This window comes from Pseudoxanthomonas sp. F11 (genome assembly GCF_037046485.1).
Classification (GTDB): domain Bacteria; phylum Pseudomonadota; class Gammaproteobacteria; order Xanthomonadales; family Xanthomonadaceae; genus Pseudoxanthomonas_A.
In genome coordinates this window covers 1-57,671 of sequence record NZ_JBANLZ010000005.1, presented here as the reverse complement: position 1 = coordinate 57,671, position 57,671 = coordinate 1, and the positions used below count along the sequence as shown (strand labels likewise).

General features: G+C 63.0%; 46 protein-coding genes and 1 pseudogene (1 of these 47 running past the window's edge). 22 read left to right on the top strand and 25 right to left on the bottom strand.

Going from position 1 to position 57,671, the window contains the following annotated elements; genetic code table 11:
* Both V8246_RS14990 and trxB read right to left on the bottom strand, forming a co-directional pair.
* Positions 1-237 (bottom strand): annotated as a pseudogene (locus V8246_RS14990) (metallophosphoesterase) (its annotated part extends 315 nt beyond the left edge of the window); the annotation flags it as partial.
* A 156-nt stretch (positions 238-393) separates the two neighbouring features.
* Entirely contained in the window at positions 394-1,347 is a 954-nt protein-coding gene (trxB, locus tag V8246_RS14985) for a thioredoxin-disulfide reductase (protein WP_336189918.1), read from the bottom strand.
* 277 nt (positions 1,348-1,624) lie between these two features.
* Here trxB and V8246_RS14980 point away from each other — a divergent pair, with 277 nt between their 5' ends.
* The 9 genes from V8246_RS14980 to V8246_RS14940 all read left to right on the top strand — a co-directional run bounded on the left by V8246_RS14980 (position 1,625) and on the right by V8246_RS14940 (position 11,653).
* Positions 1,625-3,988 carry a DNA translocase FtsK gene (locus V8246_RS14980; protein WP_185896082.1) on the top strand — a complete coding sequence of 788 codons (2,364 nt, stop codon included), beginning with the start codon at positions 1,625-1,627 and terminating at the stop codon, positions 3,986-3,988.
* Positions 3,989-4,087: 99 nt separating this feature from the next.
* The gene (gene lolA / locus V8246_RS14975) at positions 4,088-4,711 is read left to right on the top strand and encodes an outer membrane lipoprotein chaperone LolA (RefSeq protein ID WP_336189917.1); all 624 of its coding nucleotides are present in this window, start codon (positions 4,088-4,090) and stop codon (positions 4,709-4,711) included.
* Between the two features lie 131 nt (positions 4,712-4,842).
* On the top strand, positions 4,843-6,210 hold the full coding sequence (locus tag V8246_RS14970; RefSeq protein WP_336189916.1) for a replication-associated recombination protein A: 1,368 nt from the start codon (positions 4,843-4,845) through the stop codon (positions 6,208-6,210).
* 19 nt (positions 6,211-6,229) lie between these two features.
* Entirely contained in the window at positions 6,230-6,643 is a 414-nt protein-coding gene (crcB, locus tag V8246_RS14965) for a fluoride efflux transporter CrcB (RefSeq protein WP_336189915.1), read from the top strand.
* Between the two features lie 203 nt (positions 6,644-6,846).
* Positions 6,847-8,373 carry a hypothetical protein gene (locus V8246_RS14960; RefSeq protein WP_336189914.1) on the top strand — a complete coding sequence of 509 codons (1,527 nt, stop codon included), beginning with the start codon at positions 6,847-6,849 and terminating at the stop codon, positions 8,371-8,373.
* 119 nt (positions 8,374-8,492) lie between these two features.
* Complete coding sequence (locus V8246_RS14955) at positions 8,493-8,915, top strand: hypothetical protein (protein ID WP_336189912.1); 423 nt, start codon at positions 8,493-8,495, stop codon at positions 8,913-8,915.
* Positions 8,912-9,616, top strand: coding sequence for a C39 family peptidase (locus V8246_RS14950; RefSeq protein WP_336189911.1), 705 nt, complete (start codon positions 8,912-8,914; stop codon positions 9,614-9,616). Before V8246_RS14955 ends, V8246_RS14950 begins: the two co-directional genes overlap by 4 nt.
* Position 9,617: 1 nt before the next feature.
* Positions 9,618-10,121 carry a hypothetical protein gene (locus tag V8246_RS14945; RefSeq protein ID WP_336189910.1) on the top strand — a complete coding sequence of 168 codons (504 nt, stop codon included), beginning with the start codon at positions 9,618-9,620 and terminating at the stop codon, positions 10,119-10,121.
* Positions 10,122-10,159: 38 nt separating this feature from the next.
* Positions 10,160-11,653: an acetate kinase gene (locus tag V8246_RS14940; protein ID WP_336189909.1), complete on the top strand. Its 1,494-nt coding sequence runs from the start codon at positions 10,160-10,162 to the stop codon at positions 11,651-11,653.
* An 18-nt stretch (positions 11,654-11,671) separates the two neighbouring features.
* Here V8246_RS14940 and V8246_RS14935 read toward each other — a convergent pair whose 3' ends face one another.
* Entirely contained in the window at positions 11,672-12,046 is a 375-nt protein-coding gene (locus V8246_RS14935) for a DUF4345 domain-containing protein (RefSeq protein ID WP_336189908.1), read from the bottom strand.
* A 157-nt stretch (positions 12,047-12,203) separates the two neighbouring features.
* Between V8246_RS14935 and V8246_RS14930 the strand changes: the two genes are divergently transcribed.
* Positions 12,204-12,647 carry a DUF4124 domain-containing protein gene (locus tag V8246_RS14930; protein ID WP_336189907.1) on the top strand — a complete coding sequence of 148 codons (444 nt, stop codon included), beginning with the start codon at positions 12,204-12,206 and terminating at the stop codon, positions 12,645-12,647.
* 18 nt (positions 12,648-12,665) lie between these two features.
* On the opposite strand, the gene hemN is transcribed toward V8246_RS14930, so the two are convergent.
* Together hemN and V8246_RS14920 are read right to left on the bottom strand one after the other, a co-directional pair.
* Positions 12,666-14,072, bottom strand: coding sequence for an oxygen-independent coproporphyrinogen III oxidase (hemN, locus tag V8246_RS14925; RefSeq protein WP_336189906.1), 1,407 nt, complete (start codon positions 14,070-14,072; stop codon positions 12,666-12,668).
* A 45-nt stretch (positions 14,073-14,117) separates the two neighbouring features.
* Entirely contained in the window at positions 14,118-15,365 is a 1,248-nt protein-coding gene (locus V8246_RS14920; protein ID WP_336189905.1) for an MFS transporter, read from the bottom strand.
* Positions 15,366-15,495: 130 nt separating this feature from the next.
* Between V8246_RS14920 and V8246_RS14915 the strand changes: the two genes are divergently transcribed.
* The 3 genes from V8246_RS14915 (at position 15,496) to V8246_RS14905 (ending at position 19,761) form a co-directional block, all read left to right on the top strand.
* Positions 15,496-17,835: an FdhF/YdeP family oxidoreductase gene (locus tag V8246_RS14915; RefSeq protein WP_336189904.1), complete on the top strand. Its 2,340-nt coding sequence runs from the start codon at positions 15,496-15,498 to the stop codon at positions 17,833-17,835.
* Positions 17,825-18,628 carry a formate dehydrogenase accessory sulfurtransferase FdhD gene (fdhD, locus tag V8246_RS14910; protein ID WP_336189903.1) on the top strand — a complete coding sequence of 268 codons (804 nt, stop codon included), beginning with the start codon at positions 17,825-17,827 and terminating at the stop codon, positions 18,626-18,628. Before V8246_RS14915 ends, fdhD begins: the two co-directional genes overlap by 11 nt.
* 551 nt (positions 18,629-19,179) lie before the next feature.
* Complete coding sequence (locus V8246_RS14905; protein WP_271249886.1) at positions 19,180-19,761, top strand: hypothetical protein; 582 nt, start codon at positions 19,180-19,182, stop codon at positions 19,759-19,761.
* Between the two features lie 2,224 nt (positions 19,762-21,985).
* Here V8246_RS14905 and V8246_RS14900 read toward each other — a convergent pair.
* From V8246_RS14900 to V8246_RS14880, 5 genes are all read right to left on the bottom strand, one after another.
* Positions 21,986-22,939: a hypothetical protein gene (locus tag V8246_RS14900; RefSeq protein WP_336189902.1), complete on the bottom strand. Its 954-nt coding sequence runs from the start codon at positions 22,937-22,939 to the stop codon at positions 21,986-21,988.
* Complete coding sequence (locus tag V8246_RS14895) at positions 22,936-24,816, bottom strand: hypothetical protein (protein WP_336189901.1); 1,881 nt, start codon at positions 24,814-24,816, stop codon at positions 22,936-22,938. Before V8246_RS14895 ends, V8246_RS14900 begins: the two co-directional genes overlap by 4 nt.
* Positions 24,809-25,420: a hypothetical protein gene (locus V8246_RS14890; protein WP_336189900.1), complete on the bottom strand. Its 612-nt coding sequence runs from the start codon at positions 25,418-25,420 to the stop codon at positions 24,809-24,811. The genes V8246_RS14895 and V8246_RS14890 overlap by 8 nt, the downstream gene beginning before the upstream one ends.
* A 150-nt stretch (positions 25,421-25,570) precedes the next feature.
* Positions 25,571-25,876: a hypothetical protein gene (locus tag V8246_RS14885; RefSeq protein WP_336189899.1), complete on the bottom strand. Its 306-nt coding sequence runs from the start codon at positions 25,874-25,876 to the stop codon at positions 25,571-25,573.
* A 498-nt stretch (positions 25,877-26,374) separates the two neighbouring features.
* Positions 26,375-26,800, bottom strand: coding sequence for a hypothetical protein (locus V8246_RS14880; protein ID WP_336189898.1), 426 nt, complete (start codon positions 26,798-26,800; stop codon positions 26,375-26,377).
* Positions 26,801-26,925: 125 nt separating this feature from the next.
* Between V8246_RS14880 and V8246_RS14875 the strand changes: the two genes are divergently transcribed.
* Complete coding sequence (locus V8246_RS14875; protein WP_185896100.1) at positions 26,926-27,306, top strand: helix-turn-helix transcriptional regulator; 381 nt, start codon at positions 26,926-26,928, stop codon at positions 27,304-27,306.
* Positions 27,307-27,955: 649 nt separating this feature from the next.
* Here the strand turns inward: V8246_RS14875 and V8246_RS14870 are convergent.
* The 9 genes from V8246_RS14870 to V8246_RS14830 all read right to left on the bottom strand — a co-directional run bounded on the left by V8246_RS14870 (position 27,956) and on the right by V8246_RS14830 (position 36,069).
* Positions 27,956-28,495, bottom strand: coding sequence for a GNAT family N-acetyltransferase (locus tag V8246_RS14870; RefSeq protein WP_336189897.1), 540 nt, complete (start codon positions 28,493-28,495; stop codon positions 27,956-27,958).
* Between the two features lie 57 nt (positions 28,496-28,552).
* On the bottom strand, positions 28,553-28,948 hold the full coding sequence (locus V8246_RS14865) for a DUF4260 domain-containing protein (RefSeq protein ID WP_336189896.1): 396 nt from the start codon (positions 28,946-28,948) through the stop codon (positions 28,553-28,555).
* Complete coding sequence (locus tag V8246_RS14860; protein WP_336189895.1) at positions 28,948-30,084, bottom strand: MBL fold metallo-hydrolase; 1,137 nt, start codon at positions 30,082-30,084, stop codon at positions 28,948-28,950. The genes V8246_RS14865 and V8246_RS14860 overlap by 1 nt, the downstream gene beginning before the upstream one ends.
* A 25-nt stretch (positions 30,085-30,109) precedes the next feature.
* On the bottom strand, positions 30,110-30,979 hold the full coding sequence (locus V8246_RS14855) for an SAM-dependent methyltransferase (protein ID WP_336189894.1): 870 nt from the start codon (positions 30,977-30,979) through the stop codon (positions 30,110-30,112).
* A gap of 54 nt (positions 30,980-31,033) precedes the next feature.
* Positions 31,034-32,038, bottom strand: a complete 1,005-nt coding sequence (locus V8246_RS14850; RefSeq protein ID WP_336189893.1) for a MerR family transcriptional regulator — start codon at positions 32,036-32,038, stop codon at positions 31,034-31,036.
* A 16-nt stretch (positions 32,039-32,054) separates the two neighbouring features.
* Positions 32,055-32,606, bottom strand: coding sequence for a YkgJ family cysteine cluster protein (locus V8246_RS14845; RefSeq protein WP_336189892.1), 552 nt, complete (start codon positions 32,604-32,606; stop codon positions 32,055-32,057).
* A 688-nt stretch (positions 32,607-33,294) separates the two neighbouring features.
* Complete coding sequence (locus tag V8246_RS14840; RefSeq protein ID WP_336189891.1) at positions 33,295-34,245, bottom strand: SOS response-associated peptidase family protein; 951 nt, start codon at positions 34,243-34,245, stop codon at positions 33,295-33,297.
* Positions 34,246-35,001: 756 nt separating this feature from the next.
* Positions 35,002-35,430, bottom strand: a complete 429-nt coding sequence (locus tag V8246_RS14835; protein WP_336189890.1) for a hypothetical protein — start codon at positions 35,428-35,430, stop codon at positions 35,002-35,004.
* 27 nt (positions 35,431-35,457) lie between these two features.
* Positions 35,458-36,069 (bottom strand): DNA-3-methyladenine glycosylase, encoded by a 612-nt coding sequence (locus V8246_RS14830; RefSeq protein WP_336189888.1) that lies wholly within the window; start codon positions 36,067-36,069, stop codon positions 35,458-35,460.
* Between the two features lie 521 nt (positions 36,070-36,590).
* On the opposite strand from V8246_RS14830, the gene V8246_RS14825 reads away from it, so the two are divergent.
* From V8246_RS14825 to V8246_RS14810, 4 genes are all read left to right on the top strand, one after another.
* A complete protein-coding gene (locus tag V8246_RS14825; protein ID WP_336189887.1) occupies positions 36,591-37,436 on the top strand; it encodes an endonuclease in 846 nt (281 codons plus the stop codon).
* A 55-nt stretch (positions 37,437-37,491) separates the two neighbouring features.
* Positions 37,492-38,001, top strand: a complete 510-nt coding sequence (locus V8246_RS14820; RefSeq protein ID WP_336189886.1) for a hypothetical protein — start codon at positions 37,492-37,494, stop codon at positions 37,999-38,001.
* Between the two features lie 358 nt (positions 38,002-38,359).
* Complete coding sequence (locus tag V8246_RS14815; protein ID WP_336189885.1) at positions 38,360-41,626, top strand: DEAD/DEAH box helicase family protein; 3,267 nt, start codon at positions 38,360-38,362, stop codon at positions 41,624-41,626.
* 197 nt (positions 41,627-41,823) lie between these two features.
* On the top strand, positions 41,824-42,066 hold the full coding sequence (locus V8246_RS14810) for a hypothetical protein (protein WP_336189884.1): 243 nt from the start codon (positions 41,824-41,826) through the stop codon (positions 42,064-42,066).
* Here the strand turns inward: V8246_RS14810 and V8246_RS14805 are convergent.
* Positions 42,063-42,710 (bottom strand): cation transporter, encoded by a 648-nt coding sequence (locus tag V8246_RS14805; RefSeq protein ID WP_336190094.1) that lies wholly within the window; start codon positions 42,708-42,710, stop codon positions 42,063-42,065. The two genes, V8246_RS14810 and V8246_RS14805, sit on opposite strands and share 4 nt — an antisense overlap.
* Positions 42,711-42,843: 133 nt before the next feature.
* Between V8246_RS14805 and V8246_RS14800 the strand changes: the two genes are divergently transcribed.
* Positions 42,844-43,284: a helix-turn-helix domain-containing protein gene (locus V8246_RS14800; protein ID WP_336189883.1), complete on the top strand. Its 441-nt coding sequence runs from the start codon at positions 42,844-42,846 to the stop codon at positions 43,282-43,284.
* A gap of 73 nt (positions 43,285-43,357) precedes the next feature.
* Positions 43,358-45,355 (top strand): TonB-dependent receptor, encoded by a 1,998-nt coding sequence (locus V8246_RS14795; RefSeq protein ID WP_336189882.1) that lies wholly within the window; start codon positions 43,358-43,360, stop codon positions 45,353-45,355.
* 74 nt (positions 45,356-45,429) lie between these two features.
* Here V8246_RS14795 and V8246_RS14790 read toward each other — a convergent pair whose 3' ends face one another.
* The 4 genes from V8246_RS14790 to V8246_RS14775 are packed head-to-tail and all read right to left on the bottom strand — an operon-like array spanning position 45,430 to position 49,760.
* On the bottom strand, positions 45,430-45,906 hold the full coding sequence (locus V8246_RS14790) for a group 1 truncated hemoglobin (RefSeq protein WP_336189881.1): 477 nt from the start codon (positions 45,904-45,906) through the stop codon (positions 45,430-45,432).
* 1 nt (position 45,907) lies between these two features.
* Positions 45,908-46,792 (bottom strand): DUF3034 family protein, encoded by an 885-nt coding sequence (locus V8246_RS14785; RefSeq protein WP_336189880.1) that lies wholly within the window; start codon positions 46,790-46,792, stop codon positions 45,908-45,910.
* Positions 46,789-49,101: an EAL domain-containing protein gene (locus V8246_RS14780; protein ID WP_336190093.1), complete on the bottom strand. Its 2,313-nt coding sequence runs from the start codon at positions 49,099-49,101 to the stop codon at positions 46,789-46,791. The genes V8246_RS14785 and V8246_RS14780 overlap by 4 nt, the downstream gene beginning before the upstream one ends.
* A gap of 32 nt (positions 49,102-49,133) precedes the next feature.
* Positions 49,134-49,760, bottom strand: coding sequence for a methylamine utilization protein (locus V8246_RS14775; protein WP_336190092.1), 627 nt, complete (start codon positions 49,758-49,760; stop codon positions 49,134-49,136).
* 2,105 nt (positions 49,761-51,865) lie between these two features.
* Here V8246_RS14775 and V8246_RS14770 point away from each other — a divergent pair.
* Both V8246_RS14770 and V8246_RS14765 read left to right on the top strand, forming a co-directional pair.
* Positions 51,866-56,539 (top strand): RHS repeat-associated core domain-containing protein, encoded by a 4,674-nt coding sequence (locus tag V8246_RS14770; protein WP_336189879.1) that lies wholly within the window; start codon positions 51,866-51,868, stop codon positions 56,537-56,539.
* An 11-nt stretch (positions 56,540-56,550) separates the two neighbouring features.
* Entirely contained in the window at positions 56,551-56,865 is a 315-nt protein-coding gene (locus V8246_RS14765; RefSeq protein WP_271250866.1) for a hypothetical protein, read from the top strand.
* Between the two features lie 529 nt (positions 56,866-57,394).
* Here the strand turns inward: V8246_RS14765 and V8246_RS14760 are convergent.
* The coding region (locus V8246_RS14760) for a winged helix-turn-helix domain-containing protein (RefSeq protein WP_336189878.1) at positions 57,395-57,671 on the bottom strand (277 nt) is incomplete at its 5' end.

The window sequence follows — 57,671 nt, the reverse complement described above, 5'->3', positions numbered from 1 at the left end:
GCGCTCCAGCGGCTCGCCGTCGGGTTCATAGGTGAAATCCCCGGCGATCACGATTGCGTCGGCCTGCAGCGTGTTGATGCGGTCCGCCAGCCGCTGCAGGTAGGCGCGGTTTTTGTAGACGCCCAGATGGAGGTCGCTGATCAACACCAGCCTTGCCTGCGCGCCGGTGCCCGTCAGCACCGTTTCCTGCACGCGGATACGCTGGGGCTCGACGAAGCGCGCCCAGGCGAACACCATGCACCCGGCCAGCAGCAGGGCGACGAGCGAACGGCCACGGCGCTCGCGCAGTCGCCATCCCAGCCACGCCATGAACGGCACGACGAACCAGCTCCCGTGGAACAGGCACTGCTTGATCAGCAGCGTGTCCATCCGTGGAAGGCGTCGTTGCCCGGATCAGCCGTCCTTGTCCAGGAAGCGTTCCGCATCCAGCGCCGCCATGCAGCCGAAACCGGCCGAGGTGATGGCCTGGCGGTAATGCTGGTCGGTGACGTCGCCGGCCGCGAACACGCCCGGGATGGTGGTGGCGGTGGCGTTGCCCTCGATGCCGGAGCGGATCTTCAGATAGCCGTTGCTCATGTCCAGCTGGCCTTCGAACAGGCCGGTATTCGGCGTGTGGCCGATGGCCACGAAGAAGCCGTGCACGTCGATGTCACGCATGCTGCCGTCCTGCACCGACTTCACCCGGATGCCGGTGACGCCGGCATCGTTGCCCAGCACCTCGTCGACCGTGTGGTGCCACACCGGCTCGATCTTGCCGGCCTGGATCTTGGCGAACAGCTTGTCCTGCATGATCTTCTCGGCCCGCAGCGTGTCGCGGCGATGCACCAGATAGACCTTGCGGGCGATGTTGGCCAGGTACAGCGCCTCTTCGACGGCCGTGTTGCCGCCCCCGATCACCGCCACGTCCTGGTCGCGGTAGAAGAAACCGTCGCAGGTCGCGCAGGCGGACACCCCGCGGCCCTTGAAGGCCTCTTCCGACGGCAGGCCCAGGTACTTGGCCGTGGCGCCGGTGGCGATGATCAGCGCATCGGCGGTGTATTCGCCGCTGTCGCCGATCAGCTTGAACGGCCGCTTGGACAGGTCGGCGGTATGGATGTGATCGAAGATCACTTCGGTCTCGAAGCGCTCCGCATGCGCCTGCATCCGCGCCATCAGGTCCGGGCCCATCAGGCCATGCGCGTCCCCCGGCCAGTTGTCCACTTCGGTGGTGGTCATCAGCTGGCCGCCCTGCTGCAGGCCGGTGACCACGACGGGCTTGAGGTTGGCGCGGGCCGCGTAGACAGCGGCGGTCCAACCGGCGGGGCCTGAGCCCAGGATCAACAGGCGGCAGTGCTTGGAAGTGCTCATGTATACTCGCGAAAAGGGGTGATCGGGCAGGCAACGACGCGTTGGCGCATCATCCGCAGGCACATAGAGTGGCGGGGCGTATCCGGCGAATCAAGGCACGCTGCTGGAATGCGGCGATGCAGCCGGGACCATGCCGGGCTCGATCCAGGACGCTGCGCCACCGCGCGGCGTTTTTGCTATCCGGGCCGACCCACGGTGAGAACGGACCGCTGTTGCCGTACTGACGATTCGTTTACTATCAATCACTAACAGAAATTTCCTAAGGTCTGGTCCAAAGGTGGCGAAGCAGCTCCCGGACAACGGCAAATCCAAGGGTGGCAACGCCGCCGCGCGCAGGCAGGCCTCGCCGCCGAACCCGCGCAGGCAGCGCCTGTGGCGCGATCTGGCGCTGATCGCCATCGCGCCGCTGCTGCTGTATCTGCTGGCCAGCCTCTTCACGTTTTCGCCCCAGGACCCCAGTTGGTCGCAGTCGGGCAGCCTGACGGCGCCGGTCCACAACATGGGCGGACTGGCCGGTGCCTACCTGGCCGACATGCTGTTGTGGCTGTTCGGCTACGTCGCTTTCCTGCTGCCGTTGATCCTGGGCGCGGTGGCCTGGATCGCGCTGTTCGGCATGGATACCGACGGTGATGGCGAAGCCGACCTCGGCCCGGCGCTGCGCCTGATCGGCATGGTGGGCTTCCTGATTTCCGCGACCGGCCTGTTGCACCTGCGCGGCGTGCCGGCCGAACATTTTTCGGCGGGTGCGGGCGGCATCCTCGGCACGCTGGTCGGCAAGTCGCTGCTCAAGCTGTTCGGCGGGCTGGGTGGCAACCTGTTCCTGCTGGTGCTGTTCCTGACCTCGGTGACGCTGGCGACCGGACTGTCGTGGTTCGCCGTGATGGAGCGCATCGGCAAGTACGTGCTGATGCTGCCCGACCTGTTCCGCCGCGGCAGCCAGCAGGCCAACGAGTGGCAGCAGACCCGCGCCATGCGCGAGGAACGCGAGACCGTCCGCAAGACCGACGCCATCGCGCGCGCCAAACGCGAGCCTGTGAAGATCGAACCGCCCGCGCCGGCCGTCGTCGAGAAGAGCGAACGCGCCAAGCGCGAGCAGCAGATCCCGCTGTTCCACGGTACCGGCGGCGACGAATCCGGCCTGCCGCCGCTGTCGCTGCTGGACGATCCGAAGCCGCAGACCAAGGGGTACTCGGAAGAGACCCTGGAAACGCTGTCGCGGCAGATCGAGTTCAAGCTCAAGGATTTTCGCATCGACGCCCAGGTGGTCGGTGCCTATCCCGGCCCGGTCATCACCCGCTTCGAGATGGAGCCCGCGCCGGGCGTGAAGGTCAGCCAGATCAGCTCGCTGGACAAGGACATCGCCCGCGGGCTGTCGGTGAAGTCGGTGCGCGTGGTCGACGTGATCCCCGGCAAGTCGGTGATCGGCCTGGAGATCCCCAACACCAGCCGCGAGATGATCTTCCTGTCCGAACTGCTGCGGTCGAAGGAATACGACAAGTCCGGCAGTGTCCTGACGCTGGCGCTGGGCAAGGACATCGCCGGCCGCCCGACCGTGGCCGACCTGGCCCGCATGCCGCACCTGCTGGTCGCCGGCACCACCGGCTCGGGCAAGTCGGTGGCGGTCAACGCGATGGTGCTGAGCCTGCTGTACAAGGCCTCGCCGAAAGACCTGCGCATGCTGATGATCGACCCGAAGATGCTGGAACTCAGCGTCTACCAGGGCATCCCGCACCTGCTGGCGCCGGTGGTCACCGACATGAAGGAGGCTGCCAACGGCCTGCGCTGGTGCGTGGCGGAGATGGAGCGGCGCTACAAGCTGATGAGCGCGGTGGGCGTGCGCAACCTGGCCGGCTTCAACAAGAAGGTCAAGGACGCGATGGACGCGGGCCAGCCGTTGATGGACCCGCTGTTCAAGCCCAATCCCGACCTGGCCGAGGCGCCGCGCCCGCTGGAACCGATGCCGTTCATCGTCATCTTCATCGACGAATTCGCCGACATGATGATGATCGTCGGCAAGAAGGTCGAGGAGCTGATCGCCCGCCTGGCGCAGAAGGCGCGCGCCGCCGGCATCCACCTGATCCTGGCCACGCAGCGCCCCTCCGTGGACGTCATCACCGGCCTGATCAAGGCCAATATCCCCACCCGCATCGCCTTCCAGGTCAGCTCGAAGATCGACTCGCGCACGATCCTGGACCAGTCCGGCGCGGAAACGCTGCTCGGCCACGGCGACATGCTGTACCTGCCGCCGGGCACCGCGATGCCGGAACGCATCCACGGCGCCTTCGTCAGCGACGAGGAAGTGCATCGCGTCGTCGAGCACCTGAAGGCGAGCGGCAGCGCCGACTACATCGAAGGCGTGCTGGAAGAAGTGCAGACCATGGGCGACGGCATCGTCGTCGGCCCGACCGGCCTGCCGGAGTCCGGGGGCGGTGGCGGCGACGAGTCCGATCCGCTCTACGACGAGGCGGTGAAGATCGTTACCGAGAGCCGCCGCGCCTCGATCTCCGGCGTCCAGCGCCGGCTGAAGATCGGCTACAACCGCGCCGCGCGCCTGATCGAAGCCATGGAAGCCGCGGGCGTGGTCAGTCCGCCGGAACACAACGGCGACCGCCAGGTGCTGGCGCCGCCTCCGCCGCGCTGACGCCGCCTGAATGGACGGGGAGGGGGCCACCCGTGGTCTGCAGCCTGTTCAGTTTCGCCACGGCACACTCCTCACCACGTCCCCAGAACCGGAACGCCCATGCTCCGCACTGCCCGCTACGCCATCCTCGCCACGGCCCTGTTCGCGACCACTGCGCTCGCCGGTGCGCGCGATGAACTGAAGACCTTCACGACCGGCCTCAAGGGCCTGGATGGCCAGTTCACCCAGAAGGTCTACGACGGTGGCGGCAAGCTCAAGGAAACCTCGAATGGCCGCGTCGCGCTGTCCGCGCCGCGCCTGTTCCGCTGGGAGTACAACAAGCCCTACGAGCAGCTGATCGTCGCCGATGGCAAGCAGGTGTGGGTCTACGACCCCGACCTGCAGCAGGCGACCGTGCGCGAGCAGGGCATCGAGGAAGAGAACAGCCCGCTGGCGGCGCTGATCGACCCCGGCAAGCTGGACCGTCAGTTCAAGGTCGCCGAAGCGGCCGGGCAGGGCGGGGTGCAGTGGCTCACCCTCACGCCGAAGAACGAAGGCGAGGCCAGCTTCCAGACCGCCCGACTGGCCTTCGCCAACGGCACGCTGGTCAGCATGGAAGTGAAGGACGCCGTGGGCCAGCGCACCGAGATCCGCTTCTCGGGCTGGAAACGCAACCCGGCCTTTTCGGCGGGCACGTTCAAGTACGCGCCCGCGAAGGGCGTGGACGTGGTCGGCGGCCCGTAAGCCACCAAGAACGCCTCCTGGTGGGCGCATGCAACGCCGCCCCGCATGCAGACATGGTCGTGCATCCGGCGTGGTGAGCCGCCGGTGATTGCGTGCGCCGCGGCTTCTTCCCGGCGCCGCTACAATGGGCTGTGGCCCGATCGAAAACGCCCCTGGAACCGTCGACCGACCTGTTGAGCGTCGACAACGAAACGCTGCGCCCGCTCGCCGAGCGGATGCGTCCGCGCACGCTGGACGACATGGTGGGCCAGCGCCGGTTGCTCGCGCCGGGCAGTGCGCTGCGCCGCGCCGTGGAAAGCGGCCGCGTGCACTCGATGATCCTGTGGGGCCCGCCGGGCTGCGGCAAGACCACGCTGTCGCTGCTGCTGGCACGCTATGCCGACGCCGAGTTCAAGGCGATCTCCGCCGTGCTGTCCGGGCTGCCGGAAGTGCGGCAGGTACTGGCCGAGGCCGCGCAGCGCTTCGCCAGCGGGCGGCGCACGGTGTTGTTCGTGGACGAGGTGCATCGCTTCAACAAGGCGCAGCAGGATGCGTTCCTGCCGCACATCGAACGCGGCACCATCATCTTCGTCGGTGCGACCACCGAGAATCCCTCGTTCGAACTGAATTCCGCGCTGCTGTCGCGCTGCCGCGTGCACGTGATGGAGGCCGTCTCCCCCGACGACATCCGGCAGGCGCTGCAGGCCGCGCTGGATGACGCGGAGCATGGACTCGGCGGACTGGGCCTGCAGGTCGAGGAAGCCGCGCTGCTGGAGATCGCCACTGCCGCGGACGGCGACGTGCGGCGCGCGCTCACCTTGCTGGAGATCGCCGCCGAGCTGGCGGCCGACGAAGGCGGGCGCATCACGCCACAGACCCTGGTGCAGGTGCTGGCCGACCGGACGCGCCGCTTCGACAAGGGCGGCGAACAGTTCTACGACCAGATCTCCGCGCTGCACAAGTCGGTGCGCAGCTCCAATCCGGATGGCGCGGTGTACTGGCTGGCGCGCATGCTGGATGGCGGCTGCGATCCGTCCTACCTGGCACGCAGGATGACGCGTATGGCGGTGGAGGACATCGGCCTGGCCGATCCGCGCGCCCTGCAGATGGCGATCGATGCCTGGGATACGTACGAGCGCCTGGGCAGTCCGGAAGGCGACCTGGCGCTGGCGCAGCTGGTGATCTACCTGGCCAGCACCGCCAAGTCGAATGCCGGCTACAGGGCGTTCAACGCCGCCAAGGCCGACGTACGCGAGCACGGCACGCAGGAGGTCCCGATGCACCTGCGCAACGCGCCGACCAAGCTGATGAAGTCGTTGGGCTACGGCACTGGCTACCAGTACGACCACGATGCCGAGGGTGGCATCGCACTGGACCAGACGGCGTTCCCGGATGCGATGGGCGAGCGCGTCTATTACACGCCGGTCGAACGCGGGCTGGAGATCAAGCTGAAGGAAAAACTCGACCGCCTGCGCGAGGCGCGCGTGCAGGCGCGCCGCGCGTCCGGGCGCGAAGACTGAGCGGACAGGAGCACGACGCATGCCGGTAAAGGCCTGGGTATGGTGGCAGCAACTGGGGCTGGTAATGGCCGGCGGCGCACTGGGTGCCGCCGCGCGCTTCTGGCTGGGCGGCGTGTTGATGCGGCACCTCGGCAGCGGGTTCCCGTGGGGGACGTTGGCCGTGAACATGATCGGTTCGTTCGCGGCCGGTTTCCTGGCGATCTGGCTGGAGTCGCGCGGCCCCTCGGCGCTGTACTGGCGTGCGTTCCTGATGGTGGGCGTGCTGGGCGCGCTGACCACGTACTCGGCGCTGATGGTGGAATGCCTGCTGTTCGCGCGCAGCGACCGGCAGGGCATGGTGCCTGCGTATCTGGCCGTCACCTTGGTGGGCGGTCTGGCGCTGGTCTGGCTGGGCGCACGCCTGGCCGGCCTGCTCCGCGGCTCCGCCTGGTAGCGGCAGAACGTCCCCGCCGGACGCGTCCGGCCACCTCGCATGCGCCTGTGACAGGCCCGGTCCGCCTGCGGACGAGCGGCGCGCACCCGAACGAAAATTTAACGGCAGAGGCGGATACGCCTAACGATTCCCGTGCAAATGTGACTCGCGTCGCTCTTTAGGGGCTTCCCCTGGGCTCCGGATCGACCACAAGGAGAATCAACATGTGCATTCGCAAGACTCTGATCGCTTCGGCGGTACTGCTGGCACTCGGTACGACGGGACAGGCACTCGCGCAACAGACCAACAACGAGAGTGGACAGGGTGACGACATCCTGGTCAACCTCGCTGCGGACATGAGCAACAACAGCACCAACACGGACAACAGCGACAATTCCGACAACTCGGACAACTCCGACAATTCCGATCACAGCGACAACAGCACGCACGACGGCGACAACCGCAACAACCGCGGACGCGCCAATGCGGAAGGTTACGGCTCCACCGCTGCGAACAACGGCAGCACGGCCACCTCCACCTTCTCCAACTCCTTCAACCACAGCAAGGCGGTCGCCGAGACCAAGCTCATGGGCTCGGTGTCGGGCGTCACCGTGCACGACATCGGCAACGTCGCGCAGAACTGGGGCGACGCCAATGGCGGCGACGGGGGCGAAGGCGGCAACGGTTATGGCGGCAAGGGCTACGGCGGAAGCGCGGCCGGGGGCACCGGCAATGGCGGAGACGGCGGCGATGGCGGCAACGGCGGCAGCGGCGGCAGTGGTGGCGATGCCAACAACGGCAGCGCGACCGCAGGCGACTCCTCCAACGGCAGCGCCACCATCGGTGATGCGACGGCCGGCAACGGCGGACGCGGCGGCAACGCCAACGACACCCGGGGCGCCAATGGCGGCGACGGCCAGGGATGGGGCGCCGACGGCAACGCGACGGCCGGCAACGGTCGTGGCCGCGGCGGCGACGCCGGCGGCTGGGGCGGCGACGGCGATGGCGCCAGTGGTGCTTCAGGCGGCGACGCCGGCAGCATGAGCGGCGACACCGGCGCCATGGCAGGCGCCTCCGGCGGCGACGCCGGTGCAGGCAGCGGCAACGTGCGCGAGCGCGGCAACGGTGACGGGGCCAGCGGCGACGGCACGGCCACGGGCGGTGCGGGAACCTCCGGCGACGCAACCGCAACCGGCGGAGCGAGCACGGCCACGGCGGGGGCGGGTACCTCGGGCGACGGCACGGGGACCGGCGGTGACGGGTCCGGTACGGGCGGTGCAGGCTCCGGCACGGGTGGCGACGCCACTGCGACCGGCGGTGCCGGAAATGGCTGGGGCGGGGCGGGCGGCAGCGTGACCGCCACCGCAGGCAACGGCGGCGACGGCGGCGATGCCAGCAACGGCGATGCCACCAACGGCGGCGCCTCGTCCAGTGCCAGCAATGGCGACGCCACGGCCGGCAACGGCGCCAGTGGTGCGGTGGGTGCGACCGGTGGTGCGGGCGGCGTCGGCAACGGCGGCGACGGCAACGGCGGCGACGGCAACGGCGGCGTGGGCAACGGCGCGACCGGCGGTGCCGGCGGCGCAGGCGGTTCCATCGCGGTCGACGCGGGTGCGTTCGACATGTCCAACAACATGACGAGCGTCGGGCAGTCGGCGGCCGGCATCATGGTGGCGGCGCAGAACAGCGGCATGGCCTCGCTGATCCAGCAGGGCATCACCGTCCAAGCCAACCTGACCGTAGGCCCATAAGCGATCCGCCGGCGTCCCGGCCCGCACGGCCGGGACGCTCCGCGCGGACGCCGGGCGCCCCGCTTCGCGGCGGGGCGCCTTGAGGCCGCACGGTGGACGCATGGCAAGGGAGACTGACCATGCATACGCACCAACAGGCCGGGTTGCGCATCGCAACCTGTGGATTGCTTGTCCTGGCGTTCGCCGCTTCGGCCGAAGACAGCATCGCGACCGACGCAGCGCAGGCCCCCGCGCTGGTTCCCCAAACCTCGGTACCGGAGCTCCCGGTCGTGGCGGTCAGCGAACTGGGCCATGCCATCGCGGTGGACCGGCTGTCCGCCCTGCGGGGCGGCGACGGCAGCCAGACCGAGAATCTCATCGATGTCGATGGTTCCGTGGACGACAACACGGCGCACCACATCACCAGCGGCACCAACAGCATCGCCGACGGCGCCTTCAGCAACGCCAGCGGCATCAACACGGTCATCCAGAATTCCGGCAGCAACGTGCTGATCCAGAACGCGATGATCGTGACCGTCGACTTCGCCGGCGGCCCGCAATGAAACGCCGCGCCCGGTCCTGGCGATGGCCCGCCTATGCGGCGCTGGCCTGCGCGTTCGCCGGTCTGGGCGGCGCGTCGGCCGCGACCAGCGACGTGCGCGTACCGGGCGGCGCCTACACCGTCCGCCTGACCAGCCTGAAGGAAGCGCGCTTCAAGACCACGCTGCCGCAGCAGTACGACTTCAGTTGCGGCTCCGCGGCCACGGCCACGCTGCTGACCCATCAGTACGGGCATCCGGTCAGCGAAGTGGACGTGTTCGTGCAGATGTACAACAACGGCGACCAGGCGCGCATCCGCAAGGAAGGCTTCTCGCTGCTGGACATGCGCCGCTACCTGCGCTCGAAAGGCTACGAGGCGGACGGCTTCGAGCTTCCGCTGGACAAGCTGGAGCAGGAGAACGTGCCGGCCATCGTGCTGCTCAACGACCGCGGCTACCGCCACTTCGTCGTGGTGAAGGGGCTGCGCGAGGGGCGCGTGCTGCTGGGCGATCCCGCGCGCGGCACGCGCGCCATGCCGCGTTCGCGTTTCGAAGCGCTGTGGGACAACCGGGTGATGTTCGTCGTGCACAACCAGCGACAACGCGCCCGCTTCAACCAGGCCCGCGACTGGCAGACTGCTCCTCCGGCGCCGCTCGACATGGGAATCCAGCGCGATGGCCTGCGCAACGTCACCGTGCCCAGGCGCGGCCCGGGAGACATCTGACATGGACGCAAGACGACACCCGGGCCTGCGCCTGGCGCTGCTGCTGGCGGTCCTGCTGGTTCCCTCGGGCGCGCGTGGGCAGGGCGGCGAACTGGGCGCCGAATGGCAGCCGGTGGATCCGGCGCGGCTGGCGCAGATGCGTGGCGGCTTCCAGATGCCGTCGGGCATGATGCTGTCGTTCGGCATCGAGCGCGTGGTCTTCCTCAATGGCGAACTGACCGCGCGCATCGCCGTGCAGATTCCCGACGTGGCGCGCATCACCCCCGAGCAGGCGCAGGCCCTGTCCGACTTCAACCGTGGCATGGTGGTGCAGATCGGCGAGGGCAACCGCTTCGATCCGGCCCAGGTCGCCGGCGGGCTGGTCATCCAGAACACGCTGGACGACCAGGACATCCGCACGCTCACCCGCATCGAGGTGGGCGTGGACACGCTGGGCGCCTACCAGAATCTCAATGCCAATGGCGCGCTGACGGATGCGCTGATCCGCGCGCCGGGCGGCCCCTGATCCGCACGCCGCCCTCCACGCACACGAAGGGGAACACCATGAAAGGGACGTCTCTGATCGAAGTGGCACCGCTGGCGCTTGCCGTGGGCCTGGGCGTGCAGGCCGGACAGGCGAGGGCGCAGGTGGCGGTCGATCCCGCCCCGCCGGTACCGCCGCTCCCCCTGCAACCCTACGAGATCACCGCCGACGCACGCCTGGACGCGCTGCAGCGGCAGCTCAACGAACAGACCCAGCGCCTGCAGCAGATGCGCGAGGCGATGCTGGCGCAGGAGCAGCAGATCTTCAGCCTGCAGCATGCGCTGAACGAGGAAATCCTGGCCAATGCGCGCGCACGCGGCGCGCCGGCGCCGGTCATCGTGCCGTCGCTGAACCAGGCGCCGACCTTCCGCGACGCGCCGGCGCCCGCGCCCACCTACATCGTGGTCGGTCCCTCGCCGCCACCTGCGTCCGCTGCCGTCGCGCCAGTCGTATCCGCCGGCCAGGGCGTGCAGGTCGCGCAGGCCGGTGCGCCTGCGCAGCAGGCCGGCGGCACGCAGGCGCCGCAGCGCGTGGGGCAGGCGCCCGAAAGCGACTCGCGCCCGCCGGAAGTGGCGCAGATCTTCGACCAGCCCGGCGTGCTGACGCCCAAGAACAAACTGGTGCTTGAGCCGGCCCTGCAGTACGGCTACTCGGCCAACGACCGCGTCGCCCTGGTGGGCTACACCATCATCCCGGCCATCCTGATCGGCCTGATCGACGTGCGCCAGGTGAAGACCACCACCGCCGTGGCCACGCTGACCGGCCGCTATGGCGTGAGCCGGCGCATGGAGGTGGAAGCCAAGGTGCCGTACGTCTACATCCACAGCGACACCGTCAGCCGTGAGATCTTCACCGGCTCGGCGCAGGACCGCGTGTTCAACGCGCGCGGCAGCGGCATCGGCGACGTGGAAGTCACCGGCCGCTACCAGCTCAACCGCGGCGGCCCCGACAAGCCGTTCTACATCGCCTGGCTGCGCTACAAGAGCAGGACGGGACAGGACCTGTTCGACGTGACCACCGATTGCGTGACGCGCTGCGTGGCCAACACCACCGGCACCGGCCTGCCACTGGACCTGCCGACAGGCAGTGGCTTCAACGCGGTACAGCCCGGCCTGACCTGGCTGTATCCCTCCGACCCGGTGGTGTTCTTCGGCAGCTTCAGCTACCTGCACAACTTCAAGCGCAGCAACGTCTCGCGCCGCGTGCTGGGTGGGCAGACCGAATTCCTGGGCGACATCAAGGCCGGCGACATCATCGGCTTCAACCTGGGCATGGGCCTGGCGTTGAACGAAAAGGCCGCCATCAGCATCGGCTACGACCAGAGCATCGTCGGCAAGACCAAGCAGGACGGGCGGGAAGTCGCCGGTGCGGTGCGCACCACGCTGGGCACGCTGCTGCTGGGCGGCACGTACCGCTTCAGCGACCGCATGTCGTTGAACGTCGCCCTCGGCGTGGGCGTCACCCGCGACACGCCGGACCTGACGCTCACCGCACGCGTTCCGATCAACTTCTGAGCGCGCGCCGCGCAGGAGTCAGACGGACCGGCCCTGCCACCACAACCCGATCGCCGCCGCCAGCATCAGCCACTCGGTCACCGCCAGCGCGAGCGTGGCGGTTTCCACCGGCCACCAGCGCAGCAGGGCGACGCTGCGGTACAGCACGATCGGCAGGTAGAGCGCCATCGCCAGCACCAGGCCCGTGCGCATCTGCTGGGTCCAGGCGAACCACGCGAACAGAAAGGCCAGGCCCAGCTGCAGTCCACCGTAGATGGTCAGGTACTCGGTCTGCCCGGACCGTGTGAGCGATGCGTAGCCCACCGCCACGGCGGTGCGCGCGGGTGCCAGCGTGCACCACACGGCCAGCAGCAGGTAGATCGCCGCGTTGAGATACAGATAGAGGCTGGTCATGGTGTTGCTCCTGCAATGGAATGACGCGGTTCTCGCATGGCAGGGGGTGATGGCGCAGTGAATGCGCGGAAAAATCCGATGCCCGTATCCGGTGTGCGCCGATGCCACGCCCGGATGCTCCGCGCGATCCTGCGTGCCCGTCGTCGAGGAATGCGCCATGTCCCGCTCCCATGCCCCTGCAGGACGCCTGCTGCTGGCCTGCGTGCTGATCGCACTGGGTTCGTCCACCTGGGGCAGCGATCCGGTGTACAAGTGCCGCGACCACGCGGGCCAGGCGCACTACCAGGCCAGTCCATGCCCGACCACGCAGCGCACGGAATGGAGGCGCGAGTATCCGGACCAACCATCTGCGCAGACGGACGCCGGCCCCATCGCGCGCCAGACGTCGGCGAAGCCGCGCACCACCGTTAGCCGACATGCTGACAGCAAGCCACGCCGTGGCGCAGCGGCCCAGGGCGCGGTGATCTCGCTGTATCGCGACCCGGCCGCCTGCGAACGCGCGCGGCAGGCGCGCGACAGGGCGCATGCGCGGCTGGGGCTGCGACGGGACTTCGCCACCAGCCGTCGCCTGGACGACCGCGTACACGATGCCTGCCGCTGAACACGCCCGTCGGCAAGGTCAGACGGTGCGCGAGAACCGGGGTGCGTCGGGGGCGGGCGTCGCCGGCAGGTAGCGGTCGAAGCACATTGCGATCACGCGCAGCAGCAGGCGACCCTTGGCCGTGGCCTGGAAGCCCGCCCGCGTGAAGGTCAGCAGTCCGTCGTCGGCCAGCGCCTGCAGGCGGGGCAGGCTGTCGGCGAAGTACTCCGCGAAGTCGATGCCGTAGCGCCGCCCCACGCGTGCGTAGTCCAGCCGCCCATGGCACATCAGTTCCTGGATGACCTCCGCACGCAGCACATCGTCGCGGTCCAGCGGCATCCCGCGCCACACCGGCAGGCGGCCGTCGTCGATGGCGCGCTCCCAGCTGGCGATGTCGCGCGGGTTCTGGCTGAAGCTGTCGCCGATGTGGCTGATGGCACTCACGCCGAAGCCGATCAGGTCGCTGTCGGCGTGGGTGGTGTAGCCCATGAAGTTGCGGTGCAGGTCGCCGCGTGCCTGTGCGCGCGCCAGCTCGTCGTCCGGCAGCGCGAAGTGGTCCATACCGATGTACACGTAGCCCGCGGCGCCCAGGCGCTCGATCGCGCACTGCAGCAGCGCCAGCTTGTCCTCTGCGCTGGGCAGGTCCTCCAGCGCGATGCGCTGCTGGGGCTTGAACAGCTGCGGCAGGTGCGCGTAGCTGTATACGGCGATGCGGTCCGGACGCGCCTGCACCACGATGTCCAGCGTGCGCTCGAATCCCGCGCGGGTCTGCTTGGGCAGGCCGTAGATCAGGTCGATGTTGACCGAGCGCATGCCGTGCTCGCGGCACGCGGCCACGATGGCCAGCGTGTCCTCCACGCTCTGCTCGCGGTTGACCGCCTTCTGTACCTTCGGGTCGAAATCCTGCACGCCCAGGCTGGCCCGGTTGAAGCCCACCTTCGCCAGCTCGCCGATGTCGTCGGGCGTGACGAAGCGCGGATCCAGTTCGATGGAGAAATCCATCCTCTCACGCGGCGCGAAGCTGAACTGGCTGCGCAGTTCGGCCACGCAATCCGCGATCTGGGCCGGGGTGAGGAAGTTCGGCGTGCCGCCACCGAAGTGCAGCTGCACCACGGGACGGCCGCTGTCGAAGAGCGGCGCCATCCGCGCGATCTCGCGGTACAGGTAGTCCAGGTAGACCTCGCCGCGCGCCTTGTCGCGGGTGATGACGCGGTTGCAGCCACAGTAGAAGCACGGACTGGTGCAGAAGGGGATGTGCACGTACAGCGACAGCGGCCGCGCGTGTTCCTGCTGGTTGCTGGCCCGCGCATGCTCGCGCAGCTGCTGTGCACCGAAGTTCCCGCTGAACTGCGGCGCGGTCGGATAGGAGGTGTAGCGGGGGCCGGGCGTGTCGTAGCGCCGCAGCAGGTCCGCATCGAACAGGGGGGAAGGGGAGACTTTGCCCATGCCGCGCAGGCTAGGGCACCGCACCCTCCGCCGCATTGATCGGGATCAATTCCGCGCCGGCTCCCTGCGTCCGCGGTCCGCCGCATCGGGAATCTCCGGCAGCATTTCCAGCGCCACCGGCGTGGTGCGCAGCATCGGATGGAAGCGCGCCGCGTGCAGCAGCCGGTGCGCCTTCAGCAGACGGCGACCGGCCGCCACCAGGGCCAGCAGTCCCAGCGTGACCGCAAAGAATCCCGGCAGTGCGGAAGCGCCCCACTGCTGCATCAGCACGCCGGCAGCGGCCGGGCCGATCGCCGCGCCCACGCCATTGAGCAGCAGCAGCGCGCTGCACCCGGCCAGCAGCTGTTCGGGGGGCAGCCGGTCCAGCAGGTGCGCGACCGCCAAGGGATACAGCGCGAAGGCCAGGCCGCCGAACACGAAGAACAGGCCGTGTGCACCGCCCTGCATCGCGCCGTCGAAACGCAGTGCGATCAGCGCCGTCACAGCGGCCAGTGCGGCGACGATCGCCAGCGTGCTGCGCCGATCCCCGCGGTCGGACAGCCGCCCGATCGGCCACTGCAAGGCGGCCCCGCCCAGGATGGTGGCGGCCATGAAACTGCCGATGCCGGCGCGATCCAGCCCCAGCGAGGCGGCATACACCGCGCCCATCCCCCAGAACGCACCCAGCGCCATGCCCGCCAGCAGCGCGCCGGCGGCCGCACTGGGTGCGGCGCGACAGACCTCCAGCACATGCGCCCGGGGCGCCACCGCCAGCGGCGGCGGCGACAGCCGGGTGGCGCTGACCGGCAGGATGGCCAGCGCGAACAGGATGGCCACCACGCTGAACAGCACCGGGCTGCGGGGCGGCTGCAGGTCCAGCATCAGCTGGCCCGCCGCCAGCGCGAGCAGCGTCACCACCATGTAGACGGCGAACACGCGGCTGCGATGCGCCGGAGCCGCCTGGGCGTTCAACCAGCTTTCGATCACCGTGCACAGGCCCACCAGCGCCATGCCGGTGACCACGCGCAGCGCCATCCAGCCCGCCGGCTCCACCCATAGCGGATAGATCAGGACCGCCGCGGCCGCCAGCGCCGCGTGGAAGGAGAAGGCGCGGATGTGGCCGACCCGGCGGATCAGCGGCGGCGCCGTGAACGTGCCCAGGAAGAAGCCGACGAAGTAGCCCGACATCACCAGGCCCGTGGTGCGCTCGCCCCAGCCCTCCACCTGGCTGCGCACGGCCAGCAGCGTGCCCAGCAGTCCGTTGCCGCCCAGCAGCAAGGCGACGCTCGCCAGCAGGGCAGTGAGGGGAAGCATGATGCGCAGCACGACGTGGACCCCGTTCTTCGACGACGTCCCGCATGCTAACAACCCCATGCTGAGCGTCCGGTTCACGCGCCCGTTACGGCGCACGCGCATCCACCGCGTGCGGCACGCGTTATCCTGCATGCGTCCCCTGACCGGCGTGCAGCAGGCGCTATTCCAGATGAGTGATCGCAAGGTTCCCGGCATCGATGCGTACGACGGCGCCGCAGGAGGCTGGGGGGCGCTGGCCGCGGTCGCGCGCGCGGTGAAAGGCCAGATGGCGGTGGGCCGCGAAACCGCCGCCCTGCGGCGCGTCAATCAGCCCACCGGTTTCGACTGCCCGGGCTGCGCTTGGCCGGATCCGCAACACACGTCGTCGTTCGAGTTCTGCGAGAACGGCGCCAAGGCGGTGTCGTGGGAAGCCACCGGCAAGCGTGCGACACCGGACTTCTTCGCACGCCACACGCTGGCCGAGCTGTGGGAGTGGAGCGACCACGCGCTGGAAGACGAGGGCCGGCTGACGCATCCGATGGCGTACGACGCCGATGCGGACCGCTACGTGCCCATCAGCTGGGACGACGCTTTCGCCCGCATCGGCCAGGCACTACGCGCGTTGCCGCACCCGGACATGGCCGAGTTCTACACCTCCGGCCGCACCTCCAACGAGGCCGCCTTCCTGTACCAGCTGATGGTGCGCGAATACGGCACCAACAACTTCCCCGACTGCTCCAACATGTGCCACGAGGCCACCAGCGTGGGCCTGCCCGCATCCATCGGCGTGGGCAAGGGCACGGTGACGCTGGACGATTTCGCCCTGTGCGACGCGCTTTTCAGCTTCGGCCACAATCCCGGCACCAACCACCCGCGCATGCTGTCCACGCTGCGCGAGGTATCGAAGCGGGGCGTGCCCATCGTGGCGGTGAATCCACTGCGCGAACGCGGGCTGGAGCGCTTCACCTCGCCCCAGCATCCCGGGGAGATGCTGACCAACACCGCCACGCCGATCGCCCAAACCTATTACCAGGTGAAGATCGGCGGCGATCTCGCATTGCTGAAAGGCATGATGAAGTGGCTGCTGGAGGCCGACGCAGCGGATCTGGCTGCCGGCGGTGCCGGTGTGCTGGACCATGCCTTCATCGCCGAACACACCGAAGGCCTGGATGCGCTTCGCGACGACCTGGCACAGACGTCGTGGGACGACGTGGTGGCGCAGTCGGGCCTCTCGCGCGACGACATCGCCGCGGCCGCACGCCTCTATGCGCAGGCCGAGCGGGTGATCCTCTGCTACGGCATGGGCATGACCCAGCACCGCCGCGGCACGCAGAACGTGCAGCAGATGGCCAACCTGTTGCTGCTGCGCGGGAACATCGGCAAACCGGGCGCCGGCATCGCACCGATCCGCGGGCACTCCAACGTGCAGGGCGACCGCACGGTGGGCATCACGGAAAAGCCGACGCAGGCGCTGGTCGATGCCGTCAGGCAGCGTTACGGCTTCACGTTTCCGCTCACCCACGGCCACGATGCGGTGGACGCCGTGCGTGCCATCCGCGACGGGCGCTCGCGCGCGCTCGTCTGCATGGGCGGCAACCTGGCCGTGGCGATGCCGGACCCGGACACCACGATCCCGGCGATGCGCAATCTGGACCTGGCCGTGCATATCGCCACCAAGTTGAACCGCTCGCACCTGATCCCCGCCCGGCAGGCGTTCCTGCTGCCGTGCCTGGGGCGCACCGAACGCGACGTGCAGGCCAGCGGCCTGCAGTCGGTGACCGTGGAGGATTCGATGTCGATGGTGCACGCCTCGCAGGGCGGGCTGCCGCCGGCGTCCGAGCATCTGCTGTCCGAACCCGCCATCGTCGCCGGCATCGCCAAGGCGACGCTGCCGCAGACCAAGGTGGACTGGGATGGCTTGGTCGGCGACTACGACCGCATCCGCGACGATATCGAAGCGGTGTTCCCCCTCTTCAGGGATTTCAACCGGCGCGTGCGCGAGCCGGGCGGGTTCCGGTTGTACATCGGCGCATCGGAGCGCGACTGGGGCCCGGCGGGCAAGGCGCGCTTCCTGGTCGCGCCCGGGCTGGGCGAGGACCCCGCCGGCGACGGGGACGCCGTGCTGACGCTGACCACGGTGCGTTCGCACGATCAGTACAACACCACCATCTACGGTTTCGACGACCGCTACCGCGGCGTCAGTGGGCGGCGGGACGTGGTGTTCCTCAACCGCGACGACATGCGGGCGCGTGGCCTGCAGTCGGGCGACCGCATCCAGGTGGAATCGCGTGTCGGCGATGCCGTGCGCCGGCTCTCGGGCTTCATCGCAGTCGAATACGACCTGCCGCGCGGCTCGGCGGCGATGTACTACCCGGAAGGCAACCGGCTGGTGCCGTTGGACAGCCACGATCCGCATTCGGGCACCCCGGCCTACAAGTCGATTCCCGTCGTGGTGAGCAAGCTCGACGATCCGGCCGCCCATGCCGGCTGATCGCGTCGACGGGGTGGCCTGGCGCGAGGTCGTCGAGGTCTCCGGTGGCGTATCGGCCGTGCGCCTTGACCGGGTGGCCGAGGAGGTTCCGTTGGCAATCCACTGCAACGGCGAGCCGCTGGCGGTGATGATGGTGTCGCCGTGCGACCTGGAGGATTTCGCGCACGGCTTCGCGCTGACCGAACTCGGGCTGGGGACGGGCGATCTCGTTTCGGTGGGCGTGCAGGCGGTGCTGGAGGGCATCCAGCTGGATCTCGGCACACGCGATCCCTTGCCTGCACGTGCCGTGGATCCGCAACGCTGGCTGCCGGGTCGCAGTGGCTGCGGCATCTGCGGTCACCGGCATCTGGAGGATGTGGTCAGACAACCTGCAGCCGTGGGGCAGGGGAGTGCCATCGCATCTTCCGCGCTGGAGGTCGCGCTGCGTCAGATCGAGCAGCGGCAACCGTTGAATGCAGCCACCGGTGCGATCCACGCGGCGGCATGGGCGAGGGTGGATGGCTCGCTGGTGCTGGTCCGCGAGGATGTCGGTCGCCACAACGCGCTGGACAAGTTGATCGGCGCGATGCAGCGCGAAGATGTCGATCCGGCATCGGGCTTCGCGCTGGTCACCAGCCGCGCGAGCTACGAGATGGTGGCGAAGGCCGCGACGGCCGGCATCCCGCTGCTGGCCGCGATGTCGGCGCCGACGGCATTGGCAGTGGACCTGGCGACGGGATGCGGAATGACGTTGATAGGTTTTCTGCGTGCGGGACGATATGTGGTTTACAGCCATCAGGATCGGATTGGCTGACAAAACCACCAAGCAACTAAGCGACCTGGGTGATGGCTACTTTTAGCGATGAATGCAGTTGCCAAGCGGCCTGACGGCTGTGCTAGTCTCGCCTCCGTCGTCATGGAGGGATGGCAATGGGGAAGGGGATAGCACTAATTCTGCTCATCTTGGCTGCGCCCGCCATGGCTCAGACGCGTGCCGCCCAAGGCAAAGGCGTGCCACGAGTCGCACCAGCTCCGAAAGGGGGCTACAACTCGACTGCGAAGGACACCACGCCCTTCAATTGCGACAACTACGCCGATCATCCCCATCCGCTTATGAAGCCAATTTGCGAGGACTGGGAGAGAAACCACATTCAGTCGGAAGCGCGTCGAGTCGGCCGTCCCGGGCCCTCATCGAGCATAGTCGATCTCCCACCTTTAGGCTCCGCAGAAGGCAAGCGGACCGGAATCATCTGCATTGGTGGCCAAGCGATGCGAAAGATTCCCAATGGTTGGGAACAGGTCTGGGGTTCTGACGGCTGGCAAAGGTGTCGTGGTGGTTAGCAATCCAATTGGCGTGGAGTATTCATGATCAGCTTCTTTCAGCAATACGCAAAAGAGATCATTTCTCTGATTGTTCCTTTCATTGCTTGGGCCTTGGCGCGATACATTCGTGCTAGGCCGAAGCTTGAGTGTGCAAATCGACATGAGTTCGTGTTTCTTGTGAACGAGCCTCTCAAGAATGCTGAGGGAAACGTTGTTCGAGAGAGCCAAGTGGTGACGACACGTTCAGTCATAGTGAGGAACGTGGGGCGCGAGACCGCTAACAAGTTGGAGGTCGTTTTCAATTGGAAGCCGTTATGCGTGAATCTTTGGCCTCAGCGAAATTTCGAAGAGAAGGTTCTCGCTGACAAGAGATTCATCCTACTGTTTGACAACCTCGCTCCGAGTGAGGCCATCAATATTGAGATTCTTAATGTCAACAGTGAATTGCCGAACCTTGTATCGGTTCGCTCAGCTGATTCGGTGGCTAAGGACGTCTACTTAACGCCGCAACCTGAGGTAGGGCGTGGCGTCAAAGTCGTCGCGATTACATTGATGCTGGCTGGTGTTGCGGCCATCGTTTACTTCGGATTGCTGCTTCTGCAGTTCTTAGTAGCCCCAACATAACCGGCACGGTTGCCGAAGTGGCGGGCGTGCCAGTCGGCTGTTTCCACGACGACGGCCTTGACCGATCCCTGCGAAGCCTTCCGGTTGGCGTTCCGGGCCCGGGCAGCTTCCCGGCGGGCCTCAGCATCGAGCCGCCACATGATCCCGCGCATGCATTCCGGGCGAGTACGGGATCACAGGAAGGATGAGGCAATCGAGACACGCTCTGAGTGAGGTTCTCGCGATGAGGTCAACCATGAAGGCAAGGCGCGCAGTAGTTTGCGCACTCTTTTTCCCAGGAGCGGCGTTGGCTGACGTTCCTACGGACGTTTATTGCTCCGAGAGATTCTGTGTGCAGATCGCGCATCACCCCGAGGTGCATCCAAAGGATAGCTACGTCTTCCGTGGCAAGGAGGGGGTAGAGCACCACGTTGTCAGGTTCGAGGACGGGGCTGTCCTATCTGTACTAGCAACCCCGAGTCCGAAGGGAACTTGCGCGGTCAGCGCCATCATGATGGAGCCACTGAAGGACGGAGAGTTCTTCGGTAAGGGGTGTGTGAAGTCGACGACGCGTGTTCCGGATTTCCAGCTCGCGGTACGCCTAACGAGCCGCCAGGAAGACGCCCGATACTTCTTCTCCCGGACTCATCCGACTATGTGGGGCGCCGCGCGAGATGGCGAGGGTGAGTCCCCGGATGTGGCGACTGAAGTGCTCTTGATCCGGTCCAAGCCTCAGTCCTGATGGGCCGGCCGGGATGAAGCAGATAAACCGATCCTGTCACTGTTCATTGCCGAGAGACACCGCCAAGCTAAGTGATTGAAAAGTCTACAAGGCAAACAGTTTCAGAAGCCCGACTACTGCACCGCCCATCGCAGTGGTGTCTGAAGAAAGGTGAACCAAGTCACTTACTTTTGAAAACCATGCCACCGGCGAAGACTCGGCTAATATTTATGCGACCGATAGGCGCCCGGCCGTCAATCCGGTCTTAGCCACAGAAGCGAAATTTGACTCACAGACCTTCGCCTTCTGATTGTGGCGACCGGCTTCCAGTCGATGGGCTTGCCAGCAGTCGTAGTGCTCAGCTCCGCTAGGGTGAAGAACGCAGCAGATGCGTACCCCCTAGCAAGTACTCGCTTGTAGACCCGCACACAGTTCTGAACATGCTCAATGTCATCGCTTCTGTCGGCCATCATAGATGAAAGCTGCTGCAAGGCCTCCTGAACGGGCCTGGACAGGACTCGCCCATCAAAGAAAAGTGAGTTCTTGACCCTGTAGGCAACGAGCAACACCAATGAGACACGTGGCTTCCATGCATCGTGGATAGAGCTTTCGTTGATACCCAGCAAAGCTCTCTCTCGCTCAGAGAACGAGTCAGGGCTGAATCTACTCGCCACCATCGACGTTACGGACTTCATCGTCCGTTCGAACGATGGTGAAAGCTCTAGAAAGTGCGGATTTCCTCTACCGGCACCCGCCGAGATTCCGGCCATCTCCTCTGCATCCGCGCTCTCCTCGATAGGGCGATGTCTAACCAGTGATGACCTGGCAATATGCCCTTCCTTTGGACGCTCTCCGACGAACCATGGGAGCCTGCGGGATCCAATAATGCGCAAGACAGAACCATTGTCAGTCACTGCATTCATGAATCCGCAAACGTCTCTAACGCCTCTACTCGCCAATGCCCACTTCAAGTAGCGACGAGTCTGTCGAAGTCTTCGCTCAGCAATCCGATCGGGCTCCTTCATGAGCTGACCGCCATCAACGAAGTCATACCCACATGCGCAGACTAGAGGAGGCATCTCTCCCAGAAAGCATTTCCATAGCGGCTCGGAGCAGCGAGCGCAGCTACTAACGAGATTACTTCCATGCCAAGGGCAGCGGTCGACCCATGGCAACTGGAACATCATTGAGTGGAATCCGGTAGAGAGGCACTCTTCACATGCGGTGAGCTGTGGGCGCCAGTAAGGCTTCCTTCCGCCAAAAATTTGCCAGTCACTTGGAGTCCAATATCTCGCCAGCATTGATGCTGTTGGAACTCGCTCAATTAGCGCAATTCTAAGCTTCTCAGATAGGCAAAGCCTTTGTGCCCAATCCTCACCTCGCTTTAGTCGAAGTCCGAGTGCAGAAAAGGCGCTATCGGAAGTAAGAAAATTCAGTCGTAGCGTCTGAATAGCGAAGCCCAACGGAGAGATTCCGTCAATCTCTTCAACCCTTCGATGAGCTATCGAGCGCATGCCGTCGCTGCTACTCACGACTGAACTCTACTGCGCCCGATATGCCATCAAACACGGCAAGATCAGAGAAACGTATGGCCTGGACCACTTGTTCGACATTAAAGTCGCTGAATCCGACCTGGCAAATGGTTCTCGTCGTCAGATGGAAAGCGATGAGCCAGAATGACTTCATTGGCCACTCGTCCTTTGGAGAGTGGCCTGCAGCTACGCGAATCCTGGATCCTTGCTCCCAAAGCATCTCGCTTGCGTAACGCATCCGAAACTTCGTCTCGTACAGGGCTGGAGCGACGTGACGAGGAAGGCTGATGCCTGCTCCTGGCGCCATCTCGACCTCATCTTCAAAACGCTCAAGGAAAAGCGCTGCGTCTTCCACTCCTCGTATTCCGTGAACTCGATGATAGCGAGTCAGAAATCGACTCTTAACTTGAGGCGCAGTGACAAGCGTATTGATCTTCTCTTCCTTGCCCGAGGTGTGGTAATCCTGAAACAAGAAAACGACGAAAAGCCTTACACCATTGTCGGAAAGACGTTCATCGATACTGACGAAGTGTTGAAACGCTCGAGGATCAAGTAGATTGGCATCATCAACAATGAACATGTAGCAGCCTGCACCCGCCATCTGCAGCTGCATGGATACCGTACTGACAATCCTGTCGAACTTCAGCTCTGGATGCTGGCGTGCAACGACATGGACCCCAAGCTTGCTAAGGAACCAATCTAGAAATGCGTTCTCGCCGCTGCCGATATCGCGTACAACGGCACGCCTCGCTACGTACTTAACGGAGAACCAGTCGTGGTAGCTGCAAATGTACTCGGCGAGCGTAGTTTTCCCAAAGCGAGTCTGAGAATGGAGGCCTATCCCGCTATATTCCGACTCATATGCCGAGGCTATTCTTGTGAGCGCATCTTCCATGCCGGCGCTTGGCACGATCGCTTGTCCTCTTGAGTTGAAGATCGTGCTCACAACGGCTTCCCTCCACGTCCCAGGTTTACCCGTCCTGATAACGGAACGTAGATGTCCACCTTGGTTACGCTCGTGGCCGTACTTGTGTCGCCCTCGACTCGCGCCTTTAGTGGCTCCGCCACTTTCTCTAGGTAGTTCTTAAACTGAGTTTCTGTCGTTGCTGCTTCTCTGCTTGATGAGAATCTTTCGCGCAAGTGATCCCGAAACGCTCTCACGCCGTCATCAACACCTCTGATCTCAAACTCTCCTTTGCTTGATCTTTTGTGTATAAGGCTTCTAAGAGCAAGGCTATGCTCACTGCGACCCCAAGGCCGCAATGCTCTTAGAACCACGAACAGATCACCGTTCTCATCATAGACATGCATGAATCTACCGTCATGGATGTCGATTTCTGCCGAGTACTTTCTTCCCAGAACGTCCCACCGGTTCGTCAATGACACAGACCTGTATCTGGCGTACTTGTACCTAACATATGGCTGTCTCTTCTTTCTCTGAGAGCCGGTGAAGGTTACTGAGATCCTCATCTTGGAGAGATCCCGGGCCCTATCCTCATGATTCCTTGTTGAAAAGATCCATCCTCCAGATCCGAGGAACGACTGTAACGCCTGAGTTGGGGATCGATCTTGGAGAGATTCCAGCCGCGAGACGTTGTAGCCGCTGATACCTACGTCCATGAGATCTTCTAGTGCGGTAATGTCCGTCGGGAGGTCTGCAACTTCGCTCGACTGTGTTCTAACTCGGACATCGCTGCTAGCTCCTGGTGGCCTGTAGCCTCCGGGAAGCTCGCGAATCACCGCATCTGCGACCTTCTTGTTCCACGCCTCAAGAAGGGATCGGGTCTCTGGAACATGGCTTCTTCCGAAGTGTATGACGCCGAAGAGCCCGCTTGCCATTCTCTGCCTGTTGACTTCGAGCCTGTGTGCCATCGCGTTGTCAATACTCGTTATGGCTCCCGTCGCTACGAACCCAATTGCGTGCGATGTCCCCACGCCCGCCCCAGAGATGTACTTCATGTTTTGGCTTACTAGTTCTCGTGGCGACCACTCCCTCATGGTCCGAGCCATTGCCTCATTGAAGTCTGTCCCGTTGTAGTTGACCGCAAACGAGAGTTTCCAGCTTGTGCATAGACGCAACAGCGCCATGTATCCAGCGATAAGCCATGTGCTGAGAATCTTCTGTAGAAATTGACCTCCATCGGCATCGGTGCCCTCGACGTTGAAGTCACAGTCCTTTTTGTGTCCATCGAACTGAACCCAGTCGGCCGGTTGTAATGCGAAGACCTCAGTGAGTTGGCTAGATATCGATGAGTCCTCCACATCGAAGCCGTCGTCAACGAAGACACTGCCGGTCCTTTGCCTGCGCAAGAATCCTATTACTGATCTTCGTGCGAAAGTAGGGTCGTTTGCAGGGTATCTGTCTTTTGGGACATTCCCTTTTATCCAGCTCTTTGCTTTCTTGAAGAATGAGTCGAACTTGGTGCTAGGCGCGTTGCGCCCCGGGATTGGCCCAGCATAGTTGAGCAACATGTGCTCGAACTCAGGTGCCGACTGAAGAAACGCATTGAATGCATTGGGCCCGGCATGAAGCGGAAAGGTTCCTGATGCCGATTTCTTGGATCCACGAACCAATTTCGGCATGCAAGCGCGCCATCCCCATGGTCTGCCGTCTGGCGCATTCTTCATGGCGTTTCGTATAGTTGATGAAAGCGTAGTTGGATTGACTCCATACAGATCAGCGGCACCTCCAACAGTCTTCCCCGCGGCAACAGCGCGCAGCGCATTCTTTCGTGCGTCGAACGACAAAAGTTCTTTTTCCGACGCATTCGATGGAAGGAACTCATCCCAAGTTGATATTGCCCTTAGGTCTAGGTCATGCATGAGCAGCCTCCTTCCAGCGAACCTTAGAGCTCACACGAAGTCGCTCATGCAGGTCGATCGATAGCACTCCTTTATGAATCAGCAAGCAGGTCGCGCTTCGTATGTCCCTCCAGTCGAAGGGGTCACACAGGCTCCTCTCAATTGCATAGAAGGAGCTGATTGGATTTGCTTCCATGCAAGAAGTCACCGCGCGGACCAAGGTTTCGATACCTTCCAGGCCGCTGGCCGCTTGAACGTAAGGGAGTAGTTCTAAGCGCGTAGCGTTAGCAACTCTGTTGGCGAGGATCGAGGCCGGCTTCCGGATCGTCAGCGGCATACCTGCCGACTTGGCTGCGCCCAGAAGATTGGTGCAAATCCGCTCTTCCATTCTTACCGCTGGCACGGTCGGCTTGGGCTGCCTTCGAAAGATCTGATAGCTCTCAGCAGTATCAGATCGTCTACTCCAGAAGCAGAGCTCAAGATCCGCGCCGTCTACCGACAGCTTTCTAGGGCGTTCTACGTACGTTGTGATCTCAGGGTCAAACTCCAGCTCAAGTGCGATCGCCAAACGACATGGCTCAATAACCTTTACGAGGCGACCACCATTCTTTGGAGAGAGGAACATGTATGTGTCGAGTGTCTTTTCCTCAGACTGAGAGAGTGCTCGCGGAGTGAATGCTGCTTGGGCCACGCTGTCAGAGTCAGGTTTCCTTGCGGTAGTTCTAGGCACGATCATGGCCTCCACTACGAGTGACCTTGTTCTCATTGATCCTTTTCATGCATCACCCTGCTTGTTTTCTGCAGTTAGTGAGCCATCGCCTGCCTTTTGATAACTGGCTTCTGCGTAGAGCGGCCACATGGCGTAGCCTCTCTCGGGGACGACCACCAGAAGCCATGCCAGCTTTCCGAGAAGCTCGTCGTACAGCGCGAAGCCTTCATATACAAGCGGACAGGAAGCGTCGCCTCGAGGCGACGCTGGGTCATGAACGACTTTGACCCTGTGGTAGAACCGACCGGGCGTCATGGCTGGTCGAGGCTGCGCTTGCGAGTAGACGTTGTATCGAGGTTGAGTACCTTTCATGGGCTCCTCCAGGCAGTTCTTCCGCGCACCCGAACTTCCGAAAGGGAAGGGGTGTACTTTGGGGAGAAAAGGGGGTAGCCTCAGACTTGCTCGTAGTCCGCAACACCCCGCGCCCGGCCCCCGCCGGGCGTATTCATTTCTCTTGTCGGGTCAGGGTGAAGCCCTGATGAGGTGCCCGGATGGAAGGCGGCACCGTCCCTCGTTCAGACCCGAAATGACCCAAATTCGGGAGAACTACGGCATGCGCGTTGATGTGCCATTCGATAGATTTTGACTATCGAATGACTGGCTGCTCGTGTTGTTCTGCGCATTTTCGCGACCGTATCAGCCGGGCTGTTCGTGCGCAATACCCTAAGAAAAACCCCATATCCTGGCTTTTCTGGTGATCGAACATCGATCAGGGGAACGATTGATACTGTGAATTATTGTGGGATAAGAGTTTTAGCGTTTTGCGCTAATCAAAGTTTTAGCTGATGACAGCGCAGCTCCACCTGACCATTAGGTGTCGCGTTGTACTTTCTCGTTGCCGCGTGCTCGGATGCCATGCAGGAATTCGAATGCCGCAGCGTTGAAAGTCAACGTGATGGGCGGAGGCACCACGTCCTCACGTATCGCCGTTTCTAGTACGGCAGAACACGTCCGCTTGTCTGGACGACTGAATAGCCAAGTCAGATAGTTGGCCAGTTCCTCATTGAAGCCGACCTGCAAGCCGGCCGCGATCGCGGCATGCGGGAGGTCGATATCAGACAGGTCGAACTCACTGCCACCTAGCGTTGAGCGCGGCCCTCCGGCCTCTGCAGTTTGAACGAGGCACCAGTGCACATGTAGTTCCATAGATCCACCTTTACCGATCACGAGAATGCTGGCGAAAGTCATGCAGGCTTGATGACCAGGGTCGCGCAACAGTTCGGTCGTGCTCTCCATGTCTAGCCACAGAGAGTAGGCGCGTCTTAGCTGTCGTGGGATTGCATGACACACTAAGATTAACTTAGTATCCAGCAGACCGGGGCTTCGGTCATCCTTTCTGGGGTGAGAACCGAGGCCCCAGCGTGTCCAACCCCATTCCCGCACGACCCATCTTCGCTCTCCGATTGGCCCAAGCGCGCGCTCGCGCCGGGCTGTCGCAGGCGCAGCTGGGGGTGCTGGCCGGCCTGGAGCCTGAGGTGGCAAGCCCCCGCATCAACCAGTACGAAAGGGGTGTCCATGAGCCGCGCTCGGAGACGGCGCGCCGTCTAGCCGAGGCTCTGGGCATTCCACCGGCATTCCTCTATACCGAGGACGAGACCTTGGCCAAGCTACTGTTGACCTGGGTCGACCTGAAGCCCGCGCAACGGCGCGATCTCCTGAAACAGGCCCAGGCAGCCGTTCCTGCCGGCAAGCGCAAGCAAGGCTCCAGGAAGGACAGTTCCAAGCCTTCTGAGAGTGATTAAGGCCTTTACGGCCCCAGAAGTAGAGCCCGCACCCTCTGTCGGTCAACTCACCCAGTCGACGGCCTAGGGAAGTCGATGAGGGTGTCGTTCACACGGCTGTGGTGATTGGTGAAGGTGACGGCCCCCATCACCAGTAGCGCCTCCACGATCTGCTGATCGGAGTACCCGGCGCTGCGAACTCGCGCGCACGCACCTGCTTCACCGCCTGGGCCCGGAACTCACCTGTGTATTGCTTGCTGTTGCCCATGAGCACCTCGGTCATTGCCATCAATCATGGCGTCCGGATTTCTAGGAAAGGCGTGCTGGTCCAGCCTTCGACTCTAGCTTTTGCCACAGACGGGTAGCGGAGTAGGGATTAGGGCTCGTTATCGAAGGTAAGGTCGAAGGCACGTTCTGATTCAAAGCAAGCCACTACGGGAGCCGCCTGGTGCGGGTCTTCGGTCGACGGGGTTGAAGAATCGAGTTCTGCAACGGTGTAGAGCCGAAGCGGACGCTGGCCTCGCTCAGCTCAAGGGACACGAAAAGCCCGCGACAACTATTCGCGTTGATTAGCTGAAGCTCGGCTGCTGCCCCCCTCACGCCGACCCGGTCGCCATGTGTGCCCCGGTCGTGTTTGAGATAGGGTCTGCTGCGCGGATGCGCTAAGGACCTAGGATGTCGCCGACGATATTTGCCTGTCCCGCCGAAGGGCTTTTCGGAATAAGCATTCGTTCGACCCATCCTGCCCCGGACGCAGGCCTGCGTTCAGCAAGCCGGCCTTGGTCAGCACCCGCGCTGAAGCTTCATTCTCAGGGTGAATGGTCGCGATCACCTCAGCCAGTCCGAGATTGCCGGCATGGTCTAGGAGCGCCGTGGCGGACTCAGTGCCAAAACCTCTTCTCCAGTGCTCGCGATGCAGCGCGTACTTGATCTCGGGGACGGCCTGGCCCGAGGGGTGCACGAGGCCGCAGAAGCCCACCACCGCTTCGGTGGCGCGCTCGACTAGGGCGAACATGCCGTAGCCGCGGGTGGCATAGTTGCGGAGCGTGACCTCGATCCAGCGCTCGCACCCCACTCGATCCAGCGGCGTGCCGTCGCCGACGTAGCGGACGACGTCCGGGTCGCCATACACGGCGAGCATTGTGTCGACGTCAGCGCGGTGGAGGCGTCGAGCCAGGAGCCGGGCAGTTTGGAATACGATCTGCGACATCGTGAAGGAGACTTGGCGGCCAATGAGGTAAGGATGTCGGCGCCGCGGCGAGCCCCGCTACGGATTTGACCGGGCGGGCCGACCGATCTGGCCTAGATGGGTGTGGGAGAAGCCCAGGGCGTACTTCAAACCATAGCCGAGCATACGGTCGAAGCCGATATGGCTGGCCCAAATCAATCCCACCATGGCCGCCCATGTCTGCCCGCCGCCCCCCCCCAGACCCAGCAGCGCCAGTGGGCCGATATAACTGTGCGCCGCGTTGTACAGCAGGGCTCCGGTTCGGGGTCCCCGCAGGTAACCCAGCAAGGCCAAGTCCGGAAGGAGGAAGCAGGCGGCGAAATAGCCCCAACCGTAACCGCCCTTGGCATAGAGCGCGGCGAACAGTAGGAGGGCAGTCCCGCCCTCGAGGCGGAGCAGGCGTTGCACGCCACCCGTGGTCGATCCGGTCGTCATCATGAATTCCTCGCAGGTGCTTCGGGCGCTTCGTCAGGGCGGTGCAGTTCTGCGCTTTCTTTGGCGGGATCGCTTCGAACCCGAATACAGGGCCGCGTGGCTGCGTCGGCCTGGTTGCGCACGCTTTCGGCCAGCGGTTCGGCCCAGTACGCTCTGGCCCAGCGTCGAAGCCAGGGGTCGCCGTCGGCGATCGCCTCCACCTGTTCCTCTAGTGTTGTGCTGTCGCCAGCGGCGCCGGTGATCCGATCATGCGCGTCGCACAGCCAGTCGGCCAGCTGTCTCGCATACTCGGTTTCGCGCATGGGCGTTCCATGGCCGGGAATTATCAGGCGAGGTGAGTCCTCCAACAGCTGGGCCAGCACACTGGCCCAGGAAATCGGGTCTACATTGAACGCAAACGGCACCGGCGCCACCAAGATGTCCCCGACCGCCACAACCCGATCGCGCGGCGACAGCACCACGAGGTCACCGGGCGTGTTGGCCGGGCCCGGATGGAGCACGGACAGGGGCCGCACAGGATCGTTGAGCTCGAGGCGGTCCCAGACGAATTCCGTCGGCAGCTGGATCCCGGCCTCGTCGAACTGCGTGGCGTAGTGCGCAACTTCGTCTGCCGTCCGGGCGTGGCCGCGACGCTCCGCGGGCGAAAGCGCCGGATCAGCCGCGAGTATCCGGTAGTTGTCGGCCACCTTGGCCAGCGTCCCGCCCAACCGAGCGGGCTCGCGGAACGGCGCCAACCCCTCCTGCATCTGGTCGTGCGTGTGGCGGGTTGCGATCAACCTCGCCCGGGGCCAGCGCGCCAGCAGTTGCGCCGCACCGAGCGCGTGGTCGGCATGCCAATGGGTGATCACGAGGGCCTTGAGCGGCGCCGGTCCCAAGCGCTGCAGCGCGTCGGCCACCTGGCGTCCCGCGGCAGGCGTGCCGCCCGCATCGACCACCACGAAGCCGTCACTCTGGCGGAAGATCGTGACGTTGCCGAGGGGTTGCACGTGGAAAGGCTCGCGCTGCGCCATCACGTGGATCCCGGGCGTCACCTCGCGAATCTCGTGCCCGTATGCACGGATCGGGTCGGCGTCGGCCGCCGCGAGGCCGGGGAAAAGGAGCGCGAGGCCGGAGGCCAGCGCGGCAGGCAGGAGCATGGGGAGATCCTCTTGGGGGCTGGAATCAGCGCCGCTTGATCGCGCTGAGGTGGCGGAAACCGCCGCCCGCGATCTGAAGGCCATCGCGCCGACGGTCGAAGTATCGGGCATTGAGGTCGGCGGGACCCAAGTCCTGCTCGACGTCGAAGCCCGCGTCAGAGAGCAGGGCCCGCATACGGTCGGGATCGGACGACGACCGCCACGGCTCGCCCCCCGCCGCCATCGCCTCCGCGGTGGCGCGCATCATCATGCCGTCCATCGCCGGCAGCAGGTCTTCCCTTAGGCGATAGTCGAGCACCAGCGTGGAGCCCGGGACGAACCGGCCGAAGGATGAGAGCATGCGCGCGACTTCCTCTTCGCCGAGGTAGACCAGTACGCCGAGGATGGAGATGGCCATGGGCGCCGTCAGGTCGGCGCCCCGGCCGGCCAATGCGTCGGGAACGGCCCCCTTGCGGAAGTCCAGTCCGATCCATTCGAGCCCGGCCGGCTTCCGCCAACCGTTCGCCTCGAGCGCGGCCGCTTTCCAAGCCTGCATCGTGGCCTGGTCGAGTTCAAAGACGCGCACCGCGGAGCCGAACCGAGCGGCGCGTAGGGCCCAGGTGTCGAGCCCGGCGCCGAGCAGCGCGTACTGGCGGGTGCCGGACTCGATCGCCGCCTGCAGCCGCTCTTCCGCGAAGCGCGAGCGCGCGACGATGCCCGCGCGCATCGAGCGGGCCGCCACGCCGTTGTGGTGGAACGCATCGACGCGGGCAGCGGTGTCCGCGCCGAGGATCGGCAGTGCGAACGCATCGTCGAAGACCCGCGGTTCGTCGAGGACCTGGTGGATCGCTCGGGACAATGCGACCCGGAACGCGGACGGACTGGGGCAATCCGGAAGGGATGGTGCGTGGCTCATGGGCAGGTCCTCTGGTGCGGGGGGTACACCTTCCGGCCTGACGCTGCGTGAGGGTCAAGGGGGGTCGAGAAGGGCCCGGAGTTCGGGACCTATGAAGTGCCCCAGCGACAGGATCGGCTCGCGCTCGTAGGCCGCCCGCAGGCGCGCAGCGAGGCTGGCATCGTGCCGCACCGTCCGCGCCAGCAGGTCCTGGTATCGGCGCCGGAGCGCCCCGACGCGGCGATCGTCGGGGCGCGCGCCCGACGCGAGCAGGGCCTCGCCGTCGGCCGCGAGCTGTTCCCATTCCGACGACGCCGATCCGTCTAGGCGGGCCAGCCCGTCGTCGCCTAGGTGCCGACGGAGCGCATCGAGCCGCGCCTCGATCGCTTGGCCCAGATACCTCAACAGCGCAGGGTCAAGGCCGGCGTGCACCGCAGTGGCTGGCGAGCGCTGGTGCATGTTCGCCCACCGCAAAACCACGGGCAACTCACCGCCGAACACGCGCATGGCCACGTTCATCCAGCGCTGCGCCAGTCGCTGCACGTCGGGGGACAAGACATCGGTGCCCCCTGACTGGCAGACCCTGATGGCGGCGGCGATCGGACCCCAGTGCGGCTGTGCCTGCCGCCACCGGACCAGCAGCCCGCGGATGTCGAGGGTTGGGAGGTACTTCTGGTATTCGGCCAGCAGGCCCGTGGCACCCAAAAGGGAATCGGCCGAGCCGGGATCGTCCTCCAGCGTCCAAAGCAGCAGCCGCAGCCCTTCCTTGGCCGCGCCGGCCTGCGCGATCGACCTGTCCAGCTCCGCGATCTGCTGCCGGATGACCTCCCGAGGGTCCAGGTCGTTGCCGGCGAGAATGCCAGCTATCGCATCGAGGCCGATGCCGGTCCGCTTCAAGCTGACGATCAGGTGCAGCCGGCGGATGTCCGCCGCGTCGTAGAGACGGTAGCCTGATGGGCTGCGGGCGCTGGGGCGTAGGAGGCCGATGGCGTCGTAGTGGTGGAGGGTGCGCACGGTCAGCCCGGCGCGTTTGGCGACCTGGCCGACGGTGTAGAGTGCGGAACCGGATTTGGCGGCCATGGGGTCCGCGGAGTGGTCAGACCGTGGCATCGAACTGGCGGCAGGCTTCGATGACTTGCCGCGCGATGGCCTGGGGCGCGGCCGCGCCGTCCGGCGCGAGGAAGACGTGATGGGACTTCGTGGCGACGAGCGCGATGTCCGCCGGACGGTCCGGCGCACGCCCGCCGGGAAAGGCGCTCCGATGCTCGCGAAGGAAGGCCGCGGCAGCGCGGGTGGCCTGGTGCGCCCGTTCGCTCGCGGCATCGGCGTACCGGAAACGCCAACGCCGGGACTGTCGATCGATCGCCTCGTTGCCTGCCGGTATCCCCGCGGCCGCGAACAACCGGCAGTCGTACTCGCGGCAGGCGCGCGGACGGCTCGCGTAGATGGAGCACTCGTTCCGGTGCAGCAGGGCGCAGTCGCCCGATGGCGTGATTGCCACCAATCGCTGGCCCGGCGACCGGGCACCTGCGGCATGGACCATGAGCCGGGAGGGAATGGCCATCCGGCTTGACGCTTCGCCGGGTCCGACCGGGATGAAGAAGCCCGCGCGGCAGCACGCGCGGCAGTTGCCGCATTCGACCGTCATACCCGCCCCAGATGACAAAGAGGTCAAGAAGCGACCGAGCCACTCGATGAAATCCCCTGCGTCTAGCGTGGGGGCCTCCGGCGGAAAGTAGGTGCAATGTGGCATATGGCGTCAAGATTCGACGAGCGCGAATCCATGTGGGATGCTGAACGCAAAGCGTAAACATATTGCCGATTGCCGCCAAGCCAAGGGCACTGTTGTGCGACTTGCATTCAACTTCGATGATGTGCGCGACAGACTGCGTCGCTTGGCACCAAGTCCCGAGCACGCGTGCAATACGCGCTGATGATTTTCAATCTCAACGGCACCCTTGCGAAACCTCGCTACTTATTGATTTGCATGCGATATGTGCTGATGCGCCGTAGTAGCTTCGTGGAAATCAGCGGGGAGACGGTGGAATCGTTGGTCGCGCTTGGGATTAGCGCATTGATCTAGGTGTCGGAGGACTTGCCGATTACCATCAGCAGTATCACTTGATGGGTCCGCCGCGCCACCAGCGTGGCGATCAGACTATCCCGCACGTTGCCTCGCCGTCCCCCGTCACGGCCCAGTCTTCGGCATTGGCCATCTGTTCGGACCATGTCCCGAAAAGTACAACCGTAGTGACCGCCCGGCGGGGGACTTACGGGGTAGCGGGCCACCCACGCGTCCAGAGCGTGAATCGTGGCTGCGGCCTCTGCGTTGTCCATCATGCCGCCCTTGCCACCTGGTGCTCGTAGTAGGCCTCTGGTCGATCGTCCAAGATGGCCTGCAGCTCTTCAACTGATCGCCCCTCAGGTGTCAGCCAGCGGTCCACGTTCTCGGGCTTGATCTGGATGATGGTCCGATCATGGCCGGCCGCCGCGACTTCCGGCGCCGGGTCATCTGTGATCGCGGCAAACGATAGAAGGTGCCCGTCCCCATCCGGCGACTCGTTCCACAGGCAAGCGACGATCATGTCCTGCTCAGGCTTGGGCCGGAACTCAAGGACGACGTTTTCCGAGGTTTCGCCCTCGGCCAACTCCCGATGCTCCATGAGGTGCCGCTCGACGTTCTCATAGAAGGCGTTGACGATGATGATCCCGTGTCGGTGACCGAACAAGGCATCCCAAGTCTTGGGGATGCTGTCGCGCCTGGCGTTGTACGTGCCAGGGTACTTCCGCTCAATGTATTCGTTCCAGGCTGGCAGCCGGCACTGGTAGCGCATCGGCTTGATCAGCTTCCGGCCGCCCTCCATGACGATCACAGGGGCGTAGTTGCCGGGGAAGAACCGGGCATCCCGGGGCAGGGGTTCCGCGCGCTGCAAGTCGTCTAGATCCAGCTTCAGCTTGCTGATCTTCTCGGTCGAGATCCGGAGATCCTCCTGCGCCTTCTTGGTGACCTTGGTCTGAAGGGCTCGCTCTGCGTCCGCCTGGCGCTTCTTCTGTTTGAACAGCTCCTGCTGGAGCTCCGTTTCCCGTTCCGCCCGCTGGCGCTGTATCTCGCGCCAGATCTCCTGTGCTTTCGGGTCGCTAAGCCCCCGGAACCAGTCATCCACCGCCTTAGGGCGCCGCTTCTTTTTCGCCCGGTCTGGCGCTGCCCACACGTTCAAGGCGAACTCCTCCAGACTCATCGTGGCGCCATAGTGCCGCACGTACTTGTCGTAGTCGGCCTGGATCATCGCGGAGTAGCACATAGCCCGCCTCTCGTCCCGGATGGGCCGATCCTACCAAGCTCTCCGGACGTGATCATTCACCTGCTTGTTGGGCGGGTCTATTCGCCCTAACATCCCGCCGCACCACGGGGGCAGCCCACCATTCGTGGTGCTGTGGATAAGATTGCGTGGACATACCTGGCAATCCCGTGTTCGAGAAAGAAGTACTACTGGGAGTAGATCAAGTTGACTCGTCTTTTTTTTGCAGCGCTTCTTGCTGTCACCGTTTCTGGCTGTGCATCGAATGGTCGCGTCGTACAAATCAGCGACTCAAAGATAGTTGGCGAGCGCGTTGTTGCGCTGGATGCTCCCAATGCGCCATGGGTAGTTGAGATACAGAATCGGCTCAAGCAAAAGGGCTTTCGCGTGCTGCGCTGGAGCTCTCGCACACGGGTTTCGGAGCAGACTTCCGCGACACGTACCGAGTCTTACAACCAAGCGGAGGCGCGGTACGTTCTAGTGATAGATGGCTATGCCCCATACGACTGGGCCAATAGATGCTTTGCCGGAGGGTATAAGTTCGACCACATTAGTACTGACCTCGTAGACACAGTCACCAACGAGACGATACTCAACATCAATGGGTCTGGATTCTCAGAGAACTGTCCGCCGATGAGCGGAACCATTTTCTCGGACATCGCCAATGCGATAGATGCGGCATGGGCCAAGTAGCAGCGAACATTTGACTCAGGCCCAATCTGTTCGGCGCATGCGAGACTTGAGCTAGGGCTCAAACTCGCCGGGGGTCGCAAGCCCGCGACGGTTCAGTTCTGCTTGGACGGCTCCTTCTATCTCAGCTCCGCACTCCTCAGTGCATCCTTCGAACAACGGGGCTTTCGCTGAGTCCATGGCTCGCCAGAAGGCTGCCTCGTCTTGGGTGGCGTCTGGAAGGTCTTCAAGCGCAGCCAGGAACATGTCCCAGAGCGGGCCGCCCAGGCGCTCCTGAGCGAGAGTCGTATCCCGAATGCCGAGCAAGCCGCTTAGCTCAAGGAGGCGGTCGTATACCTCCACCTTCAGCTCTGGTGGAGCTTCCTCTTGGACTTGGGCCCATAGGGTCTCGATGAACTCGTGCGGATTGCTGCCGACCTGACCATCCCGGATGGCGGCCTCGGCTTCGTCCAAACGTTCGCGGATTTGCTCGGCGGTTAGCATGGGCTGACTGTGCACCTCAGTTCGTAGTCACGGCGTGAGATTCGCCGGGGGGAGCCTCGGGGCGCGGGAAACGAACGGGTTCCCCAGCACATGCCAGCGCCACGGGTGATCCCGGCCTTTGGATATCCCGACCCGGGGGGTCGTTGCAGGCTTGGCCGGCGGGGGGACTCCGTCGTCCGCCACCCACACCCCGCGATCGACGGTGACGAGGTCCGCGCCATTGACCTCCCCTGTAATGCCAAGTGCCTGGGCCAGCTTGCCTGGCCCATTTCCTAGGTCGACCGCGCGTCTGGTAAGCCCGCGAGCTTCTTGAATCGCATCTAGGCGCTGCACCGGCTCGATGGCCCGTAGGAGTACGCCAAAGCCCTGGCCGACCTCGCCACAGACGGTGTTGGCACACCAGTGGATCCCGTAGCTGAAGTAGACATACAGGTGGCCAGCCTCCCCGAACATGGTGGCATTGCGGACCGTCTTGCCGCGGTACGTGTGAGCAGCTGGGTCCTCTGATCCGCAGTAGGCTTCGACCTCGACGATCCGTCCCGCCCGGCCGTCAGCCACCACGATCAACTTGTTGAGTAGTTCGGGCGCGACGATTCTGGGGTCGCGAGCGTAAAACGAGCGGGGGAGGGGAGATCCCATCTCAGGCGGCCTTTTGTCTCCCGGCCACAATGGAGGAAAGCGGGCGGGACGGCTCCACGGGATGCCCGCAGGCCTTCGCCACCAGGCGCTCCCGCGGCTTCACCCAGCGCTGTGCCCAGCCCTTCCCACGGTCCAGAGATCGCACGGCATATTCCAGTGGTTCGATCCCGTGCCCCTTTAGCACCACCCGGATGAGCCAGCCAGCACCCACGGGGCCCACCGTCACAATGGGGCAGTCTTTGAGCAGAAGCGTGTGCTGGCCGTCATCAGCGACGTGCCAGGTGTAAGCGGGGGGAAGGTCACTGGGGGCAGCCATAGTCACGATCCATCGTCGAGGATGGCCACACGTTACTGAGTGGCCGTCGATGAATCGTCAAGGCTGGGCGATCTTGCGCCCTCCGTTCAGCGAAATACTAATAGCAAGGGACGCGCGGGGCGGCTAGGCTTCCCCTCCGTCGCGATGGCTGCGACGTCTTCGCCAGACGATCCCTGCTGGCCAGTGTCCGACACCCTGCGAAGTCATGTTGTTTCGTCGCCAAGAACGCGAGAAGTTCCCCTACGAGTATCCCAGCCACCTCCGTGAGCTTGCGGCCGAGCTGCCCAGGGCGCCTGGCGTGTACCAGTTCCACGGCGAGGAGCAGTCCGTCCCCCTCTACATCGGCAAGAGTGTCGATCTCCGGACACGGGTGCTCAGTCACCTGCGAGAGCCCGGCGAGGCCCGCATGCTGTCCCAGACGCGCCGAATCACCCATGTCCGAACGGCGGGCGACTTGGGCGCCCAACTCCTGGAGGCCCGCCAGATCAAGACCCTGCAGCCGCTCTACAACAAGAAGCTGCGGCGGACTCATCGGATCTGCTCGATAGCGCTGGATCTGGGAGGGGTGCGTTACGCGTTCTCCAACGAGCCCAACTTCCGTCTCCGCACCAACCTCTATGGCCTTTTCAGCAGCAAGATGGCCGCCATGGAAAGGCTTAGAGCTTTGGCGGACGAACACGAGCTCTGTTGTGCGCGCATTGGCCTAGAACGGACGCCGGGCGGCCGCCCCTGCTTCCGCCATTCAATCGGCCGTTGCCGCGGAGCCTGCGCCGGGAAGGAGCCTGGGCGGGACCACGACGAACGCCTGCTAACGGCGCTCAGGGGGATCGAAGTCGCTAAGTGGCCCTACAAGGGCAGGGTGGCGATTGAGGAGCGCGACGGGAAGCTCAGGCAGCTCCACGTCATTGACCATTGGAACTACCTAGGGAGCGCCGGATCCTTGCGCGAGGCCAGACGGATCAAGGGCGACTCGGGGCAATTCGACCGGGACGACTATTACATTGTTGCGCGGCCCATCCTCTCGGGCGAGCTGAGGGTGCGGGAGCTCTAGGCGGACGGTTCGCGCTGTCTCAGCTTCTGGGAAGCAACGGGCCGAAGATCGCTCCATGGCGCTTCCCCAATCCTATCGCTGGTCAGACAACGCAGACGGCGGGGCTAACCTCTATCAGAACTACGCGTGCGTAGCGGCCATCAAGGCTGACGGCACCACGAAGCTGAAGTGGTGGCAGAAGGAGTTCCACTCGAAGGCCGCGAGCGTCGCCCAGGCCAAGCGGTTCATCGAGCGCTGGATCAATGCTAGGAATAGTCCCCGGGCGTACGAGTGCGCACGTTGGCGCAGCCGCTATGCCAAGGCTGCTGCGCCGCCGCCAGCTGGGCGCCAGGGGAGTGCGCTCGACTACAACAGGCTCTTGCAGGCCAACTCCTCGGCGCTCAGTACCCGCGTCATCAAGCTCGACGCTATGCCCGACGACTTCGAGTCGATTGCCGATGTAGGACAACCCCTACAGCGCTTCGCGAAGTCCTCTGGCTTGAACGTGACAGCCAGAGCGCCACATGCTCCACTTGCCCAGCGCGGGCCCGGTACGGTCGCTCACTCGCGTAATGCGCCCCGTTGAGCGGGGGCGACGGGGCCATAAATGCAGAGCGTGGTGGTCGGGTGGCATCTCTCAGCGCCATAGCGTTCACTAGCGCGGCCTGCACTCGAGGGGGCGGTATATGCCACGCGATAGCGGTCAGAGCGGTGTGTCTGATTCTTGAGTCGCCGTAATTGAAGCAAGATCCGAGGCTGATGCTGCAGGCAATGGCGCGCTTGGCAGCTGATCTGCGCGGGGGGTGTCAGTTCATTGTGGGATCCGGATATCCGCGGGGCAGGGGATAAGGGATGTTTATCAGGGGTAGGGGACAGGGCAGCTTTCGACCCAAAGCGGACATGAGTTAATTTGGGTGTGACGACCGCAGGTTAGGGGCCTGGTTATGATCCAATTGCCGCCTTTGGTAGTGAACAAGCCGTTTCCGAAGGGACGGGTCCGACACGTCTTGCGGCAGGGTACCGAGGTCGAGATCCTAGACCGACGCGAAGTGCGGATTACATCTAGAACCACACTGCCGGTCCTGCATTTGGCGAACGGCGATCGAGTGCTGGTGACCTCGAGGCCGAACATTGATCGCCCAGCCGGCGTTGATGGCATCCTGAAGGAACGTCCCGAAGGCGGCTATCAATGGAGGAGTCACCGCCTGCTCGAAGAGTTAGATGCAAGGGTTGCACAAGTCGGTTGGCCCCGCGTGGCCAAGGAGATTGCGACTTCGTGGGATGGGCGACTGTCCTTCCGGTCCGAGGTCAAACAGGAAGATGGAACCGTATTGCCGGGTCAGGAGGGATTGAGGCCTCCGCAACTAGGTGCGTTGCATGCCATCGGGGCGCACTGGAGCTTGGGGCATCAGCCGGCGACGATCGTGATGCCAACCGGTACGGGCAAGACAGAGACAATGCTGGCCGCCCTTGCCGCTTTTGGGCGGTCACCACTGCTGGTCGTGGTTCCGTGGGACGCCCTTCGAGCCCAGACTGCGCAAAAGTTCCTGACATTCGGCCTGCTCAGGAAACTCAAGGTGTTGCCCGAAGACGTACCTAATCCCATCGTCGGGGTCATCAACAAACGCCCCCAGACAGCTGAAGACCTTGAACTGATCGGGGCATGCAATGTCGTGGTGGTCACGGCCAGTGCGCTCGGCGTGGGTACGGAAACCGCGATCCTGGATGCGTTGGCACAAAGGTGCAGTGCCCTAATCCTAGACGAAGCACACCATGTCCCAGCATCCAACTGGACGCGGGTCAGGGATGCATTCAAGGACGTTCACACGCTCCAGTTCACGGCGACTCCTTTCAGACGCGATGCGCAGCTGGTCGACGGGAAGGTCATATTCAACTACCCGCTCGGCCAAGCGCAGCAAGACGGCTACTTCAAACCGATCCGGTTCGAGTCCGTCTTCGAAGTTCGCGGGACGGTGCGGGCCGACCGGGCCATTGCCGAGGCGGCCATCCAGCAGTTAAGGGAGGATCTGGATGCGGGATTTGACCATCTGCTCATGGCCCGGTGTGAGGGCATCGGACGTGCCGAGGCCGTGGAGCAAATCTATCGGGAATTAGCCCCCGACTTGGAACCGGTCCTCATTCACTCGGAGAGTCCTGGCGCTAATGCCAGGGTCGAAGAGCTGAAGGCGGGCCGGTCCAAGATCGCAGTCTGCGTGAACATGCTCGGAGAGGGGTTCGACCTTCCCCGCCTGAAGGTAGCGGCCATCCATGATATGCACCGCAGCTTGGCCATCCTGCTGCAATTTACCGGGCGGTTTACCCGGGTCGCGGGCCAGAACATCGGAGATGCCACCGTTGTCGCGAATATCGCCGACACACGGGTTTCCGGTGCGCTGGAACGCCTTTATAGCGAAGATGCCGACTGGAACAAGTTGCTGAGCGAGCTCAGTTCGGAAGCAGCGCAAGACCATGCGGAATTGATCGAGTTCCTCCAATCGTCGCAGCGGCTTGACAAGCCATCGACCGACGATGTTTCCATCTCGCACAAGCTGCTCCGCCCGATCTTCAGCACGGTGGCCTTTCACTCAGAACAATTCGTACCCGCCAGATTTCACTTGGGCCTCGGCAAGGAGCGTCATGTCCATGCGGTTTGGCTGCATGATGAAACGAGTACCTTGTACTTCGTGACAAGGAGCGAGCCTCGCCTACGCTGGATGCAATCCAAGGAAGTTCGCGATCGGGAATGGGCCCTGTTTGTGCTCCACTACCACGCGGATGCGAGGTTGCTGTTTCTATCGTCAACAGATCATGGCTCCATGTTCCAGGAGCTGGCTCAGGCTGTCTCCGGCGAGGTGACGCTGATCAGCGGCGAACAGGTGTTTCGGTCGTTAGGCCGCATTAATCGCCTCATGTTCCAAAGCCTGGGCGTAAAAAAGCACGGCAGACGGAACTTGAGCTTTGCCATGTACACCGGAGCGGATGTTGCGGACGCGTTGGGAGTTTCCGAGCGTGCCGGTTCTGTCAAAAACAATGTGAGCGGAACGGGTTGGGAAGAAGGAAACAAGGTCGCGATCGGGTGTTCCTACAAAGGTCGCGTATGGTCGAGGGAGCAAGGCTCCATTCCTTCGCTTGTCCAATGGTGCAGGGAGATTGGTTCGAAGCTCGTGGATGATACGATCAACGTCGCCGACATCATTGCAAACGTCCTGGTTCCGCAGGAAATCGATGCAATCCCGGATGAGGAAGTGCTTGTCGTGGAGTGGCCGGCAGAGCTGCTGGGCGTATCGGTGGAACGGGTAGTATTTGCCTCTGGAGACGCTGAGTGGCCGTTGTACCTGGTGGACATAGTATTCCGCGGGAAAGAAGGGAACAGCTTACGATTCGAGCTCAGAACCGATGATGTTCCTGAATTGGCCGCCTTCACGTTGACGGTTGGAGGTGAATACGGATTTCAAGTTCGCCAGACAGGCGGGAACGAGCTATCCATCAAGATAGGAAATCGCGATTACGAGGCATCCCAGTACTTCAGTTCGTATCCTCCCCTAGTCCGCTTCGTAAATCTTTCCGAGTTGGACGGGAATCTCCTGATCAAGCCTCAAGATCCGCGAGAACTACAACTCGATGCGAGCCAGTTCGAAACATGGGATTGGCAAGGGGTGGATTTGACGGTCGAGTCACTGTGGCGGAATGGACAAATGCGCATCGACTCAATTCAGTGGAAGGCCGCGCAGCATTTCATCCAAGGTGGTTTCGACGTCGTGTTCGACGACGACGCTGCGGGCGAAGCGGCCGACCTAGTTTGCCTCAAGGAAGAGCCGGATCGCATCCGTCTAGTGCTGGCCCACTGCAAATTCTCAGGTGGTCAGACGGCCGGCGAACGCGTCAAGGACGTGGTCGAAGTCTGCTCGCAGGCTGTGCGCTCAGCGAAATGGAAATGGCGCTTCAGGGATCTTGGCCAGCACATCAACAGCCGGAATCAGAAATTGGCGACAAATGTTCGACCGAGCCGGTTCCTCGCGGGCAGTCCTGTGGAGGTGAACAACATCGTGAAGGCCTACCGATTCAAACGCGTTGATGCGGAGATCCTCGTGGTGCAGCCGGGCCTTTCATTGGCAAACAGGACGGCCGACCAAAACATGGTGATCGCCTCGGCGGCCACCTATTTGAAAGAAACCATTGGTTGCGACCTTGGGGTCATTTGCAGCGTGTAACAGATGCTGACTTGAGTGGCCTAGATGTCCGCTCCTGGCCGGAAGCGGACGTCGCCTAGGTCTTTACGCCGTACGAGCGGCTCGTTGTGGAAGCCCTTACACCGGCTATAGGCAGGGTGCGCTATGCCCTAACTAGCAGGCAGACCTGATGCTAAGCTTGGCTGCCTGCCTAGAGTTACTAACTCGGAACGATCCCCATGCGTTTGCAGCTGTTTCGTATCGAGGATGGCTACTTGGTATGCCCTGCTGGTACTCCGCCGGCACAGTGGCAGCAGGAGTGTGCGGGGCGCAACCCCGATATGCTGTTCTTGTCCCGCGACACTGCCGGTCGACAGTTCATCGAAGAGCACATGCGATCCAACGGTGCAGTTGTCATGGACCAGCGTATCGCTGACATCATGTTTGCCGGTTATCCAGGCTGGGAAAGCAGAAACTTCTAGTTGCCCTTCGATTGGACATGCAATGGCGCGCGCGACCTTAGCTCGCGCAACGACGCTCGAAAGACCCGCAAGGACGAGCGAAGGAACATCAGCAGCAGCGCGGCCGCAATCAGCAAGTCGGGCCAACCTGCGCCGAACGCCCACACCAGGACCGTCGCCAGTAACACGGCGCAACCCTCGAAGATGTCATTACGCGAGCACTCCCAGGCGGAAGCCATGTTTACGTCGCCTGTCCGATGAGGCGTCAGCAACCATAGGCAGACTGCATTGGCCGCCAGATTCAATGCAGCGGCAATGCCCATGCCTTCGAACAGGGGCACCGCCGGATTGGCCAGCCGCCAGGCAATCTGCACACCCACTGCCGCGGCCGCGCCAAGGATCAGCAACCCTTTGAAGAAGGCGACCTTGGCCTTCGCGCGCATCGACGCGCCGACGACCGCCAGGCTGATGGCATAGGTCAGCGCATCCCCCAGGTTGTCCAGGCTGCCCGACAGCAACGAGGACGAGTGCGAGTACCACGCCGCGAACGCCATCATCGCGAAGGTGGCTAGATTGATGGCCAGCACGATCGTCAGGAGGCGGCGCTGCTTGGCCTGCATCGCTGCCACATCCATGGTCTTTCCACACCCGCAGCACTCGCTCATTGCCATCCACCGTTTGGAGAGGCAGCAGCGCCTGGTGCGCTGCCGTAGGCCGCACGCCAACCTCATCAGAGAGGCGGGTTGCTTTTAGGCCAACAAGGCCTTATCAACCCTGTAGCCACTACAGAGTCAAGCCATGTCCACCACCTTTGCCATCGGGGAGCTCGCCCGGCAGACCGGGACCAAGGCGGAGACAATCCGCTACTACGAAAAGATCGGTCTGCTCACCGCGCCCCTGCGATCGGCCGGCAACTACCGGTCGTACTCCGAGACGGACGCCCAGCGCCTTCGCTTCGTCCGACGGAGCCGCGAGCTGGGGTTCTCGATCGACCAGATCCGCGAGCTGATGGCGTTCTCCAGCCACGGAGAGGCTGACTGTTCGACGGTCGACAACGTGGTCAGGTCCCATGTCGAGGATATCGAGGGAAAGATCCGTGACTTGCAGGCGCTACGTGGCGAGCTGTCGCGGATGATCAGTCGGTGCCCGGGCGGCAGCATCGCCGGGTGTCGTATCCTGGAAGCCCTGGATGCCCCGCCGTCGCACCTTGACGTGCCCACCGGGGCAAGCCGCGGTTGACCTTGTAGCCGCTCCAACGTTTACAACGGCGCTCCGATTCGCCCGACACTGGCGATGCCACCGAGAGCTGTTGATGTCCCCACGTTCCCTGCTGTCCCGTCGTCGCCTCGCCACCGCGGTTGCCTTGCTGCTGCTGGCCGCCGCCCCATCCGCGTTTGCCGATGAGGCCCACCGGGATGAGCATGACCATCACGACGAGGATGCGGTCGAACTGGATGCCGTCATTGTCGAGTCGACGCGCTCCGGTCGCAGGGTGTCCGAGGAGCCGATCCGGGTCGACGTAATCAGTCGCGAGGAGATCGAAGAGAAGCTGCTGATGTCGCCCGGCAACATCTCGATGTTGGTCGCCGAGACGGCCGGCGTTCGTGTGCAGAGCACATCACCCGCCTTGGGGGCATCGAACATCCGTATCCAGGGCCTGCGCGGCCGGTACACCCAGTTGCTGTCCGATGGTCTGCCGCTGTACGGCGGGCAGTCCTCGTCGATCGGCCTGCTGCAGATACCACCTACGGATCTTGGTCGCGTGGAGATCATCAAGGGCAGCGCCTCGGCGCTGTATGGGCCAGCGGCGCTGGGTGGAGTGATCAATCTGATCACGCGCCGTCCCCGCGACGAGCAAGAGGCGGAAGTGCTGCTCAACGTGACCAGCCGGGGCGGCTACGACGCGACCGCCTACACGGCCGCGCCGCTCTCTGAAGCGTGGAGCTATTCGCTGGTGGGGGGCTACCACGAGCAGGATCGCCAGGACCTCGACGATGACGGTTGGATCGACATGCCGGAGTACGAGCGTTGGACGGTGCGTCCACGCCTGTTCTGGACTTCGGAGCGCGGTGCGAAGGCGTTCGTGACCTTCGGCGCGACCAAGGAGGATCGCGAGGGCGGTACGCTGCCGGGCACGCTGATGCCGGATGGCCAGCCCTTCCCGTTGACGCAGGACACCACCCGCTACGATGCCGGTACGGTCATCGAGATTCCGTTGCGCGAGACCGACCGCCTGCAGCTGCGCGCATCGGCCATGACCACCGATCACGCGCATCGATTCGGTGAGGTGCTGGAGGATGATCGCCACCAGACCGGTTTTGCCGAGGCATCCTACGCCTCCGGGTTCGGGGAGACGACCTGGCTCGCAGGCACGGCGGTGCAATCGGACCGATTCACATCCCGCGCCTTTCCGGGCTTCGACTACCGCTACACCGTTCCAGGCGTCTTCGCGCAGGCCGAGCATGCGTTGCGGGAAAACCTTATGCTCGCGGGCAGCGCACGATGGGACCACCACAGCGAGTACGGCTCGCACGTAAGCCCGCGCCTGTCCCTGCTGTATCGGCCCGGCAAATGGACGTTACGTACGTCGCTGGGTCGTGGCTTCTATGCGCCCACGCCGTTCGTGGAAGAGATCGAGGCCGCCGGCCTGTCCCGTCTTGAGCCGTTGAACGGCCTGGAAGCGGAGATCGCCAAGACCGCGTCTTTCGATATCGGATATGCGGACGGGGCGTGGGAGACGAACGTTGCGTTGTTCGCCTCCGACATCGACCACGCCGTCAGGTTGGCCTCAGCCTCTCCGGCGCCGAACGGGACCGGGCGCGTCCAACTGGTGAATGTCGATGGGATCACGCGCACGCGAGGCGCAGAGTTCCTGCTGCGCTATCGCTGGCAGGACTTCGTCGTGACCGGCAGCTATGTCTTCACCGACGCGAGCGAGCCGCGGACGGATGCACAGGGGCGTCGCAGCGTGCCGCTGACGCCGCGCCACACGGCCGGCCTGGTCGCCATGTGGGAGCAGCATGGACGTGGCCGCGTCGGCATCGAGGCCTACTACACCGGCACGCAGTCGTTGGACGATAACCCGTACCGGCGTACCGGACGGCCGTACGTGGAACTGGGCGCGCTAGGCGAGATCACGCTGGGCAAGGTGAGTTTGTTCCTCAACTTGGAGAACATCCTCAACATCCGCCAGACCGGCTATCACCCGATGACGCTCCCTCAGCGCGCAGAGGACGGGCAGTGGACAGTGGACGCTTGGGCGCCTACGGACGGCTTCGTCGTGAACGGCGGCATGCGCCTCAAGTTCTAGTACTCGCGAGCAGTGTTTGAGAGCGGCATGTCCGCTATCGACCCAAACCGGACATCCCGTAGGTGATCCGTCCATCAGCGATTCGGCAGAAGCGGCGCTTCTGGCGGTGGTGGCCCATGGCGCACCACGTCGCCCTGCATCGTCGCCAGCACGCGCAGCAGGCGGTTCTGCGTGGTGCGCGGCAGCTCGCGCTCGTCCATCGCCCACATCAGGTCCTCGACCAGTGCATTGAAGTCGGCTTCGCCAACGGTCACGTGCTTGTGCGCCTCGGCCATCGGCTTGCCGGCATAGGTGCAGGGGCCGCCAGACTGCACGCACAGGAATTCCACCAGCCGGTCGTTGAGGTGGATGATATCCACGTCGGCGAAGTGGTGGGCGATGCGCGGATCGTCGGATACGCGGAACAGCAACGTCTCCACCAGCGCCTCGATGCCGCTTCGCTGCCCCAGTGCGCGGTACAGGGAATCGTCGCGCGACGGCGTGGAGGCGCAGCCGGCCACCGCCATCAGGCCTGCCAGCACCAGCACCGTGACCAGGCGCAGGATCGTCATGTCAGAAGCTCCACTGCACGGAAACGTAGGCGCCGCGCTGGTCGTCCAGCGTGGCGATGCTGCCCAGGTCCGCCCAGGCGCCGACCACGGCGAGCTGCTTGTTGGGGAACCAGGCGATGAATACGTCGCGCCAGTCGTCCTCGCGGGCGAAACCCAGGTTGTCGGGCTTCTGCCGGTACTCCACGCCGATCGCCAGGCGCGGATCCAGCAGCACCGCCGCCGATCCCTCCCATACCCATTGGCGGTCCGCGCGCCGGTCGCCGCCGAAGCCAAGCAGCCCGGCCTGGTTGGCGCTGGTCGAGCGCAGGGTGGCGTTGAGCAGCAGCTGGTAGCCGCCGGCGGCATCGAGGAACAGCTTGCTGGCGCTGACATAGGCGTCGGTGCCGCGATCCTCGCGGGCCCCCACCGCCAGCGGCAGCGCGCCGTCGCGCAGGCGCTTGTGCTGCACGCCCACGCTGATCTGCGGCAGGTGGTTGTAGACCAGGTCGCCGGCCAGGCGCACCTTCATGCCGTAGATGTCCTGTTCCAGCGCATCCCAAGGCAGCGTGAGTTGTCGCTGCAGTTCGCCCAGGTCGAACGACTGCCGCGCGAACGATAGTTCCACCCGGTTGCGGAACGTGTAGGACGCACCGTAGGCGTCCAGCGCGTAGTCGCCGGTGTCCACGCGCGTGTAGAAAGCGGCACCGCCGTGCTGCGTATCGGTGCCGTAACCGGACAGCACCGCCCATGGCACGATGCCGCCGCCGGCCGCGCCCTCGATCTGGGCGCCGCCGCCGGTGGCCAGCAGGCGCCCCTGACCGGCGAAGGCGGGCAGCGCCGGGAGCAGGACGGCCAGCGCACAGGCCAGCGCACAGGCCAGCGGCAGGACGCGAAGGGCAGGGATCATGCGTCGGTTTCCAGCGTCAGGTCGCTGTCGGGCACCGCGGCTTCACGACGGCGGCACCAGTCCAGCAGTTCGGCGCTGCCGAGCGGCGCACTGAACAGGTAGCCCTGCACCATGTCGCAGCGGTAGTGGCGCAGCAGGGCCAGCGCGCGGTCGTTCTCCACGCCTTCGGCGATCACCGACAGGCCCATGTTGTGGCCCAGTTCGATGGTGGAACGCACGATCACCGCATCGTCGCTGCCTTCTTCCAGCTGCATGACGAAACTCTTGTCGATCTTCAGCTCGTCCACCGGCATGCGCTTGAGCTGCGCCAGCGACGAATAGCCGGTGCCGAAGTCGTCGATCGCCAGTCGCACGCCGCACGCCTTCAGCCGGTGCAGCATGCGCAGCGCGTACTCGATGTCCTGCATCAGCGCGCTTTCGGTAACCTCCAGGATCAGCCGCGCCGCCGGCACACCATGCGCCGCCAGCTTTTGCTCGATGTAGTCCGGCAGATCCGCATCCAGCAGGTCCATCGCCGACAGGTTGACCGCCAGCCCCAAGTCCAGGCCGTCGGCGCGCCAGGCGGCATTGCAGACCATGGCCTGGTCCAGCACGAAGCGCGTCAGCTCGTGGATGAAGCCCGATCGCTCCGCCAGCGGAATGAATTCATCCGGCGCCACCGGGCCGAGCACCGGATGGCGCCAGCGCACCAGCGCCTCCACGTGCTGCACATGCGCGCTGGCCGCATCGAGCTTGGGCTGGAACTTCAGCTCCAGCTGCCCGCCCGCGATCGCCTGGCGCAGGTCGGTCATCAGCTGCAGCTGCCGCAGGTGCGATTCATCGCGCCCCGGCTGGTACACCGCTACGCCGCCGTGCGCGGCCTTGGCGTCGTACAGCGCGATGTCGGCGCGTCGCAGCAGCGTGTCAGGATCGTCGCCATGCTGCGGATGGCAGGCCAGGCCGAAGCTGCCTTCGATACCCACCCGGGCGCTGGACAGGTCCAGCGGCTGCTTCAACGCATGCCACAGCGCTTGCGCCTGCGCACGCGCGGCCTCGCACGACAACCCCGGCAGCATCACCATGAATTCATCCCCGCCCAGGCGCGCCACCACCTGCGTGTCGTCCAGCGTGCCGCGCAGGCGCCGCGCCACTTCACGCAGCACCTGGTCGCCGAACGCATGGCCCAGGGTGTCGTTGATCTCCTTGAAGCGGTTCACGTCCATCACCAGCACGGCCACGTCGCCGCCCGCATCGAGCGCCGCCTGCAGGCGGTCGTAGGCATGGCGGCGGTTCGGCAACCCGGTCAGTCCATCGTGGTGCGCCTGGTGCAGGATGCGCGCCTCACGCGCGGCGATGTCGGCCTGCATGCGCCCGAGTGCGCCGGCCAACTCGACGATCTCGCGGCTGCCGCCGGAGGCCGGTGCCTGCGAGTAATCGCCGGCCTGTATGCGCTGTGCCGCCTGCGCCAGCCGCGACACCGGCAGGCTGATGCCGCGACCCAGCGCCACCGCCACGCCGACGGCCAGCAGGGTCGCCAGCCCGGACAGCAGCAGGATGCGCGAACGCAGCGTGCGGTACGGCGCCAGTGCGCGGTCGTACGAATCCAGCAAGACCAGTCGCGCGTCGTCGCCGGGGGTCAGCGGATGCGAATCGGACAGGTAGTGGTCGCCGCCCACCGCCAGTTCGCGCACCTGGCCGCCGCCGGGCGTCAAGACCTTGGCGAACATCGCGCGCTGGTCGGCGGGGAGGGTAGCGGCATGCACACGCGTGCCGGTGCCGGTGTTGGTGACGAAGGCGGCTTCCAGTCCGGTGAGGCTTCGATACTGCTGCGCGACCGCGTCGTCGTAGCGGCGGCCGACGACCAGCCAGCCGACCCGTTCAGGCGCCAGCACTGGCAGCATCACCACCAAGTACAGCGCGTTCTCCACCACCACCGTCTGCAGCGCCACGCCCTCCTGCGCCGCCTGTTGCGTGATGCCTGCCAGCACGCCCGCCGCCGGCGCCGCCATGCCGTCGGCGCTGGCCTGCCAGCGGCCATCGCGGTCCAGCAGCCACGCCAGGTCGGCGCCGATGCGCGTGCCGTGGTTGGCCAGCGCCGAACGCAGCGTCGGCGCGTCACCGCTGGCGACCGCCGCGCGGAAGCCGAAATCGTCCGCCAGCACCGAGGCCGAGGCGAGCAGCTGTTCCGAACGGTTCTGCTGGAACTGTTCCCACACGCGGTGGCCCACGCTCAGCTCCTGCTCCAGCCGCGACGACACCGCGCGCTGGGTCGCCACCGTCACCACCGCGAACGTGGCCAGCTGCGCGGCCGCCACCACCGCGATCATCATCGCGATCACGCGCGTCTGGAAACGGCGCGGCTTCAAGGCGGCGTCCCCTTCAGCTGGCGGAACTTCTGCTGCAGCGCACGCAGCCGGTCGTTGCCGCGCACATCCTCCTGGGCCGGCGCCAGCGCCACCTGCAGCGTCGCGGAGGTGCCCGCCGCCGGCACCACCAGCGTGCGCTCCAGCGGTGCACCGCTGCCGCGCACATGCCACACGCGCAGAGTGTACCGGCCGGGCGGCACGTCCAGCGTCAGATGGCCGTCATCGGTGGTCTTGCCGAAGTAGGGCGTGTCGAGCACCACGATGTGGCCGATCATCCAGTCGTGGATGTTGCAGCCCACCACCACCACGCCAGGCCTGTCGAAGCGGATCGGCGCGGCCTTGTTGCCCGAGTACAGCGGAATCTCGAACTGCCGTGGCTGCGAAAACGAATAGACGTGGTGCTGGATGTTGTCGCGGTTGGGGAAGGCCACCACCGTGCCGGCCTGCACCGGCAGCACGGCGGGCACGAAGGCCGAGTGCTGCTGGTCCATCCGCGCGGTGGCTGCGCGGGTGCTCGCGGGCACCGCGCCATGGAGGCTGACCACGGCATCGGCCACCGGGCCACTACCGCTACCCACCGCGAAGCGGACCTCCGCAGCATCGACACACCAAGCCAAGCCCATGGCCACCAGCCCCCCAACCCACGCCCGCCTTGCGCGATGCCGCCCCTTCATCACCGTCCCCTGTCTGATCAAGAACATATATGCAAATCCCATGCCACGCGCCATCGCCCGTCAGTGGGCCAATGCGCCTGGAGGGGGTGCCGTGCGTGCTGTCGCGGCGCACCGTCTAAGTCTGAAACTGACGTTACGCGACAAACGTCGGCGACGGATGCGCGACTTCGTCGAGGTCAGTCCAATCCCATGAGGTGGAGGTGACCTACACAGCCACTCTGCCCGTTTGCTCAACGGGTCGGGGAGTCGGGAGCCAGGCCAAAACGGCGTTGAGTCGTCGCGGCCGGGCTTTGGGGTACGACCTGCCAAGGATGGGGCGCTAACGATTCATTCAAACCGAACCCACTTCGCAGGTATGCCTAGTTCAGCCGTTGCTTGATGTCCGCTTCTGGCCGAAAGGAGACACAGCCATCATGGCTATAGTTTATGGAGCCAGATATAGGCAGCACCCATAGGTCGTAGGCGCGCTTTGCGGTTCGGCTCTTGGTCGATAAGCGCCGCGCTCACCTCAGATCCAGGCGGAGGACTCAGTGCCCTGCCCGCTGGGAGTACGGCCGAATCACCTAGGTCTTCCAGTGAGCGAGCGAAGGCTTGGTGCGAGGGGGTGCCGAAGGAAGAAGTTGCGTATCTGCGCAAAGCAAAGCAGCCGTGACTGTGACCGCTATCTCGGCCGTCTATACAACTGCCAGCATTCGCATCAGCGACGTACCTTCGTCTGCTACTCACCCGGCTCGCATGTTCAAGAGACAACACCATTCAACAATGTCTCGCAACATAGCTTCGAGGAGCCAACAGCCTCCTAAGCTGCGTTACCAACCAAGATATTCCCGTCCTGACAAGGGCAAAAAGTTCACGCATTTACCACTAGTCGAGCGCTCCTATGTCCATCCACTTACGGCGCATTTGCTGGGTGTTCCCCTCCAAATGGCGAGGGTGCTTGACAAGAGCTGGCGCGTGATCTAGCCATACGTTCACGCGAGGAAAGGAGGCTTCGGGGAATGGTCGCATATGCCGAAATGCCCGTGAGTCGACGGGATCGGAATCGCACAGCATTTGGCTATACAGATATCGAATCGGCTCCCACAACTGGAGAGCCGATCGCGGTTTGCACACCGTACCCCCTCGACGAGTCGAAAGGAGCTCTCGATCAGTTCGGTCCGACAGAAGACACGCTTCACGCCAGCGATTGCTTGAGGCTAGTGCTTGCTTGGCTGGCGTCATCTAGCCCCACTCGAGATTCGGATCTCGCACATGCCTCTAGACTGTTTACGTTGTCCGGCCCAGGAGCGATTGGCAGTGATGCATCTAGCGTACTGAAGGTTTCGGCAGACATTCTTGGACGTCCAGCACGCCTCAGGAGTGCCCACGCCTTCACAGGCGGCAGGTCGATAGAGCGCGCAAAGTACGTATACGCAGCCCCCTCAAAGGTGCCCGACTTGATGGAGTCATTCTTTGCGTGCGGCCAAGGTATCTATCGTGCAGGAAATGACATTGTTGCGGGAGCCTCTCTAGTCGGACTCTTTCTTCTGCTTACACACCCATTCTCCAACGGCAACGGTAGATTCTCTAGCGCATGCATGGTTGGGCTCTGCGCCAGAAAAGAGGACGCAGTAAGAGCGCTAATTGCGGCCTCCATGCGTTCATCGTTGCCACGATATGAAGGCCCGGGGATATGGCGAAGAACTATAGAACACGGCGCTACGGACTACTTGAGAAGATCAGTTGCCTATGAGCGTCACATGAGCGCAGAGCTCATTGCGTGCGGCTTGAATGATTTATGTAGAGAGCTCGATAGTTGCTTTACGGCTTCAGTGAACGCAAATGCTAAGAAGCGACTACTCGCCCTGCTCATAAGTGATGAGCTTACTGAGAGCCAAGTCAGGGATGCCATCGGTGCATCTGCAAAAGTTGCAAAGGGGTTAATCGATCGAGTCGAGACCATAGGATCGTTAGAGCGCCGTCCTAAGGATGGAGCCCTAGGTTTCGGTAGCCTAAGAGATCTTGCGAGAAGTGCATCGGATCGCGCCTACAACAACGCATGGGGAGTGTAAGGAATGCAGCCCGCTCATGAAACTAAGCCTGAAGCTAAGAGCTCACGGAAACTAAGGGCGTCAATCACCGCGGTTCTACTGGCTGCGACAGCAGGTGGCTCGGCTATCGCCTATGCAGCCATAGAGGACTGGTCACAGGCCTGCGTACGTGTTGACGAAACTCACACCTACTGCGAGTGGTTCTACAACCCGCAGCCAGACTATCAGGATGATTGGGAGAGCGATCAGGAGACAGGCTCCACAGACGTGGATGTTGCTGAGATCGTGACTGGGGACGACAGCCCAGGAGAGGACTGCGATGGTGTCACGTCGTTACCTGTCATGGTGGCGACGGGAAACAAAGTTCAATCAGATACCGACTTTAACCTCAATCTGGGGGGGCAGTCTCTAGGGATATCGCGCTTCTACAACAGTGCGGGCCAGACTCATGGGATATTTGGCCCCTTGTGGAACTCAAATATCGATACCGCTCTCTCGTTCAAGTACCAGAATGGCGAAATTTGCACCACCAGCCTGTACGCGGTCTTCTGGTGTGGCGGCATCGGTACCATCACAGAAGTCTATGCTCATCGAAGTGGAGGCAATTCCTGGATGCTCTTACCCGATGGTAGCGGCGCTTGGATAGATGGTGCGGGGAACAGAGTCAGCCAGTCATCAGGCTCATGGATTCTCAGCACTCGCGAAGGTGGCATTGAATCGTACACGAGCGCCGGTCAGCCAATAAAGATTGGAGACGAGCGAGGGATAGGGGTTACATACAACTACAATGCCGCCAGGCGCCTTACAGGCTTGACCCATTCCTCAGGCAAGCAGATTCAGTTCGAGTGGAATCAGAACAAGGTGTCCGCGGTAGTTGATCCTGCTGGCGGGCGTTACACCTATCAGTACGCGCCCTCCGCCATGCTGCAGGTCGTCACGTCTCCAGGTGGCTTGATCAAGAGAACCTATCACTATGAGGTCTCTACCAATGCTGGGACGCTTACCGGGATTTCGCTCAACGACGTAAGACAAACCCGCGTCACCTACCACAGTGACGGCAAGGTAGCTACTTCGGGCAAAGAGGGGGGCATTGAGAAAAGTACGTTTACGTACGGGACCGACTACACCGACGTGACCAACACACTGGGATCAACCACTAGATACCACATCGCTGAAGTCGGAGACGCAAAGCGAGTGATCGGCGTTGAAATTCCGGCAAGTGCAGCGTGTCCTGCCCGAGGGACGTATACCGCATACGATTCGGCAGGCAATAAAGACTACGTCGTTGACGCTCTGGGCAATAAAACCGACTACACATACAGCGAAGACGGCCAGCTGCTCTTGCTAATCACAGGTATCGGTCCCGGCGGAAATACAGCCTCACAGCGTATTACCCAGTACGTCTGGGATCCCATAAAGCGGGAGCGCCTCCTCTCTGTGAAGCGTTATGGCGCATCATTGGCCTCGCCAATCTCGGAGACACTATACGACTACTACCCAGATGGTCACTCATCCGCAAGGCTACTTAGGTGGGTGAAGACGTTCAACAGATCGTCAAAAGGCAGTCCTAATCAGGAACGAATCACCGCCTACGGCTACTCTGTCTATCCGAGCGGAATGGTGCAAACAGTGGTGGTTGATGGAACTTACCCTGGAGCCGGAGACCAGATAACCGTTCAGTACTCGCCATCTGGCGATCTTCTTTCTACCACCAACACTCTTGGCCATGCGGTTACATACACCAACCATACGGCTCTAGGTCAAGCGGGGCGGATAACAAGCGAGAATGGTCAGATACTTGACCTTACCTATGATCTACTCGGCCGTCTAACAAAGGCGCGTGCATACCGAACATCGGGCAATGATGACACCAGCTACATCTACGGGAGCAATGGGCTGCTGCGCTCGGTGATTGAGGCTGACGGCCATGTTAAACACAAGCTCTATGATCAAGTAGGTCGACTAATCAGGGAATTCGAAAAGGAAGTAACTGGAACGCATGCGGTTAAAGAGTACGAGTACAACAACGAGTCACAGCGAACTCACTACATCGTCGATCGATATCAAGGGCCACCGGGGAGCTCAATCCTGGGAAATTTCAGCGCAAATGCAAGTGGCGTCGTGAGTGGATGGGCTTGTTCTACATTTCATGATGCCCCGATTGACGTTCATCTCTATTTGGGCGGGCCTGCCGGCGTCGGGACGTTCAATGGCTCTTTCCTCGCTAATCACGCAAGTGAGCCAGCAGTTGGTAATGCATGCGCATCAAGTGGTACGCAGCACAGGTTCCAGTTCACGCTAACCCAAGCTCAGCTGGCTACGTACGCGAATCAACCAATTTACATCCACGGCATATCTCCATTCGGAGCCTCCAATCTGACCATCAGTGGCTCTGGACAGAACTTCGTCCCTGGATTTGGCGACCCAGATCCGCCGGGTCCAGAACCGTGCCTGCCGGGCGTGATTTGCCAGGAGCCCCTACGTGTAGCGCCAGGCATGAAGACAATGTCTTCTCCTCCTGGACGCATTGTCCACTTCATGCAATCCAACCACTACGATGCCAGCGGCGCTTATCACGTAAGCACCGCGCAAGAAGGCCAATCGATGGTCTATCAGTATGGTGCGTCTGGTGAAGTCAGAAGCGTGACGGACTCTTTGGGTCGCGTCAGAACCTTCACCTACAACCCACACGGCGAACTTCTTACGGAGCTAATGCCGGACGGTGGTTTGTCCACCTATACATACGACATCGCCGGCAATGTCAGCTCAGTTACCGACGCGATCGGCGGAGTGACTACGTATGAACACGATGGCTTTGGACAAGTAACAAAAGTAAGCAGTCCTGACACAGGAATCACTACATACCAGTATGACTCGTCAGGACGAGTCACTCAGAAAACGCCAGCCTCTGGGGGTACTGTTACGTACTCTTATGATGCACTAGGACGCCAATCGTCTCGCACTGTCGGCTTCTCAACACAGACAATAACCTATGACTCCTGCACCAATGGGAAGGGGCGAGTGTGCGCGGTCAATGACGAGACTGGATCGACGTCTTATCACTACACGCCATCAGGCAAAGTTTCTCTAGAAATAAGACAGCTACCTTCCGGTGGCTCGTCTTCCATTGCCTATCAGTATGACGTGCAGGATCGCTTGGTTGGAATAGGTGCGGGTGGTGTTGGGATTGGATACGGATACGCCGCAGGAAGGATTGTCTCGGTTACCTCAAGCATCAACGGCTCCACTACCGTGCTGGCTGGAAACGTAAGATACCAACCATTTGGGCCCGTACAGAATTATACGTACGGAAATGGACTTTCGAGGGAGCTAACCTACGACACTAGCTGGCGCCCGAAGTCATTGAAGGTTTCGTTGGGATCTACGGTTATACAGTCGAAGACGGTTTCGTACAACGCGAACAATCACCCGCTTAGCGTGAACGACCAAACAGATACGACAAAAAGTGTCACCTACGGTTACGACACAGTATCGCGTTTGCTTAGCAGCAACTCGATGGCTAAGTCAGAATCATGGACATTTGATAAGAACGGGAACAAGCGCTCATACACTGCGGCCGCCTCAAGCCTGCTTGAGTATCATCCCAATTCTAATCGTCTTCATTCTGTATCTGGCAGTCAAACGGCGAACTACACGCACGATGACAACGGCAACATCGTTGAGGATGGTTCGATTGTCTATGTCTACGACGGATTCAATCGGATGAGCCTAGCGGTTAAGAACGGTGTCCCAACCACATACAGTGTTAATGGCTTGGGTCAACGCGTTTATAAGTATGGCCCGTCAGGACAGTATTGGTTTATCTATGATGAGGCTGGCGATCTTCTTGGCGAGTTCAAAGCGGGCCAAGGATGGACAGTTTATGCAAGGCTTCACGGGGAGATCGTGGCTTTTGTGCGCGGCGCCCAGAACTACTACGTGCATAACGATCTGCAGCAGCGCGCTGAGTCGGTCACGAACAGCGTAGGCTCGCTGGTTTGGAAGGCTAACAATTCCGCCTACGGCAGAGATGTTACCGTCGACAGCATTGGTGGCTACAATCTGGGCTATCCTGGTCAGTACTTCGACGCGGAGACAGGTAACTGGAACAACGGAGCACGAGATTACAGCTCAAAGCTTGGACGTTACCTGCAGTCTGATCCGATAGGACTGGGCGATGGAAACAACACGTACGAGTACGTTGGTGGCAACCCGATGTCTTACGTGGATCCGGATGGCCGACTTAGAATCTATGTTGTTCACGAGCGTGGTCGTGGCAGCGGTACTGAGATCATGTACTACTTCCAGTTCGACCCAATTTCAACGAAGGCCAAGGAACTATCGAGGGCGTTCCCGAGCTTTCGAAAGTGGACAAATCCTCTAGACAAGGCGCAGAGCCATGTTGGGCCGGATCAAGCCGGCCCAAAACCTGGGTCCAATCCGATTGCTTGCGGAATTCTCGACTCAAAACTCAAGGAACGTTATGGTCACCACGAGGGCCAGTCGCTTACACGGCGGGAAGCTGCTGAGCTCCTCAATACGATGCGCTACGAGTTCCCTGAGATGAACAAGTACTACCGCCCAACTGAAGACTTCCTCGATGAGGCAAAGTATCGTGGTGAGGATCACATATTCAATCGACTTTCTGATTGGATGGACGACTTTTACAAGAAGAGATACCGCGAGATTGATGAATGAGGAGCGCTTATATGCTTGGAACTGTTGAAGTCGTCGTTACGGTGGTCTCGCTGCTGTGCCTGATCTTGGCATCGGCCATTCTGTATAGGAAGGTGAGATCAAAAGCAACGCTGCTTTTGCTTGTTTGCAGTCTTGTGCTGGTGTTATGGGGTCCGCTGTGGTTCGCTTTCGAACTCGCGCTGGGCAAGCACTACACGGAGAGCAGCGACTTGTCGACGGTTTGGGCATGGCTTTATGTTCACGGGAATGTGCTTGTGCCTGGAGCGGCAATTCTTATTGGCAGCATTAGCTTTCTCGCATTTGCGCGCAGCCTCAGCCGGGCTTAGCTTCTGAGCGGACGTGGAGCCCTCTTCCCTTAGTGAGGAGAGTGCTCCCAGAACTGTATTGGCTGGAGCCTCTCCTGAAACGTCTGTGCAAACTCGATTACCTGAATCGCGAATACTGTAAAGGCACGGGTGCGGGCCGGGCTCGGAGCCTTTGTCTTTTCGTTTGTTGTGAGCTGGCAGTGATGGCTCCTGCTCACACGGAAACTGATAGGCAACCCGGTTCTGGACTCCGTCAGAATTTGGCAGTCATTGAGCGAAGTAGGCGCCTGGCCTTAAGACAGGCATTTGCGAATGCGATGCTCCGTCATTATGGCGGTACGCCAGACGGGGATATCGATCACCCGTTACGTGGCTATTCCTGACGTCTGCTTTCGACCCGAAGCAGACATGACCTTCACTTCTGTCTACAGCCGCGACTAGCGCGGAGAAGCCTCATGGGGGTTCTACCCCGTTTCCACGCACGGTTAGATTAGGCGTCCAAGGCCTGATCCTTGATTTCGTCCCTTCGATGGGAAGATGGGACGATGCGCTATCGCGCCACCACCACATCGATCAAGTCGCCGATCCTGCAGTGTGCTTCCAAGGGGTGCCTCAGGGGCACACGACGGTTTATGCGGTAGGTATTCTGCCGCCCATCGCGATGCCGCTCCAGAACACCGGCTGCCTCCAATTCGGCCACGATGCGCTGCACGGCTCGTTCGGTGATTCCGACCTTGGCCGCCACCTCGCGCAATGTCTGCTGCGGCTCTGCCGCCAGGCAGAAGAGCACGTGGCTGTGATTGCTGAAGAAGGTCCAGCCGGTGGAG

Excerpts from the sequence above, each read along its gene's own strand:
- trxB (WP_336189918.1), bottom strand. The coding sequence starts at position 1,347 with ATGAGCACTTCCAAGCACTGCCGCCTGTTGATCCTGGGCTCAGGCCCC.
- lolA (WP_336189917.1), top strand. The coding sequence starts at position 4,088 with ATGCTCCGCACTGCCCGCTACGCCATCCTCGCCACGGCCCTGTTCGCG.
- crcB (WP_336189915.1), top strand. The coding sequence starts at position 6,230 with ATGCCGGTAAAGGCCTGGGTATGGTGGCAGCAACTGGGGCTGGTAATG.
- V8246_RS14960 (WP_336189914.1), top strand. The coding sequence starts at position 6,847 with ATGTGCATTCGCAAGACTCTGATCGCTTCGGCGGTACTGCTGGCACTC.
- V8246_RS14955 (WP_336189912.1), top strand. The coding sequence starts at position 8,493 with ATGCATACGCACCAACAGGCCGGGTTGCGCATCGCAACCTGTGGATTG.
- V8246_RS14950 (WP_336189911.1), top strand. The coding sequence starts at position 8,912 with ATGAAACGCCGCGCCCGGTCCTGGCGATGGCCCGCCTATGCGGCGCTG.
- V8246_RS14945 (WP_336189910.1), top strand. The coding sequence starts at position 9,618 with ATGGACGCAAGACGACACCCGGGCCTGCGCCTGGCGCTGCTGCTGGCG.
- V8246_RS14940 (WP_336189909.1), top strand. The coding sequence starts at position 10,160 with ATGAAAGGGACGTCTCTGATCGAAGTGGCACCGCTGGCGCTTGCCGTG.
- V8246_RS14935 (WP_336189908.1), bottom strand. The coding sequence starts at position 12,046 with ATGACCAGCCTCTATCTGTATCTCAACGCGGCGATCTACCTGCTGCTG.
- V8246_RS14930 (WP_336189907.1), top strand. The coding sequence starts at position 12,204 with ATGTCCCGCTCCCATGCCCCTGCAGGACGCCTGCTGCTGGCCTGCGTG.
- hemN (WP_336189906.1), bottom strand. The coding sequence starts at position 14,072 with ATGGGCAAAGTCTCCCCTTCCCCCCTGTTCGATGCGGACCTGCTGCGG.
- V8246_RS14920 (WP_336189905.1), bottom strand. The coding sequence starts at position 15,365 with ATGCTTCCCCTCACTGCCCTGCTGGCGAGCGTCGCCTTGCTGCTGGGC.
- V8246_RS14915 (WP_336189904.1), top strand. The coding sequence starts at position 15,496 with ATGCGTCCCCTGACCGGCGTGCAGCAGGCGCTATTCCAGATGAGTGAT.
- fdhD (WP_336189903.1), top strand. The coding sequence starts at position 17,825 with ATGCCGGCTGATCGCGTCGACGGGGTGGCCTGGCGCGAGGTCGTCGAG.
- V8246_RS14905 (WP_271249886.1), top strand. The coding sequence starts at position 19,180 with ATGATCAGCTTCTTTCAGCAATACGCAAAAGAGATCATTTCTCTGATT.
- V8246_RS14895 (WP_336189901.1), bottom strand. The coding sequence starts at position 24,816 with ATGCATGACCTAGACCTAAGGGCAATATCAACTTGGGATGAGTTCCTT.
- V8246_RS14890 (WP_336189900.1), bottom strand. The coding sequence starts at position 25,420 with ATGTTCCTCTCTCCAAAGAATGGTGGTCGCCTCGTAAAGGTTATTGAG.
- V8246_RS14885 (WP_336189899.1), bottom strand. The coding sequence starts at position 25,876 with ATGAAAGGTACTCAACCTCGATACAACGTCTACTCGCAAGCGCAGCCT.
- V8246_RS14880 (WP_336189898.1), bottom strand. The coding sequence starts at position 26,800 with ATGGAGAGCACGACCGAACTGTTGCGCGACCCTGGTCATCAAGCCTGC.
- V8246_RS14870 (WP_336189897.1), bottom strand. The coding sequence starts at position 28,495 with ATGTCGCAGATCGTATTCCAAACTGCCCGGCTCCTGGCTCGACGCCTC.
- V8246_RS14865 (WP_336189896.1), bottom strand. The coding sequence starts at position 28,948 with ATGACGACCGGATCGACCACGGGTGGCGTGCAACGCCTGCTCCGCCTC.
- V8246_RS14860 (WP_336189895.1), bottom strand. The coding sequence starts at position 30,084 with ATGCTCCTGCCTGCCGCGCTGGCCTCCGGCCTCGCGCTCCTTTTCCCC.
- V8246_RS14855 (WP_336189894.1), bottom strand. The coding sequence starts at position 30,979 with ATGAGCCACGCACCATCCCTTCCGGATTGCCCCAGTCCGTCCGCGTTC.
- V8246_RS14850 (WP_336189893.1), bottom strand. The coding sequence starts at position 32,038 with ATGGCCGCCAAATCCGGTTCCGCACTCTACACCGTCGGCCAGGTCGCC.
- V8246_RS14845 (WP_336189892.1), bottom strand. The coding sequence starts at position 32,606 with ATGACGGTCGAATGCGGCAACTGCCGCGCGTGCTGCCGCGCGGGCTTC.
- V8246_RS14840 (WP_336189891.1), bottom strand. The coding sequence starts at position 34,245 with ATGATCCAGGCCGACTACGACAAGTACGTGCGGCACTATGGCGCCACG.
- V8246_RS14835 (WP_336189890.1), bottom strand. The coding sequence starts at position 35,430 with ATGCTAACCGCCGAGCAAATCCGCGAACGTTTGGACGAAGCCGAGGCC.
- V8246_RS14830 (WP_336189888.1), bottom strand. The coding sequence starts at position 36,069 with ATGGGATCTCCCCTCCCCCGCTCGTTTTACGCTCGCGACCCCAGAATC.
- V8246_RS14825 (WP_336189887.1), top strand. The coding sequence starts at position 36,591 with ATGTTGTTTCGTCGCCAAGAACGCGAGAAGTTCCCCTACGAGTATCCC.
- V8246_RS14820 (WP_336189886.1), top strand. The coding sequence starts at position 37,492 with ATGGCGCTTCCCCAATCCTATCGCTGGTCAGACAACGCAGACGGCGGG.
- V8246_RS14815 (WP_336189885.1), top strand. The coding sequence starts at position 38,360 with ATGATCCAATTGCCGCCTTTGGTAGTGAACAAGCCGTTTCCGAAGGGA.
- V8246_RS14810 (WP_336189884.1), top strand. The coding sequence starts at position 41,824 with ATGCGTTTGCAGCTGTTTCGTATCGAGGATGGCTACTTGGTATGCCCT.
- V8246_RS14805 (WP_336190094.1), bottom strand. The coding sequence starts at position 42,710 with ATGAGCGAGTGCTGCGGGTGTGGAAAGACCATGGATGTGGCAGCGATG.
- V8246_RS14800 (WP_336189883.1), top strand. The coding sequence starts at position 42,844 with ATGTCCACCACCTTTGCCATCGGGGAGCTCGCCCGGCAGACCGGGACC.
- V8246_RS14795 (WP_336189882.1), top strand. The coding sequence starts at position 43,358 with ATGTCCCCACGTTCCCTGCTGTCCCGTCGTCGCCTCGCCACCGCGGTT.
- V8246_RS14790 (WP_336189881.1), bottom strand. The coding sequence starts at position 45,906 with ATGACGATCCTGCGCCTGGTCACGGTGCTGGTGCTGGCAGGCCTGATG.
- V8246_RS14785 (WP_336189880.1), bottom strand. The coding sequence starts at position 46,792 with ATGATCCCTGCCCTTCGCGTCCTGCCGCTGGCCTGTGCGCTGGCCTGT.
- V8246_RS14780 (WP_336190093.1), bottom strand. The coding sequence starts at position 49,101 with ATGATGATCGCGGTGGTGGCGGCCGCGCAGCTGGCCACGTTCGCGGTG.
- V8246_RS14775 (WP_336190092.1), bottom strand. The coding sequence starts at position 49,760 with ATGGGCTTGGCTTGGTGTGTCGATGCTGCGGAGGTCCGCTTCGCGGTG.
- V8246_RS14770 (WP_336189879.1), top strand. The coding sequence starts at position 51,866 with ATGCAGCCCGCTCATGAAACTAAGCCTGAAGCTAAGAGCTCACGGAAA.
- V8246_RS14765 (WP_271250866.1), top strand. The coding sequence starts at position 56,551 with ATGCTTGGAACTGTTGAAGTCGTCGTTACGGTGGTCTCGCTGCTGTGC.